We start from the raw sequence: 56,083 nt of genomic DNA on the forward strand, positions 1-56,083 counted from the left end.
CACCAGAACGAATGGGCGATCGAGGTCAAAGACCGGGTCCCGTGGTTCATCCCACCCCCATACATCGACCCGGCCCGAAAACCCCGCCAAAACCACTACCACCGCGACCACCACCATTCCCAAGATCAAACCCCAATGCGCTGACGCCCGACATTTCTTGAGCTCACTTCGCCGGTGTCGAACTGGGTATCTGTTGATCGTTCGCCGTAATCCGGGTCGCCACCAGCCGTTTCAAAATCACCACAGGCGAATCATGACGGAACGACCGCTCAAAGGGGAATCTGCTGCCGCCAATGGCTGCCTCGAACTCCCACCGCGGCGTAGAATCCCGACATGGACATCATCTTGGTTCCCGGATTCTGGCTGGACGCGTCGTCATGGGATCAGGTGACTCCCCGACTCATCGCAGCTGGACACCACGTCCACCCGCTCACTCTCCCGGGTCTGGAGGCGAAGGATGCGCCACGATCCGGAATTGAGCTGCGGCAACACATTGACGCGGTGGTGACAGCAATCGACTCCGTCGGCGGACCGGTGATCCTGGTGGGACACTCAGCTGGCGGGGCGATCATTTACGGCGCTATCGACCAACGACCCGACGTCGTGCTCCGCGGTGTCTACGTGGACAGCGGCCCGCTCGGCGAGGGAGGCGTGATCAACGACCAGTTGCCCTCCGCCGGCGATGAGATACCGCTCCCCCACTGGGATCTCTTCGAGGACGAGGACCTCGTCGATCTCACCCCCAACTTGAAGGACGCATTTATCCGGCGTGCCATCCCGCAGCCCAAAGGGGTGGCGACCGACCAGCAACGGCTTCACGATGAACGCCGCTTCGAGGTGCCCACGACAGTGATCTGCTGCGAATTCAGCTCCAAGCAGCTCAAGCACTGGATCGCGACCGGGGACCCCAACGTCGCTGAACTCTCCCACATCACCGATGTCGAGTACGTCGATCTGCCCACGGGACATTGGCCACAGTTCACCCGTCCTGCCGATCTGGGCGCAGCGATCTTAGCGGCCGTCGCCCGCCAGCAGTAGCGGCGTCGACCGGGTCGGGTCAGGAGCCGCTGATATTGACCAGCCAGCCGACTCCATACTGGTCGGTGCACATGCCGAAGCTATCACCCCACGGCGCCCGCTCCATCGGAACCGTAACAGAGCCGCTACCCGAAAGTTTGTCCCAGTAACCGCGGAGCTCCTCCTCGTTTTCACCGCTCAACGACACCGAAAAGTTACTACCCTCCGTGTACGTCATGCCGCTTGGGACGTCGGCGCCCATCAGCACCAGACCGGCCCCAGTCTCGAGTTGCCCGTGCATAATCTTTTCCGCATCTGACGGGTCCTGGGCAGCCTGGTAGTCGTCGAAGGTACTCATGGTCAGTTCACCGGCGAAGACCGACTGATAGAAAGTCATTGCCTCCCGTGCATTGCCTTTGAAATTCAGGTAGGGGTTCAGTCGGGTGGTCATCATAATCTCCTTCGGTCCTGACGGACACTATTGCTGACAGACCCCGAGGGAGCCTGCCAGGCCGGCGAGTCTGACCCGATCCCGGGTCAACCGGTCGTGGCGAACCGCTTGGCTGAGCGTGCCTTGAGTTTCTCGGCTTCAACCTCGCGATCCTTCGGGGGCGCCGCGGTGACCAGGTCCTCAAGGAGGTGCGCTGTCACGTGGGCGATGCGTTCAACAGCCGCGTCGAACACCTCCTGGTTCACCTTCGACGGACGAGTCGAGCCGCTGACCTTGCGCACAAACTGCAGGGCCGCTGCGTGGATTTCGTCGTCCGATGCGGACGGTTCAAAATTGGACAGAGTACGGATGTTTCTGCACATGTTCCATAGCGTAGGCCTAGTTCATCGTCGGGGGAATAGCCACCTTGGTTCAGCTCTACGGTCATTCCATGTTTAGAGTTGAAGCATTCCCGAGCAAAGGATCATGATGCATTTCGAACGACACGGCAGCGGCAAACCCCTCCTCCTGGTGCACGGCCTCGGATCGAGCCTTCGCACCTGGGACCCGATCATGCCGTCGCTGACCGCCGAGCGTGACGTGATCGCCGTCGACCTCCCCGGTTTCGGTAAGACCCGTCCCCTGATCGGGACGGTGACGGTGGGAACCCTGACCGACGCCGTCGAGCGCTTCATCCTCACCGAGGGGCTAAACGGGATAGATCTAGTGGGGAGTTCGATGGGCGCGCGAATAGTCCTCGAACTGGCGCGGCGCGGTCACACCGGCGCCACTGTCGCACTGGATCCGGGCGGGTTCTGGAACGGCGGCCAGCGACGGGTCTTCGGCGCCAGCATCACCGCTTCCATCGCTCTGGTTCGTGCGATCCGCCCGGCGCTCCCCCTCCTGACCCGCTCAGCCGCTGGCCGCACCGCACTGCTCGCCCAGTTCTCCGCGAAACCCTGGCAGCTAGATCCGAGCCTGGTCCTGACCGAACTGGAGGGTTTCTCGAACTCCCCCAGCCTTGACGAGGCCCGCCGCGCGTTGATCGAGGGTCCGGTCCAGCAGGGTGTACCGGCGGGGGGCCTCGCTGGCACCGTGGTGATCGGATGGGGTCGACAGGACCGGGTCACCCTCCCCAGCCAGGCGGCCACCGCACAGAAGCGTTTCCCGGACGCGAAACTACACTGGTTCGACGAGTGCGGCCACTTCCCGCACTGGGACCAGCCCGGGCAGACCGCACGCCTGATCGTGGAGAGCACGTCCTGAACCGCCAACCGGTTGCCGCCTGGCTGGCGATCGATCTGGCGCTGATCATCGTTTTTGCTGCGACCGGACGGTCCACCCACGAGTCAGGTCTGGCAATCTTCGGCATCCTCAGCACCGCCGGCCCGTTCCTTGCTGCCTGTTTGCTCACGTGGGGCATGACCAGGGCGTGGCGGTCGCCCGCTGCACTGTGGCCCACCGGCGTGCTGATCTGGCTCGGCACTGCCCTCGGCGGTCTTGGCCTGCGCGCTCTCCTCGGTGGAGGAATGGCGATCAGCTTCCAGCTCGTCGCAGTCGTTGTGCTGGGTGTCCTGCTGCTCCTACCCCGTGCCGTCACGGCGCTGATCATGCGACGCCGCACCACTTCGGGATAGGTTGGCAGGTGAGCATACCGACCAGCCAGTACCGCCACCGTTACCAGGGAGATACGCCATGATTACCGCCTTTGTTCTGATCCAGACCGATGCCTCACGGATTCCGGAGTGCGCCCAGGAGATTTCTGACATTGAGGGCATCAGCGAGGTGTACTCGGTGACCGGGGAATGGGACCTTATCGCCATTGCCAGGGTCGGCCGCCATGAGGATCTCGCCGACGTGATTGCCGATCGGCTCTCCAAGATCGATGGTGTGGAGTCCACCACCACCCAGATCGCGTTCCGCTCGTATTCAAAACATGATCTGGATACCGCCTTCTCGCTGGGCTTCGAAGGCTAGGATGCGGGTCGAAGTTGCCGTTCAGGACGCCGTCGGTGCCGCGATCGCCCACGACGCCGGTGCGGTGCGCGTTGAGCTGTGCGTTGGTCTTCCGCTGGGCGGGCTGACTCCCTCGATCGGTCTGATCCGACAGGTCCGGTCAACGGTTCCGGCACTGCCCCTCCAAGTGCTGATCCGTCCCCGGCCCGGCGGATTCAGGTATTCCCCCTGGGAGCTTGACCTGATGGCCGAAGACATATCGGCTGCCGCTGCTGAAGGCGCGACGGGCGTCGTTGTCGGGGTTCTGACCGGGGCTAGCGGGGTCGACACCAGTGCCCTTCGCGCCCTACGCCAGGTGGCGCCGGAGCTTGATTACACTTTTCACCGGGCAATCGACCACAGTCACTCTGCCCTCGACGCGCTGGATTCCATCGCAGCCGCCGGGTTTACCAGGGTTCTGACCTCGGGTGGCGCGCCCACCGCGGGGCAGGGCATCGCAACACTGCGAGCTATGGCGGCGGCGGGCAGCGGTCTGACCATTCTTGCCGGTGGCGGTGTGATTCCCGACGATCTGCCGCAGCTCGCGGCCGCTGGCATCACCGAGGTCCACCTCTCGGCGAAGGCGACCCACCACCCGCCCGACGCGGGGGTGCCCCTCGGCGCCGCCGATACCGAAGGCACCAGCTACCAGGTGACCGACCCCCTGCTGGTCACGGCAGTGATTCAGCAGGCGAACCAGCTGGGCTAGACCTGGGCTAGACCGGACCGCCAGTCACCTGCACCCACTTCTCCAGCGTCGCCTGGGCTGCTCCGGAGTCAATCGAGTGCTCGGCGCGCAGCATGCCCGCCCGGATCCTGTCGACCAATGGAGCCTCGTGATCGGCGTTGTAGGCCACCAGCCCGGCCGCAGCATTGAGCACGACGGCGTCCCGTACCGCCCCCCTCTTCCCCGCTAACAGAGCGCGCACCACCCGGGCATTGCCTGCTCCGTCAGCCCCGCGCAGTGCGTCGACCGGAGCCACCGGCAAGCCGAAGTCGTCCGGGTGGACTGTCTGCTCGGTGACAGCTCCATCGCGGACCTCCCAGATGGTCGACGAACCGCTGGTGGTGAGCTTGTCGCGCCCGTCGCTGCCACGGAATACCAGCGCGCGGATGCCCCGCGCCGCCAACACTCCTGCCATCAGTGGCGCCATCCGCTTGCTCGCGCACCCCATCGCCTGCGCATCGACCCCCGCCGGGTTGCTCAGTGGTCCCAGGAAGTTGAAGGTAGTGGGAACCCCGAGCTCACGCCGCGGGACCGCCACATGGCGCATGGAGGGGTGAAAGACCTGAGCGAAACAGAACGTGATTCCCGCCTCCTCGGCGGAGCGGGCGACGTCGTCAATCGACAGGTCGAGCCGGACCCCCAGTGCCTCGATCACATCGGCGGCCCCGGCGGAGGATGACGCGCTGCGGTTGCCGTGCTTGACCACCTTCGCCCCGGCGCCCACCGCCACGAGCGACGACATGGTGGATATGTTCAGCGTATTCAGCCCGTCCCCGCCCGTGCCCACGATGTCCAGGGTGGGCCCGGTGACCGTGATGCGGTGCGCCCGGGCCAGCATCGCGTCGACCAGGCCGACCAGTTCACCGACCGTCTCCCCCTTGCTCCGCAAGCCGATCAGAAACCCGGCAATCTGGGCGTGGGAGGCTTCGCCCTCCATGATCTGGTCCATCGCCCAATGGGTCTGACCGGAGGACAGATCGTCCCCCTGGATCAGGGCGGAAATCAGTGCGGGCCAGGTCGGTGATCCGCTGGCGGGGCTGGAAATCGTCGTCACACCTCAAGGTTATCTACGAATTGTAGAAAGTCATCTGTTGGCATCTTCCGCGCCGTTACTGGGCTGGTGCGCCCCACACGCCGACGAGGACGCGCCGGAGCATCCTCAGCATTGGTGAACTGGTCCTTTTTAGAGACATAATGGCTCTGTGACATCTGCGACCCAAGCCCCCAGTACCACGGCGCATCCCACGCTGAACCGCCCCAACATGGTCTCCGTAGGAACCGTTGTCTGGCTTTCCAGTGAACTGATGTTTTTCGCCGGACTATTCGCCATGTACTTCACCCTGCGCTCCACCTCGAGTGAGATGTGGGCCCTGGAGACGGAAAAGCTGAACGTGCCGTTCGCCCTGATCAACACGATCATCCTCGTGTTGAGCTCGGTGACGTGCCAATTCGGTGTCTTCGCCGCCGAGCGGTTACAGCCACGTCGTAACGGCAGCGTCTTCTCCCCCCTTAAGTGGGGCATGATCGAGTGGTTCCTGCTGACCTTCCTGATGGGCTCCATCTTCGTGGCGGTGCAGGGCTACGAGTACGCGGTGCTGGTCTCCGAGGGCGTGTCGCTTTCCTCCAACGCCTATGGATCCTCGTTCTACATCACGACTGGCTTCCACGGGCTCCACGTACTCGGCGGGCTCATCGCCTTCCTGTTCATCATCGGACGCGGTTTCGCAGCCAAACGATTCGGCCACTTCGAGGCAACTTCGGCGATCGTCGTGTCGTACTACTGGCACTTCGTTGACGTCGTCTGGATCGCCTTGTTCATCATCATCTACTTCCTGAAGTAACCCTTAGTTGAAGCTTCTTCTACTAGGTGTAGAATTCCATCAAGTGGTACTGGCAGTGATTGCACGACAGAAGGCAGGAACCAGCAAGTGAAGGCACTTTCGCAAAGGCGACGTCATCCTCTGGCAGCACTAGCATTGCTGCTCATCGGATTACTCTTCACGGGCGGCGTCTATGCCCTGGCGAGCAGCACCAACGAAGCCAAGGCTCAGAACTTCTCCGCCGACGAGGTGGCCGAGGGCGAGAAGTTATTCGTCGCCAACTGCGCCACCTGTCACGGAGTGGGCGCCGTAGGCTCCGACAATGGCCCGTCGCTGGTTGGGGTGGGCGCGGCGTCCGTCGACTTCCAGGTCGGCACCGGCCGCATGCCAATGCAGATGCAGGGTCCGCAGGCTCAGGTGAAGCCGCCTCAGTTCAACGACGAGCAAACCATGCAGATGGCCGCCTACGTAGCGTCGCTTGGCGCGGGTCCTGCGATTCCCGGCGAAGAAGCCCTGGATACGAGCGAAGCGGATCCCGCCAACGGTGGCGTGGTCTTCCGAGTGAACTGCGCCATGTGCCACAACGCTGCCGCCGCTGGCGGTGCCCTCACCCGCGGCAAGTTCGCCCCAGCCCTTTCAGGCTCGACGGCGAAGCACACCTACGAGGCGATGGTCACCGGTCCGCAAAACATGCCGGTCTTCAACGATGCGAACATCACCCCTGAGGACAAACGTGACGTTATCGCGTTCCTTGAGACCATCGACGAGCAGGGTTCGCCAGGCGGTGCCGACCTGGGTGCACTTGGCCCGGTCTCCGAAGGCCTCTTCATCTGGGTAGCCGGTCTTGGCGTTATCATCGCCTTCACTGTCTGGCTCACGGCCCGATCGTCCTAGCACACCATGACGCGCCGCACGCTGCCGCACGGTAGCGACACCACACCGATCAACAGACCACAAGTAGATTGTCATCAGAAGGATGCGAGGGATCATGGCCGATCATAGTCACGGCAGTCCAGCGAGTACTGGCGTCGTAGCTAGGCCCGGTCAGGGCGATGTGCAGAAATTCCAGAACCCTGGGCTGCCGCCGCACCGTCCCCGCCTCGCTGACAGGGATCCGCGCGCCGAGAAGCGCGCCGAACGGCAGGTTGCAATTCTCTTCCTGGTGTCGATCATCGGCACCGTGCTGTTCTTCGTCGGCTACTTCTTCATCCCTCTCGACGAAACGATTGCGACGCTTCGCCTGCAGAACCTCACTCTTGGTCTTGGTACGGCGTTTGCCATGCTGGGAATCGGCGTGGGCATTGTGCACTGGGCGAAGACCTTGATGCCCGATCACGAAGTGTCGGAGGATCGCCATGAGATCCGCACCGAAGCGGACAGGGCCGACGCCGAGAAGATCATCAACGACATCGTTGAGGAAACCGGCATCAAGCGCCGTCCCCTGATTCGCAACACCCTGCTGGGAGCGATGATTCTGGCGCCTCTCCCGGCAGTCTTTATCTTCCGCGACCTCGGTCCACTGCCCGGAGATTCGTTGCGCCACACGTTCTGGGAATCGGGGATGCGGCTTGCACGGGACCCAAGCGGTACCCCGATTAAGGCTTCGGACGTGACCGTCGGGTCCGCGTTCCATGTCATCCCCGAGGGACTCTCGGACTCCGAGCACTACCTGGAGGAGAAGGCCAAGGCAGTTGTTCTGCTGATGCGCCTGAACCCTGAGTCCCTTAATCCTTCCCCGGAACGCGAAGATTGGGGTTATGAGGGTATCGTTGCCTACTCCAAAATTTGCACGCATGTGGGTTGCCCTGTTGCTCTTTACGAACAGCAGACCCACCACCTGCTGTGCCCGTGCCACCAGTCGACGTTCGACCTGACGCAGGAATGCAAGGTCATCTTCGGTCCTGCCGCACGACCGCTACCGCAGTTGCCCATCGCCGTTGATGACGAGGGCTACCTCATCGCTACCAGCGATTTTCAAGAGCCTGTAGGACCGAGTTTCTGGGAGCGTGGCTGACATGAGCAGCACGACAACGCAAAGCACCTATCAACCGAAAACCAGCGTCGGGAAAATTACCGACTACGTCGACTCCAGGGTCGGCGGCTCGGGTATCGTCAAGGAATTTGGCCGGAAGATCTTCCCGGATCACTGGACCTTCATGTTCGGGGAGGTGGCGCTCTACTCATTCGTCATCCTGCTCCTTTCCGGGACCTTCCTGACCTTTTTCTTCGATCCATCGATGGCGGAGACCCACTACGAGGGCAGCTACATCCCGCTGCGCGGAGTGGAAATGTCCGAAGCATATGCCACCTCGCTGAATATCTCGTTCGATATCCGTGGCGGGCTTTTCATGCGCCAGGTCCACCACTGGTCGGCATTGCTCTTCGTAGCAGCCGTCTCAGTCCACATGCTCCGCGTCTTCTTCACCGGCGCGTTCCGCCGACCACGTGAGCTCAACTGGGTGGTGGGTTGCGTCCTGCTGATTCTGGCGATGGCCGCTGGCTTCACCGGATACTCCCTCCCCGATGATCTGCTCTCCGGTAACGGTCTGCGCATCATTGATGGCGTGATCAAGTCCGTCCCAGTAGTCGGCACCTACATCAGCTTCTTCCTGTTCGGCGGCGAGTTCCCGGGGACGGTGATCATCCCGAGGCTGTATGTGCTGCACATCCTCCTGATCCCCGCCATTATCCTGTTGCTGATTGCCATCCACCTCTTCATGGTGGTGACCCACAAGCACACCCAGTTCCCCGGCCCAGGCCGCACCAACGATAATGTGGTCGGTTTCCCTGTCGGACCGGTCTACGCTGCGAAGGCCGGCGGGTTCTTCTTCATCGTGTTCGGCATCGTGGCCGCGATCGCTGCCGCCTTCACGATCAACCCGATCTGGAACTACGGACCGTACGATCCTTCCCCCGTGTCGGCCGGTACCCAACCCGACTGGTACATCGGTTGGGTCGATGGCGCGCTGCGCCTGATGCCAGGCGTCGTTGGCGGCTTCCCGCTCGAATGGGAACTCGCAATGCCTTGGGGCGTGAACACGCTCTCACTGAACGTGCTCATTCCAGCTCTGGTTCCCGCCGGGATCGTCTTCACCCTGATGTTCGCGTGGCCGTGGATAGAATCCTGGCTGACGAAGGACAAGCGCGAACACCACTTGCTTGATCGTCCACGCAACGCACCGTTCCGCACCGCAGTCGGTGTCGCCGGTGTTGCGTTCTACTGCATCATGTGGGCAGCAGCCAGCTCGGACCTCATTGCCACCCACTTCTTCGTCTCGCTGAACGACGTAACCTACTGGTTGCGGGTGTTGTTCTTCGTAGGACCTGTGATCGGTTTCATGGTGGCGCAGCGCATCGCTCTGGCGCTGCAGCGCAAGGACCGGGAAATCGCCTTGCACGGTCGCGAGACCGGCCGGATTGTGCGCCTCCCCCACGGGGAGTTCATCGAGGTGCACGAACCACTCGATGAGTACAAGCGCTACAACCTGGTCAACTTCGAGTCCCATGGAGTCCTGCCCGCCGAGGCCGACGTCAACGGACACGTCACCAGGACGGAGAAGGCGCGTGGCCGGTTGTCACGCTTCTTCTTCGAGGACAGGGTCGCTCCGGTGACCCCAGCCGAGTTGGAAGCAGCTCACTCGCATGGACACCACGAAGCGATCGCCGAACAGCATGACCAGGCGGCGGTTTCGCGGTAAGTCTTCGATGGAAAGGACCCGGCCCAGCTGAGAGCTCGGCCGGGTCCTTTCGTTTAGACGAAGCTTCCGCTGGGCGTGTCCCAGGGCTGCTCAACCCGGTAAACGGCTGTTGAGCCGCTTGGCGGAGTAGGCCCGCGGAGAGCGCACCCCTGGACGCTGGAGCGGGACCCAGAGCTTGTACCGGTCCGCCCGGTAATAGGACACCGAATAGTCAACCATCGACCGAGCCACGTAGGCGTGCCGCTGGATCTTCAGCAGCGGCGCACCCAGGTCAACGTTGAGGAGACGTGCAATCGACGCGGATGCCGCTGTCGCCTCAATCGTGTCCTCGCCCCACTCCATCAGCAGCCCAAAACGTTCGCTCAGGACGTTGTATAGCGACGTCGGTGCGGGTTCGTCGAGGATCCCCGGCACGCGGTGGGCCGGGATGAAGTTTTCGTCGACGCTCATGGGTTCGCCGTCGGCCAGCAGCTGTCGCCTGAACCGCACCACCGGCTGACCCTGCTCGAGCTGCAGCTCCCTCGCAATCAGCGGCGTGGCCCCGATCTGCTCGAAACTGAGCACACGAGCGTCGGGAACCATACCCCGGCGATGCATTTCCTCGCTGTAGGAGGTGAGCTTCATCTGCAGGTCGAGTTTGGTGTGTGCTACGAAGGTGCCCAGCCCCACGATCCGTTCAAGAATCTCCTCAGCGACCAGGGCGTCAATTGCGTGCCGCACGGTCATCCTGGCAACCCCGAAGTGTCGCGTGAGTTCCCGCTCGGACGGGATGGCAGTGCCTGGCTCCGCGTGCTCGGCGATCAGGTCGCGAAGGATCTCCCGTAGCTGCACATGCTTCGGCGTTGACGATTCGGGGGTCAGCTGGCGTTCCAACGAGCGCAACAAGGTACTTGACACCGGCAGGTCCCTCCTCGGACTCCAGACAACATGGGGTGACCCCATTCTAGGGTGCCCTGATTCAAGGGTCCTGATCAGAGGGCACCGATTTTGGGGCACCGACTCGAGCCTCTGATTCAAGGGCTCAGGTTCGGGGTTTGGCTCGAACTCGGGGGTATGTAAAAGGTGGATTTGTCCGGGCAGCGGGAGGTATCGTTGACTATCGTTATATATCGTTGAAAATGACTGAGGAGAGCACCATGCGTACTTCATACCCGGCCGGCGGCTTCGGCGGCAACAACATTGATGGCATGTGGCAGGCAGTCGAGGAGCTGCGGTCACGGTTCGAAAAGCGGGCAGGCACCCGGGCAGGCCGGGGCGAGGTGCGGTCGGCTGTCCTCGCTCTCCTCGCCGAGCGACCGATGCATGGCTACCAGATCATCCACGAAATCGAGGAACGCACCGGTGGCGGCTGGAAGCCAAGCGCCGGTTCCGTCTACCCCACCCTGCAGCTCCTGGCCGACGAGGGATTCATCAGCGCCGAGGAGTCTAACGGACGAAAGATCTATTCGCTCACCGAGGCAGGCCATGAGGAAGTAGCGGGCGTGGGCGCAGCGACACCGTGGGCAGCACCCGGCCAGGAGACCCCTACCGGTTTCGCAGCATTACCCAAGGCGGGCGTCGAGCTGGCACAGGCCGCCACCCAGGTCGGCCGCACCGGCTCCCCGGAACAGGTTCGGGAGGCTGTCAAGGTCCTCAATGATGCCCGTCGTCGGCTGTACTCAATCCTCGCCCAGGACTGACGCGCGTGATGTGGGGTCGCCGGGACCGGTCTGCCCCGGTGCCTGGCATCGGGAACCCCCGGGCCCGTTACCGCCGAATCCTCCGCTTTGCCGCGTGGCATCTTGCGGTGACCTGGTGGTTTGAGCTGTTCCTCCCCCGCATCGGGCTGGGCAGAATAGCCGAACGCACCAGGACGCGGCGGATGTTGCGCTTCGCTCAGCGCTTCCGCGTCCTGGCGGTGGACCTCGGCGGCCTGATGATCAAGGTAGGACAGTTCCTTTCATCGCGGCTGGATGTGCTGCCGCCGGAAATCACTGCCGAGCTGGAGGGGCTCCAGGACGAGGTTCCCCCGGTCCCGTTTCCTTTCATCCGCACCCTTGCCGAGGCCGAACTGGGCGCGCCGCTCGACCAGGTGTTCGCCTCGGTCGACGAGGTACCCATTGCAGCTGCATCCTTCGGTCAGGCGCACCGGGCACGGCTTCGACACGGCGATTCCGCCGAGACCGGGCTCGACAGCGTGGTGCTCAAGGTCCAACGCCCTGGTATCGATACCATCGTTGACGTCGACCTGGCAGCACTACGCAAAGTGGGAGGTTGGCTCAGCCACGTCCGGCTGGTGTCCTCCCGCGCTGACATGCCGGCGCTGGTCGAGGAATTCGCGCACATCAGCCGGGAAGAGATCGACTACCTGCATGAGGCAGCGAATCTTGAGCGGTTCGCCGCTGATTTTGCCGACGACGATCGGGTCGCGGTCCCCGAGGTCGTTTGGGAACGAACGACCCGCCGTGTCCTCACCCTCCAGGACGTCACGGCGATCAAGATCACCGACACGACGGCGTTGCTGGATGCCGGAATCGATCCGGCGCAGGTTGCGCCGGTGTTCGCCTCGGTCATGTTCGATCAGCTGTTCACCAAAGGCTTCTTCCATGCTGATCCGCACCCCGGCAATATCTTCGTCACTCCGGCTCTCCATTCGGGGCTCGGTTCGGGGCTCGGTCCAAGACAGGGTTCGGCTCTCCATCCTGGGCACGGTCCGGCGACAGCCCTCCCGTGGAAGCTGACCTTCATCGACTTCGGCATGATGGGCGAGGTTCCGCCGAGCACCCGCAACGGCCTGCGGAAACTACTCATCGCTGCCGCGTCGCGTGACGGTAAGGGATTGGTGGCGGCGATCAGTGAGGTGGGTGTTCTGGTCCCCTCAGCCGATACCACCGAGCTTGAGCGGGCGATGACTCAACTCTTCGCACGCTTCGGTGGGATGGGCTTCGCCGAACTCCGCGAGGTCGATCCCCGGGAGTTCATCGATTTTGCCGTCGAGTTCGGGGACCTGGTTCGCTCATTGCCGTTCCAGTTGCCGGAAAACTTTCTTCTCATCATCCGAGCGATGTCCCTGACCTCGGGGGTGGCCAGCTCGTTGGACGCCCAATTCAACCTATGGGACTCAGTCGAACCCTATGCCGCCCAACTCATCCGGGACGAACGCGGCAACATTGTGCAGGATGTTGCTGCGCAGGCGCTTGAGGCCGCCGGAGTGGCGCTGCGCCTGCCGCAACGTCTCGATGGCCTGGTCACCCGGATCGAGGACGGTTCGGTGTCGGTGGCCACTCCGCGCCTTGAACAACGGCTGGCCCGGCTCGATCGCACAACGCAACGGGCGTCGTCGGCGCTGATCTTTGGCGCGCTGCTGATTGCCGGAGCCCTCCTCCGCGCCGACGATACGGTGCTGGGGAACGTGCTGATGATCGTTTCGGTGGTCCCCCTGCTGCAGGGACTCTGGGCGGGTCGACGCGGGCTCTGACCGGGAACGCGGGAACACGCTACCAAAGGAGAAGGGGCCCCCACCACATGGTGGGGGCCCCTCGCCGTCAAAGCCCGATCCAGTCGGACCGATTAGTGGGCGTGGTCTCCGCGACTGTACTCGAAGACCCAGCCAATCAGGGCGATGACGACCATGCCAAGGCTGATGTAAAGGATCCAGAAGCCTGCCGCCAGACCAAGGAAGCCGGTGGCGGCCGACATCCCGAGGGCCAGTGGCCACCAGCTCCAGGGGCTGAAGTGGCCTTGCTCGCCTGACCCTTCGTGGATTTCTGCGTCGAGCCGATCTTCAGGGCGCATTCCAACTCTGCGACCGGTGAATCCCAGGTAGAACGCGATCATCGCTGCCAGACCACCGACGAGGAGTATGCCCAGGAAGCCGACATATTCGGTCCACCCGGTCAGATAGCCATAGACCACACCCACGAGGATGAAGAAGGGTACTCCCCACATGAAAAGTCCGGTTTCTACCTTCACGTCTTAGGCGTCCTTCCGGTCGGCCGCACCGAGGGCCTGGCCGATGGCCGAGCTCGGTGTGTGCTGCTGTTGCAGTTCGGGGTGGTGGAGATCCAGGGCGGGACGCTCTGAACGGATCCTGGGCAGTGAGGTGAAGTTGTGGCGCGGTGGTGGGCACGACGTCGCCCACTCAAGTGACGCCCCGAAGCCCCATGGATCGTCGACCTCGACCTTCTTGCCGCTGCGCCAGGTGATGTACACGTTCCAGAAGAACGGGATCAGCGATGCGCCGAGGATGAAGGATGCGATTGTTGAGAACTGGTTCATCGCCGTAAACCCGTCCTCGGGCAGGTAGTCGGCGTAGCGGCGGGGCATGCCGATGACGCCGAGCCAGTGTTGGATCAGGAACGTTCCGTGGAAGCCGACAAAGAGCATCCAGAAGTGGATCTTCCCCAACCGTTCGTTGAGCATCTTGCCCGTGAACTTCGGCCACCAGAAGTAGAACCCGGCGAACATCGCGAAGACAACGGTGCCGAAGACGACGTAGTGGAAGTGCGCGACCACGAAGTAGGTGTCGGACACCTGGAAGTCGAGGGGTGGCGACGCGAGGATGATGCCGGTGAGTCCGCCGAAGAGGAAGGTGACGAGGAAGCCGAGGCTCCACAGCATGGGTGTCTCAAAGGTGATCGAGCCCCGCCACATGGTGCCTATCCAGTTGAAGAACTTGACGCCCGTCGGCACCGCAATCAGCATCGTCATGAACGCGAAGAACGGCAGCAGAACCGCACCAGTAACGTACATGTGGTGCGCCCAGACTGTCACGGACAGTGCGGCAATGGCGATGGTCGCGTAGACCAGACCTTTGTAGCCGAAGATGGGTTTGCGGCTGAAGACCGGGAAAATCTCGGAGACAATGCCGAAGAAGGGCAACGCGATGATGTAGACCTCCGGGTGACCGAAGAACCAGAACAGGTGCTGCCAGAGGATCGCTCCCCCGTTCTCCGGGTCGAAGATATGGGCCCCAAACCGTCTGTCCGCGCCTAGAGCGAAGAGCGCTGCGGCCAGCGGCGGAAAGGCCATCAGGACGAGGATCGCCGTCACCAGGGTGTTCCAGGTGAAGATCGGCATCCGCCACATCGTCATGCCCGGGGCGCGCATGCAGATGATCGTGGTGATGAAGTTGACTGCACCCAGAATCGTTCCGAAACCGGACAGCGCCAGCCCAAACACCCACAGGTCGCCACCGAGCCCCGGAGAGAAGGTGGTGTTGGATAGCGGGGCGTAGGCGAACCAGCCGAAGGACGCCGCACCCTGGGGCGTGATGAACCCTGACACAGCGATGGTGCTGCCGAAGAGGAAGAACCAGAAGGCCAGGGCGTTAAGCCGAGGGAAGGCGACGTCGGGTGCGCCGATCTGGAGGGGCATAATGACGTTGGCGAAACCTGCGAAGAGCGGCGTCGCGAACATCAGCAGCATCACCGTACCGTGCATGGTGAAGAGCTGGTTGTACTGTTCCTTGGTCTGCAGGATCTGCATGCCGGGTTCGAACAGTTCCGCACGAATCACCAAGGCCATGACGCCTGCGAAGCAGAAGAAGACGAAAGAGGCAATCAGGTACATGTACCCGATGGTCTTGTGGTCGGTGGAGGTGATCCAGCTGACCACCACACGGCCCTTCGACCGGGGTACTACCCGAGGGGCGACAATGGTGCCGGAATCCTCGGCCGTATATTCGTAAGTGGACATCAGCCGTTACTCCCCGCTGGTTCTAGTTCGTCGTCCGGGGCCGGATTGCGATCGTATTCTTCCCCGAGCTGGCCGTCTTCAAGGGTGGCCATGTGAGCATCAAACTCCTCCTGCGAAACGACAGCAACGTTGAACAGCATCTCCGAGTGAAACTCGCCGCACAGTTCAGCACATTTACCGTCGAAGGTGCCTTCACGTGTGGGAGTGAGCGTGATGAAGTTGGTGCGGCCGGGAATCATGTCCCGTTTCTGCAAGAACGCCGGCACCCAGAAGGAGTGGATGACGTCGCGGGCGTTGAGCTGGAGTTCGACCGTCTGGTTGACCGGCAGGTAGAGCGTCGGAAGCGTCTCTGGAACGCCTTCCTCGCCGGTGAGATTGGCCTGGACGCCGCTAAAGTATTTGTCTTCGTTCACATAGTTGAAGTCCCACGACCACTGCTTTCCTCGAACGTCGACCACGACGTCCGGGTCGTCGACGCGGGCGTCAATGGCCTGCTGGTCCCGGTCGGTGAAGTAGAAGAACACCAGCACCATGAACAGTGGGATGGTCAGATAGAACACCTCCAGTGGAAGGTTGTAGCTGACCTGTCGGGGAAATCCTGTCTCATTCCGGCGACGGCGATAGGCAACGATGCACCAGATGATGAGACCCCAGGTAATGACGCCCACGATCAGCGCGGCGATCCAGGAATTCACCCACAGATCGATGATCCGGCCAGTGTTGCTGGTGTTGTCCCGCTCAGCGGGCAACCAACCCTTTTGGACTTCAGATGAACAGCCCGACAAAAACAGCGCGCCTACCAGCGTGAGGCTGGAGATCTTGGCGATCCGTACGCGCCCGGTGCCGGTTCGGTCCTGCGAACTCACAGACGGCCCTTCCTATTCTTACGTGTCTGCCACCGCTGGCGGCATTACCCCGTGTGCGCAGAAAGCACACATTTAGTTTTACTACTTACTGTAGAGCTTACCTGTAAGAGCCGCCATTGGATGACGCGGCGGCAGCCCGCCGCCGAACTTTTCGCGGGTCGTTTCCGGTGGTTGGTTGGGCAGAACACCCCTGTTAGTGGAACGAGTCGCCACACGCGCAGGAGCCGCCAGCATTGGGGTTGTCGATGGTGAACCCTTGCTTCGAAATGGTGTCTTCGAAGTCGATGGAGGCACCCGCAAGGTACGGGACGCTCATGCGGTCCACGATGACCTCGACGCCGTCGAAGTTCCGGACGGCATCGCCGTCGAGAGTCCGCTCATCGAAATACAGTTGGTAGATCAGACCGGAACAGCCGCCGGGCTGCACGGCGACGCGGAGCCGCAGGTCGGTTCGGCCTTCCTGTTCCAGGAGGCTACGCACCTTGTCGGCTGCAACGTCGGAGAGCTGCACCTCGTGCGCGGCCAATACGGCCGCAGTGGTTTCGTTGGTGGTTTCGCTGGTGGAAGTACTCATGATTGGTTTCTCCTCGCTGTGGACACGTGTCGCGGATTTGCGTCCTGCTCAATGGTACGTCGGTAGTCCCGGTCGGAACCAACCCGGCGGATTCTGCCCGTCCTGGGCCCCAGGTTCCGCCATTCGGTGGTGGGACGTCAGAGGCCCTCGGCGTTGATCCGGGAGAGGATCAAGGCCTCGGCGAGGACAGCCTTCTGGAATTCGGCGAGGTGCAGCGATTCGTTGGCGCTGTGCGCGCGGGAATCCGGGTCCTCAACACCGGTAATCAGGATCTGCGCAGCCGGATACACCTCGGTGAGGTCCGCGATGAACGGGATTGAACCGCCCATGCCTGCTTCCACCGCCGGGACGCCCCAGGCTTCCTCGAGTGCCCACAGCGCTGTCTTCGCTGCTGGCGCCGCGGTGTCGGCAGCGAAGGCGTTGCCAGTCTCACCGGCGGTGAACGTCACCGTGGCACCGAAGGGTGCGTTCAGTTGGACGTGGTCTCTTACCGCAGCCATGGCCGACGCCGGATCCTGGCCCGGCGCAAGGCGCAGGCTGAACTTGGCGCGCGCCCGCGGCAGCAGGGTGTTTGATGCCAGCGCGACGGTCGGCGCGTCCAGTCCGATGATGGACAAGGCCGGTTTGGTCCAGAGCCGTGACGCGATGGACCCGGTGCCCGCGAGCCGCACGCCGCCGAGCACTGAGGCGTCGGCACGGTAGTCGGCTTCCGGATAGTCGACTGTTGCGTCGTCGCCGCCGGCCAGTCCGGCAATGGCGACGTCGCCGGCGTCGTCATGGAAGGTGGCGATCAGCCGGGACAGCAGGGTTGGCGCGTCGAGAACCGGCCCCCCGAACATCCCCGAGTGCACCGCGTGCTCAAGGACCTGTACTTCTACGGTTCCATCGACCAGCCCGCGGAGACTGGTGGTAAGGGCCGGAACGCCGACCTTCCAGTTGCTGGAATCGGCCACCACAATGACGTCCGCCTGCAGCAACTCCCGGTGGGTGTCGAGGAAGGTCCTGAACGTTGGTGAGCCTGCCTCTTCCTCCCCCTCAATGAACAGGGTGACGCCGACGCCGAAGTCCTCCCCCAACACCTGGTCCAACGCCCGGAGCGCACCGAGGTGCGCCATGATCCCGGCCTTATCATCGGCCGCTCCCCTGCCATACAACCGGCCATCGCGTTCGACGGCGGTGAACGGCTCGCTTTCCCACAGGGCAGGGTCCCCCGGCGGCTGGACGTCGTGGTGGGCATAGAGCAGGACTGTCGGCTTGCCGGGCGCGGCGGGACGGCGCGCAACGACGGCGGGACCACCCGGTACACCGTCCGTGCTGACCCGCAGCACCTGGACGTCGTTGATGCCCGCGGCCCGGATCAGCTCCGCGACAGCGGCGGCGCTGCGATCCAGCTCGGCCGGGTCGAAGGCCGCCCAGGCGATCCCGGGAATGGCCACCAGGTCGACAAGCTGACTGACTGTCCCATCGAAGCCCGCCGCGACAGCGGCGCGGAGATCCTGGGTTGAGAAGTCTGTGCTGGACGGAAGTCGTTGCTGAGTCATGAAGACGACCTTACACAGTAGCGCTGGACAGGGACGCTACACATCCCACTGACGCAAGTCCGGGCGAACGGGCCCGACGCGGCGGGTATCCTTGAAGGGTGTTTGGACGTAGAAAAGAGGGCCCTGAGGCCCCGGTAGACCAGTTACCCGTAGAGCGCTCAGTTGGTAAGGGGGTGCCGACGCCGCGCCGTAGCTCGCAGGTGGCTGCCAGGAAGCGCCCGCTGGTCCCCGATGACCGGAAGGCAGCCAAGGCGGCAGGCCGCGACGCGCAGCGGGCAGAGCGGCTCAAGACACGGCAGGCCCTCGACACCGGTGACGAACGGTACCTACCGCTGCGCGACAAGGGCCCGAACCGTCGCTACGTCAGGGACTTTGTTGACGCCCGCTGGAACCTCGGCGAGTTCCTGATGGTCGCGGCGTTGGTTTTTGTGTTGCTCAGCTTCGTGCCCAGCATGCAGGTGCAGGCCATCGCGTTGAACGCTTTTTGGATCGGCATCATCGCCGTCGTCGTCGACTGCTTCCTGCTCCGAAGAAGCCTGAAGAAGCGGTTGACCGCCAAGTTCGGCGAACCAGGCCGCGGCGATCTTTGGTACGGAGTCACCCGTGCATTGCAGCTTCGCCGGTTGCGGCTACCCAAGGCACTTGTGAAGCGCGGCCAATACCCCGCCTAGAAATACTTCGAAAACGCCCCGGCTTCGACAGCCAGGGGCGTTTTCGTTTGTTTCCCGGGATGTTGCCGTTCAGGGTTTCTGCCGTTCAGGGTTATTGCCGGGCGGCGAGCAGTGCCTCAAGGCGGCGGTTGATCTTGCGGGCCCAGAACGGTCCTTCATAGAGGAACGCCGTGTACCCCTGGACCAGGGTGGCGCCGGCATCAAGGCGTTCGAGTACGTCCTCGGCGGTTTCGACGCCACCAACCGACACGATGGCCAGCTGGTCCCCGGCGGTCGCCCGCAGGCGTCGGAGCACTTCGAGCGAACGCTGCTTCAGGGGGGCTCCACTGAGACCGCCGACGCCGCACTTCATCACCGTTGCGTTGTCGGTGACCAGACCGGACCGGGTGATTGTGGTATTCGTGGCGATCACCCCGTCCAGCCGGAGGTCGACAGCGAGGGCAGCGACGTCGTCAATGTCCTGGTCCTCAAGGTCGGGCGCAATTTTGACCAGCAGCGGCACCGGCCGGCCGGCGCATTCGTCAGCGGTCCGGCGGACTGCGGTGAGCAGCGGCCGCAGCGATTCGACGTCCTGGAGGAGCCGAAGACCTGGTGTGTTGGGCGAGCTGACATTGACCACCAGGTAATCGGCGGCGGGGGCGAGCTCGCGGGTGCTGACCAGATAGTCCTCGACCGCGTCCCGCAGGTTGACTGACTTTGTCTTGCCGATATTGACGCCGATGATGGGCCGGTTGGCAACGTACCGCCGTTCCAGCGTGGTACGGGCCGCCCGGAGGCGCGGCGCGACCGCAGCGGCCCCGTCGTTGTTGAAGCCCATCCGGTTGATCACCGCACGATCCGCGATGAGCCGGAACAGGCGGGGCGTCGGGTTGCCGGGCTGCGCCTGACCGGTGATGGTGCCTACCTCAACGTGGCCGAACCCCAGGCTGGTCAGGGCGGCAATCCCGTGCCCTTCCTTATCAAAACCGGCGGCGAGACCAAACGGCGATGGAAACGTCATCCCCAGGGCGCTGGTCTGCAACCCCGGATGCGGTTTGGTGAGCTGGCGCAGAACCAGTCCTGCCGGCGTGCGCCCGGCTACCCGAATCAGGCGAAACCCGATCCGATGAGCCCTTTCGGCATCCATGCGGGCAAAAAGCAGTCGGAAAATCGCCGGGTAGATTCGCATGGTCTAAAACTCCCATGCGGGGCCAGTCAACAACAACTCGTTGTCGAAGGGGCAAGCCGTGGTGCGGGCCCGTCAACCGCAATTGCGGTTACAGTTTTCGGATGGGGTTGATCTGGAAACCGGACTATCTCGGCGACGGGTTCACGTGCGCCGAACTGAACCTCGGGTCCGACGATGAGGGCCCGTGCGTCGCCACCCTGGTGTCCTACGCCCGTCCAGTCGTCCCGGCGCCGGCCAGTCCCCCGCCCACCGCAACGAACTTCACCCTGCGCCGCAGCATTACCGCCAACCTGAGCGCCTGGTGGTCGGCGCTCCGGAACCACCCGGCGCCAGTCCCCGCCGAATCTGACGGTGAGGCCGGATCTGTGCCCGACGCGGACTCCCGGACCGTCGCCGCCGTCCTGTATCTGCATGGCTGGAGCGACTATTTCATGCACCGTGGGCTGGCCGAGTTCTACGCCGAGCGCGGCGTCGCGTTCTACGCGCTGGACTTGAAAAAATACGGGCGGAGCCTCCGCACCTGGCAGACCCCCGGGTATGTCACGAACCTCACCGAGTACGACGACGACATTGACCACGCGTTGACGGCAATCTCCGCTCACTTGGCCGAGCAGCGGGGAACCCCCGTCCGGGCGGACATCCATCTGATGGCGCACTCCACGGGTGCGCTGGTCGCTTCCCTCTGGGCGAACCGGAATCCTGGCCGGATCGCCAGCCTGATCCTGAACAGTCCGTGGCTGGATGTGCAGGGTAGCGCCATCCTGCGCGGCGCCACCCAGGGTTTGCTGGACCCCATCATCCGCTTCAGGCCGAAGGCTCGGCTGAAGTTGCCCGAATTCGGTTTCTACTGGCGGAGCATCAGCAACGCCGCCGACGGGGAATGGGAACTCCACCCGCAATGGCGCCCCGAGTTCGGGTTCCCGATCAGGGCCGGGTGGGTTGCGGCGGTCCTGGCCGGGCACGCGCAGGTGCGCAGAGGGCTGACCATTGATGTACCCGTGTTGGTCCTGGCTTCCGCCCGATCGTCGGTCAGCCCTGTCTGGAATGACGCGATGCTCACCACGGACAGCGTCCTCGATGTCACCCTGATGACCCAACGGGCTCTGCAACTCGGGTCAACAGTTACCGTCTGCCGGTTCGAGGACGCCCTGCATGACGTCCTGCTGTCCCGGGAGCCGGTGCGTCGCAGGGTGTACCAGTCGCTCGATGCCTGGCTGCGCTGTCAGGAAACAACCCGGCTGGGGCGGCAGGCCTGGGCACCGCCTGTAAACCAACGGGCCTGAACACCGCTGGCTGGACTCGCCCAGTTTGAACCAGCCCAGCTGGACCAGCCCAGTTTGAACCAGCCCAGTTTGAACCAGCCCAGTTTGACCAGCCCAGACTGCACTAGCGACTGAGCTAGCCCGGTGCCGACGCCGAGTGGTCGACCGCTCCGCCGTATCTGCGATCCCGCGCGGCGTATTCCCCGATGGCCCGCCACAGCACCCGCCGGTCGACGTCGGGCCAGAGGACATCCATGAACACCATTTCGGCGTAAGCGGACTGCCACAACATAAAGTTGGACAGACGCTGCTCACCCGACGTCCTGAGGAACAGGTCAACGTCGGGTAGATCGGGCTCATCGAGATACTTCTGCACTGTTTTCTCGGACACCGCCGAGGCCCGCAGATTCCCCGCCTCCACCTGCTCGGCGATGGCTCGCGCGGCGTCGGCAATCTCGGCCCGGCCCCCGTAGTTGACGCACATGGTGAGGGTGCACGTCCTGTTGCCCAGGGTCTGCCGCTCGGCGACCTCAAGTTCCTTGATCACCGATCCCCACAATCGTGGCCGCCGCCCCGACCAGCGGATCCTGACCCCCCAGGCGTCGAGCTGATCCCGTTGCCGGCGCAGGACGTCCCTGCTGAAACCCATCAGGAAACGCACCTCGTCGGGGGACCGTTTCCAGTTTTCGGTGGAGAAGGCGTAAACGGAGACGTGGGTGACCCCGATCTCGATGGCACCGGCCATCACATCCAGCAGCGCTGCTTCGCCGGCCCGGTGACCCTCGGTCCGGGGCAGGCCGCGCTGGTTGGCCCACCGGCCGTTACCGTCCATTACGATCGCCACATGCTTGGGCACGAACTGCGCGGGAATGGTGGGCGCCGTCTCACCGCTGGGGTGCGGCCACGGCTCCGAAGGGGTACCCGGTCGGTTCTGGATCACTGACGCTCCACTAGTTTGAGGGACTTGACGACACGTTCAAGATGCCACTGCAGGTAACTTGCCACCAGTCCTGCCGCTTCCCGGCGGGACTGCGGACCTGAAGCATCAGCCGTTTCCCAGTCCCCCGACAGCAGGGCGGCCAGCAGCGCCATGGACTCGGCCGACGGCGACGCCGCACCGGGGGGCCGGCAATCCGAGCAGACGCCCCCGCCCAGTGGTGCCGAAAACGCGGTGTGCGGTCCGGGGGTGCCGCAGCGGGCGCAGTCGGTGAAGCTCGGCGCCCACCCGGCGGTGGCCAGGGCCCGCAGCAGGTAGGAGTCGAGGATCAGCTCCGGGGCGTGCAGCCCCCTACTGAGGGCTGAGAGCGCACCAACGATCAGGTTGTACTGTGCGGTGGAGGACTCGCCGTCGGCGTCTGTCAGCCGTTCGGCGGTTTCGGCGATCGCCGCGGCGGCCGTGTAGCGGCCGTAGTCGGCGGCAATCCCGTGACCGTACGCGCCCTTCGTCTGGGCCTGGGTAACCACGTCGAGGCTCCGACCGGCGACCAACTGCAGGTCGACGGTCATGTACGGTTCCAGTCGCGAACCAAACTTGCTGCTGGTGCGCCGCACCCCCTTGGCAACGGCTCTCACCTGCCCGTGGTCCCGGGTCAGGAAAACGATGATCCGGTCGGCTTCGCCCAGCTTGTGGGTGCGCAGCACCACGCCTTCAGCGCGGTAGGTGCGGGAAGCGAAAGACGAAGACACTCCCCTATTTTCGCACCCCTTACCCTTTGCCGATGCATCCGGCGGTGGCGCGCCGCCCCGCCGCCGGACGCACCGGCGCCGCATGAACCAGTGCGGCATGAACCAGTGCCGGGGGCGTCCCGGTTGCTAGCTGGACTGCTGCTGGTCCCTGATGGCCCGGTTCACTGCTGAGATGACCGCTTTCAACGCGGCCATCGTGGTGTTTGAATCGATACCTACCCCCCACAGGACGCGCTCGCCGATGGTGCATTCGACGTAGGCTGCCGCCCGGGCGTTACCGCCGGCTGACAGGGCGTGCTCGGTGTAGTCGAGCACCCTGACGTCGACGCCGTCTTCGCCCAGAATGCCCAGGAGGGCCGCGATGGGGCCATTGGCCTGGGAGGAGCGGCGCTGCTGGACCCCGTCGACCAGCAAAGAGGCTGTCAGTTTGAAGGAATCATCTTCGGCTGTCGCGGTGTTGACGCTCATCAGCGCGTAATGACCCCAGGTGCCCGCGCCTCCGGACCGGCTGGGCAGGTATTCGTCCTGGAACACCTTCCACAGTTCGGCACCGCTGATCTCTCCGCCGACGGTGTCCGTCCGCCGCTGGATGACCCCCGAAAATTCGATCTGCGCCCGCCGGGGCAGGTCAAGGCTGTGCTCGTTCTTGAGCAGGTATGCCACCCCGCCCTTACCGGACTGCGAGTTCACCCGGATCACTGCCTCATAGCTGCGCCCAATATCCTTCGGATCGATCGGCAGGTACGGGACAGCCCACGGGATGTCCTCGACCGTCTTGCCCGCTTCGGCGGCGTCGCTCTCCATCCGCTCGAAGCCCTTTTTGATGGCGTCCTGGTGAGAGCCGGAGAATGCGGTGAACACAAGGTCCCCGCCGTAGGGCGAGCGTTCCGGGACGGGCAGCTGGTTGCAGTACTCAGCGGTCCGTCGGATGTGGTCTATGTCGGAGAAGTCGATCTGCGGGTCGATGCCCTGCCCGTAGAGGTTCATACCCAGGGTGACCAGGTCAACGTTGCCGGTGCGCTCACCGTTGCCGAAGAGGCACCCTTCGATCCGATCGGCGCCGGCCAGGTACCCAAGCTCCGCCGCCGCCACTCCCGTACCGCGGTCGTTGTGAGGGTGGAGCGACAAGATGATGTTGTCCCGGTTCTCCAGGTTGCGGCACATCCATTCGATGGAGTCGGCGTAGACGTTGGGGGTGGCCATCTCGACTGTTGCCGGCAGGTTCAGGATCATCTGGCGGTCGGGACCGGCCTCGAGCACGGCGGCAACGTCGTTGCTGATCCGGGCAGCGAACTCCAACTCTGTGCCGGTGAACGACTCCGGTGAGTACTCGTAGGTGATGTGGGTGTTTCGAAGGGTCTCCTCGAACTTGCGGCAGAGCCGCGCGCCGGTCAGCGCAATGTCGACGATGCCGTCCATGTCCTGGTTGAAGACCACCCGTCGTTGCAGCACGGACGTCGAGTTGTAGAGGTGAACGATGGCCCGGTCAGCGCCGTCAATGGACTGGTAGGTACGCTCGATCAGGTGTTCCCTGGCCTGGGTGAGGACCTGGATCGTGACGTCGTCGGGAATCCGGTCCGTCTCGATCAGTTGGCGGACAAAGTCAAAGTCGGTCTGCGACGCGGACGGGAACCCCACCTCGATTTCCTTGTAGCCCATCTGTACCAGCAGATCGAACATTTTGTGCTTACGTTCAGGGCTCATGGGGTCGATCAGCGCCTGGTTGCCGTCCCGCAGGTCGACGGCGCACCAGCGCGGCGCCTTGGTGATGACCTTGTCCGGCCAGGTCCGGTCCGGCAGGTGGACGGTGATCTGGTCCTGGAACGGGGTGTACTTGTGAAACGGCATTCCGGAGGGTTTTTGTGCGTTGCGCATGGGGGGTTGGCCTGTTCTGTGGAAGTTCTTGGGGCAGATGCTTCACGACTGGGCCGGGGCGTTACTGACTCCGCAGCGGGGGGTCGGCCTTGACTAGGAAGTCGTTCTGGCCCCGCCACGGCAGCTAAGTAGAAGCAGTTCTGCGCGCACAAGCCAACCCTAGCACGGAGCATAGGATGGGCTTCGGAACGATTTCACTCTCAGCGGTTAGGACCACCCATGGCATCGGCAGCCACGACCAGCGCGACCACGACTACCGCGCCCCGCGTGCAGGACGACCTGTTCCGCCACATCAACGGCAACTGGCTTGACGCCACCGACATCCCGTCGGATCGGCCGCTCGAGGGCGCGTTCACCCAGTTGCGTGACGCAGCCGAACTGGCCGTCCGCGAGATCATCGAGGACGCCGCCGCCACGCCGGACGCCGCCGGAGACACCTTCAGGATCAAGGCGCTGTTCAGTTCGTTCATGGATGAGGAACGGATCGAGCGGCTGGTCGCCGACCCGGTGGTACCGATCCTCCGCCGGATCGCCGCTGTGGGGTCGCCTGCCGAGCTGGTCGCGTTGGACGCCGACCTGTCCCGCACTGGAAGTGCCGGCCTGGCGTTGCCCTATGTCAGCAACGACGCAGGCAATCCGGAGCGTTACGTGGTGCACCTTTACCAGTCGGGGCTGGGCATGCCCGATGAGTCGTATTACCGTGAGGACAAGTTCAGCCAGACCCGGGACGAGTACCGGCAGCTCCTCGCAGCCTTGCTGACGGCGGCGGGAGAGCCCGACGCCGAGCAACGGGCACAGGCAGTCGTTGGCCTTGAGACACAGCTTGCCGCCTCCCACATGGATACGGTGACCCGGCGGGACCCGCAGGCCACCTACAATCTGCTGACCCTTGATGCGCTGACCGAGCTCGCGCCGTTCAGCCGGGCCTGGCTGGACCGGCTGACCGGAAACAACACCGGAATGGGGGAGCTGGTGGTCAGCCAGCCGGAGTATCTGGCAGCCGTGGACCGCCTGCTGGTCACCGAAGACCTGAGCGTGTGGAAGAGCTGGCTGGCCACCCGGGTGCTGCTGCACGCCGCGGGCTATCTCAGCAAGCCGTTCGTCGACGCGGCCTTTAAGTTTTACGGCACCCAGCTGAGCGGGACGCCCAGGATCAAGGACCGCTGGAAGCGGTCGGTGGCGCTGGTGGAAGGGGCAGTCGGCGAAGCCGTTGGGCGCGAATACGTGGCCCGGCATTTCCCGCCCACCCACAAGGCGGTCATGCTCGGCCTCGTCGAGAATCTCCTGGCCGCCTACCGGAGCAGCATCAGCTCCCTCGACTGGATGACCGACGAAACCAAATCGCGGGCCCTCACGAAACTGGACCAGTTCCACACCAAAATCGGGTTTCCCGATTCGTGGATTGACTATTCGGCACTGGACATTGTCGACGGCGACACCTACGGGAATGTGCAGCGGGCCACCGCGTTTGAACTCGATCGTCAGCTCGCGAAACTCGGTGGACCGGTTGACCGAGGGAACTGGTTGATGACCCCGCAGACGGTCAATGCGTATTACCTGCCCACCATGAACGAGATTGCTTTCCCCGCCGCCATCCTGCAGCCACCGTTCTTCGACGTTGACGCTGATCCGGCCGTGAACTATGGGGCGATCGGTGCGGTGATCGGCCATGAAATCGGTCATGGTTTCGATGACCAGGGCTCCCAGTTTGATGGCAGCGGCCGGCTCGCCAACTGGTGGACCGACGAGGACCGTGCCGCGTTCGATGCGCTGACCCAACAGTTGGTGGACCAGTACGACCACCTGTCCCCTGCAGAAGCGCGGGAACATTCAGTGAACGGCCGGCTGACCCTGGGAGAGAACATCGGGGACCTGGGCGGTCTGACGATCAGTTACCGGGCCTATCTCCTCAGCCTCGACGGCCACGAGCCACCGGAGGTTGATGGCCTGACTGGCGCACAACGCTTCTTCTTTTCCTGGGCGCGATGCTGGCGGCAGAAAATCCGCGGTGAGGAGGCTCTCCGCCGCCTCACCGTCGACCCGCACTCCCCCAACGAGTTCCGCTGCAACCAGGTGGTGCGGAACCTCGACCAGTTCCACAATGCGTTCTCCGTCACCGACAGCGACGACCTGTGGTTGGACCCCGCCCTGCGGGTCAGGATCTGGTAGCCGCTAAGACCCGAAGGATGCCTGGCAGGTCACCTGATCTGCTGTCTGGCCGGACAGCTCCGGGGGCAACCCCTCTGTCGAGACGGTGTCGCCCGAGGTGAAATCCTCACCGACGCTCAACGCCAGGCCCACGGTGGCCGGGCTGGAGAGCACCTGTACCTCGGCCAGGCCGAACAGCTCGGCTACTGCTGCGCCGATCGCCTCATAGCCCGGGCCCACGAACAGCTGCGTCGCCGGGGTGGCCACATCCTCGGTGACGACCGCCTGCGTGTACCCCTCGCCCAGGAGGAGATCCAGGATCTCCTCCCCGCGATCCGGTTCCCCCGACGAATCGATGATGGTGAACGGGACGCCCGCCGGATCGAAGTCCAGAGCGGCGTCGGACGGTTCCATGCCTGGACTCTCCGCCGCATCTGTCGAGCCGGGCGAACTACTGGATCCGGAAGGCTCGGGGGTCGGTTCGGCGACGATACTGCGGTCCTCGACGAGGGTTGCGAAGAGCTCTTCTGCGCGTTCCTCGTCCGGGATCAGCCGGTTGAGGTCGGGTTCATACGGCAGCACGGGCACTGTCACGAAAGCAACCTTGGCGAGGTCGACGTCCTTGAGTCGATCTGCCAGACGAAGCAGGTCGGGGATCTGGCTCAGACCGTCGTCGACAGTAAGGTTCTTGGTGACTGTCTCAGCGATGGCGTACATGCGGGGAAGGTTGGTGAGCGTGCCCTCCACCTGGATCTTGCGGGCCAGCGACGCCATGAAGGACTGTTGGGCACGGATCCTGCCTTCGTCCCCGCCGTCGCCGAACGCATGTCGGGTCCTGAGGAAGGCCAAGGCCTGTTCGCCTTCCACCTCTGAGGTTCCGGCGGGGAGGCTGAGACCCGAGTAGGTGTCCTCGATTGCCTCATTGACGCAGACGTCAACGCCGCCGAGCGTTGACGAGAGTTCCTTGACCGCGTTGAAGTCAGCCATCATGAAGTGGTCAATCTTCAGCCCGGTCAGTTCGTTGATCGCGGCGACCGTACAACCCGGCCCGCCGTTGCCCAGCGCGCCGTTGAGCATGGCGAGGTCCTGTGATGGGCTGAGCGTTCCAGTCTCCGGATCGAGGCATGCCGGTAAGGGCACCAGAAGGTCGCGGGGGAAACTGACCATTGTCACGTCCTCGCGGTCAGCGGACAGGTGCATGAGCATCATCACGTCGGAGTTGCCGGTCTCGGTGGTGAACTCAGCGCCGCCATACGCCGCGTTGTCTGCGCCGGTCCGGGTATCGGTACCGAGGATGAGCACCTGGACGGGGTCACTGTCAATGTTGGCTGCGGCGTCGTCGCCCTGATCGGTTGAGAGGTTCAGTGGCTGTGTTGCGACGTTGCCCTGGAGCCGGAGCAGCTGCACTGACGCGAATCCGACGCCCGCCACCAGGACGGCGGCCAGGGCAACAGCAATGATCTTCAGTATCCGCTGCGGCGCCTGACGGCCCAGATGCCTTCCGCCCGGAGACACCATTGAACCTTCGGCGTTGTGGCTGGCATCGGCGCGTCGACTACTCATGCGTTGCAGCCCTTTCGAAGGATTCGTCGGTGGTAGCTGGCCTGAGTTCCAGCGGAGCGGACTGACCCCAGCCACTAGAGACAACGTCTGCTGCGACCGGGTAGTGCCCGATTAGAACCCGAGGCGCACCAGCTGCTTCGGATCCCGCTGCCAGTCCTTGGCAATTTTCACGTGCAGGTCGAGGTAGATCCGGGTGCCCAGCAGGGCTTCGATGCTCTTGCGGGCGTTAGTGCCAACCTCCCGGAGCCGGGACCCACCCTTGCCGATGATGATGGCCTTCTGGGAGGAGCGCTCGACGAACAGGTTGACCCTGACGTCGAGAAGCTGGTTGTCAGCGCTCCGGCCCTCGCGGGGGACGATTTCGTCGACCACCACCGCGAGGGAATGCGGCATCTCGTCGCGCACCCCCTCAAGGGCCGCCTCCCGCACCAGTTCCGCCACCATTACGGCTTCGGGTTCGTCGGTGAGAGCCCCACCCGGGTACAGGGGCGGGGATTCGGGCATGTGGGAGACGAAAACGTCGCCGACCGTTTCCACCTGGAAACCGTCAGCAGCCGAAACGGGGACGACGTCGGCCCACCCGTCAGCGCCCAGCACTTCCTCGCCGAGGGCAACGACTGCCATCAGCTGGCGGGTCAAGGCGGCGCGGTCGACGAGGTCGGTTTTGGTCACGACAGCGATCAGGGGTTTCCGCTGCAACCTGGAGAGCTGCTGCGAAATGAACTTGTCGCCCGGGCCGATCGGCTCGTTGGCGGGAATGCAGAAGCCGATGGCGTCGACCTCGGCGAGGGTGTCGGCGACCAGGTCGTTGAGGCGCTGGCCCAGGAGGGTACGCGGCCGGTGCAACCCCGGCGTGTCAACGAGGATCAGCTGGGCGTCCTCCCGGTGCACAATGCCACGAATGGTATGGCGGGTGGTCTGGGGTTTGGAGGAGGTGATAGCCACCTTCTGCCCCACCAACGCGTTGGTGAGCGTCGACTTCCCGGCATTGGGACGTCCGACCAGGGAAACAAAGCCAGCCCGGTGATGGTGTTCGCTCATGATGTTCCGCCGTGTCCTTGAAGTTGTGCGGGATTCCGGTCCCGGCCGTCGTCGTCGAACGCTCGTTCCCGTTTCCACACAATAAGGTGCGAAACCCGGTTGCGGCGACCCTCGACACGTTCGGCACGCAGGCCGATACTGCCGACTGTTACCTCACTGCCCACGATGGGTACCCGACCCAGGGTCTTGGCGAGCAGCCCACCGACCGTGTCCACCTCGTCGTCCTCCAGGTCGACGTGGAACACTTCGCCTAGGTCGTCGATGCCCATTCTCGAACTGATCCGGTATTCGCCGTTGGCCAGCTGTTCCAGTTCGGGTACCTCAGAATCGTATTCGTCGACGATCTCGCCAACAATCTCCTCGATCAAGTCTTCCAAGGTAACGAGCCCGGCTGTTCCACCGTATTCGTCGATGACGATCGCCACATGGGTCGATTCCCGCTGCAGCTCCTGCAGGAAATCGCTAACTGGTTTCGATTCGGGGACATAACGCACGGCCCGGCAGACGCCGTCGACCAGGTCCTCGTCATGACCGTCGGGGCCGTGCAGTTGAGCCACCACATCCTTGAGGTAGAGGATGCCGACAATTTCGTCGGCGCTCTCGCCAATCACCGGAATTCGTGAGTATCCCGAACGGAGGAACAAAGACATCGCCTGTTTCAGGGTGCAACCCGAGTCGATGCAGACCATGTCGGTGCGCGGCACCATCACCGCGCGGACCTTGGTGTCGCCGAGTTCGAAGACCGAGTGGATCAGTTCGGCTTCGCTGTCCTCGATCATTTCGGCGTCGTTGGCGCGGGAGAGTAGTTCGCGAAACTCTTCCTCGGTGAAGAAGGCAGCCTCGGCGCGGGCTGCACCCGGTGTGATAGCGCTTCCCAGGGAGACCAGCCAGCGCGGGACCGGCCCGAGGATCCTGCAGAGGAACCTCACCAGTCCGGCAGTCGCAGGAACCACCCTGCTCGCGTGGGTCCGACCGAGCTGGCGGGGTGATACGCCCACCAGCACGAACCCGACGGCGGCCATGGTGGCGGTTGCCAGCAGTCCAGCAATCCAGACGTTGTCCAGGACATCGTGGAACAGGATCGCCACCGCCACGGCGGCTGCCATCTCAAACCAGACGCGCCAGAACCGGAGCGCGTGCATGTGGGAAATCGGAGACGCAAGGATTCCCTCCAGAGCCTTGCCCGATGAGCCCTGAACCAGCTCTTCGCCCTCCTGGCGGGGCAGGTAGCTGAAGGCGGCCTCGGCCGCAGTCACCAGGGCAGCTACCAGAACAAACACCAACGCCATGATGGCGAGAACCCAAATGATCAACTGACAGTCTCCTCGGGCGCTTTTCCGCCCAGGAACTCGGCCAGCAGGCGGCGCTGCAGTGCGAACATCACCGCTTCATCGTCCGGCTCGGCGTGGTCATATCCGAGAAGATGCAGGACACCGTGCGTTGTTAGGAGTAACAGTTCCTCCTGGGTCGAATGCCCGGCCTTCACGGCCTGAGCCTGCGCCACTTCGGGACACAGCACAACGTCGCCCAGCACCCCAGCGGGGGTGAGCCGGCCCGCAGTCCCCGGTCGGAGCTCATCCATCGGGAAGGATAGGACATCGGTCGGCCCCGGTTCGTCCATCCACTCAAGGTGGAGCTTCTCCATCGTGGTGGTGTCTACCAAAATGATGGCAAGCTCGGCCTCGGGGTGCACAAACAGCCCATCAAGGAGGAAGCGGCCAAGCCGGATCAGATTCTCTTCATCGGCCGGGATCCCCGACTCGTTGTTGACTTCGATGCTCATGCTTTGACCCCGGCCGGTTTGACCCCGGCGTGCCCGCGTGGGCCGCGGTGATCCCGGGCGGACGAAGCCCGCTGGTTTTCGTCCCAGACGCTGTAGGCGGTCACGATGTCGCCAACCAACCGGTGCCTGACGACGTCGGACGCGTCGAGGGTGCGGAAACTGACGTCCGGTACCCCACCGAGAATTTCGCTGACAACCCGCAGGCCCGAGTTGGTCCCCCCGGGCAGGTCAACCTGGGTCACATCGCCGGTAACCACCATCTTGGAGCCGAAGCCCAGCCGGGTCAGGAACATCTTCATCTGCTCCGGGGTGGTGTTCTGCGCTTCGTCGAGGATGATGAAGGCGTCGTTAAGGGTGCGGCCACGCATGTAGGCCAGGGGCGCCACCTCGATGGTGCCGGCGGCCATCAGCCGGGGGATGGTGTCGGGGTCCATCATGTCGTGCAGCGCGTCGTAGAGGGGCCGTAAATACGGGTCGATCTTGTCGCTGAGGGTGCCGGGCAGGAAACCGAGCCGCTCCCCCGCTTCGACCGCAGGACGGGTGAGGATGATCCGGTTGACTTCCTTGTGCTGCAGCGCCTGGACGGCCTTGGCCATTGCCAGGTAGGTCTTTCCGGTTCCGGCCGGGCCGATGCCGAACACGATGGTGTGCCGGTCGATCGCCTCAACGTAGTCACGCTGGTTCAGCGTCTTCGGCCTGATCGTCCGGCCGCGTGAGGAGAGGATGTTCATGGTCAGTACATCGGAGGGACTGCTGATCGACTGGTCCTTCAGCATCGCGACCAGCTGCTTGAGCACCTGGGGGTTGACGGTGGTGTTGTTGGCGGCAAGGGTGCGGATCTCGGAGATCAGACGTTCGGTCCGTGAAACGTCGACGGCGGGGCCAGTGATGGACAACTCGTTGCCGCGGACGTGGAGATTTACCCCGACGAAGGTGCTCTCGATCAGCCTCAGCGCTTCATCGTTGGTTCCCAGCGCTTGAACCATCTGTTCGGTCGAATCGAAGTGGACTACCTTCGTGTCCATGCCCACTGCGCTAATGCCAACTGAAGAATCGGTCATATAATCGGCCCTCGCGGCCTTCCATCTCTCCTTGAATCGGTTGGTGACGGCATACCGCCCCGCGGTCAATCTTACGTTATGCGCTCCCCTACCCGGGCGTTTCCACCCACGGCGAATCCGTAGGACCGGCACCGCGTCAGTGCCACTAGGAAGCAGTTGATCTCTTCCCTGCAACGGCTCGGTTCCAATACTGTCTCAGTCCGGCGACGAGTTGGCTTAACCCCCTTTTGGTCGGGGTGCCGTATGTCAAGCTTGAAGACGTTGCGTGGATGCACCACTCTGCGACGAACAATGACCTGCGGACCGGCGAAAGGACAGGACACCGATGGACTGGACCTTTCAACGCGGAGTGGTGCGGCGCCGTCGGGGCCGCGTTCTCGCTACGGTCGTGCTGATCTCGCTGATTACTGCGGGAGTGGGAGGTTGCGCGTCAATCGACAGTGACGATGCCACCACATCCCTCCCACAGCAGGCAAGTACTCTGACCGATCCCTCGTCGGTGGCCAATTCGGTTATCCCCCCCGCCACGGCCACTAGCGGCAATCTGCTCCCCGTTTATTGGTTGGGCGACAACGAAGGCGACCTCCTGTTGTACCGGGAGTTCATCGAGGGTGATCAGGGTGGCGACCCGATCGCTGCCGCGATCCAGGCGATGACCGCCAGCAGCCCCCTGGACCCGGACTACTTCGGGTCGTGGTCGCCGGCCAGCACGGTAAGTGCGTCGATCTCCCCCGACAACATCATCACCGTCGACATCTCGTCGGATGCCTTCGGTGCCGGGATTGATGAGGGCTCGGCCTATCAGGCCATCCAGCAACTCGTGTATACGGCAACTGCCGCAGCCGCCAACGCGGGGCTGGTGTCCGACGGCGACCCGGGCAGCGTCGTCGTCCTGGTCGATGGAGTGGCCGGCTTCAACGCCTTCGGGCAGATCGAACTTGGTGGGCGGATGCAGCGCGATGCCGCGTTGATAGCCCCGATCTGGATTATTGAGCCGCAGCATGGTGAGGTCCGCGACCAGTCGACGATCACCGTGGCTGGCAGTGCGGTTTCCGAGGTCGGTGTACTGCACTGGCGTATTTCCGCGGTGGACGGCGCCGTGCTGGAGCCCTACCGCAGCGGCACGGTCCGCCTGGACGATGGTCCCGGCTCTCCTGGGCCGTTCGAGTTCACCATCGCCCTGTTGCCCGGGGAGTACGAGATCAGCGTCTTCGATCGCCCGTCGGATGACCCGTCCGGGCCGGAACTCAACACCGACACCAAACGCATCACCGTACAATAGCGCCAGCTGTTATTGAACACAGGCCTCTCGGTTGCTGGTGGCGTGCCCGCTACCAGCGGCCGATCAGTTGGCTCAGTACAGCGAGGGCCGCCGGGCCCGCGGTGGACGAGCGGAGTACCTGGTTGCCCAGTCTGGCTGGGTGCGCACCCTGGGCCGTGAAGAGGTCCAGTTCCCGCGCACTGATGCCACCCTCGGGGCCCACCACCACGGCGATGGCGCTGGGGTGGCCCTCCGACTGTGGTGGCAGGAGCGAGCCGACCCCCAATGCTGCGTCCTCGTGGAGAATCAGGGCCAAGTCCACCCCCGCCAACCAGTGGGCAAGCGATCCGCTGTCGAGCAGCGGATGGACGTCGGGCAGCCACGCCCGCCGGGACTGCTTGGCAGCGCCCCACACGGTGGTTTCCCATTTCCGCTGCCCCTTGAGCGCCTTTTCTGCCCGCCACCGCACAATGCTGCGGTCTGCCTGCCACGGGACAACCGCGTCGACACCCAATTCGGTGGCTGCCTCCACCGCCAGTTCATCGCGGTCTCCCTTGGCCAGGGCCTGAATGAGGATCAGGCGGCAGGCGGGGGCCGGTTCGTCGGTCACCGCCCCGACGTCGAGGACAACGTCCTGCCCGGTGCTTTTCACTGTCCCGACGACCCTCCGCCCCCGGCCGTCGGCGACATCGATCGTCTCGCCGACCGCTACCCGCTTGACGGTGGCGGCGTGCCGCGCCTCGGCGCCGGTCAGGACGAAGTCCGATCCGGCGCGCGCAGCGGCGACAGCGGCGGGGTCACCGAAGTAGAGTGCGTTACTCACGCCTAGAGATTACCCAGCCGCTCCCGCAGCTTCGCGAAAACTCCGGAACCGTTGCTGGCCAGCTGGCCGTCAACGAATTCTTCCCCACGAAGTTCGGCGAGGCGGCGCAGCAGTTCCTCCTGCGCCTGGTCAATGTTCCGCGGCGTTTCAACGTTGAGGTGGACCTTGAGGTCGCCCCGACCGTAGCCACGCAAGTGGGTGACGCCGAGGCCGCGAAGGGTGACGATCTCACCCGACTGGGTGCCGGATTTGATCCCGAGTTCCTGGTCGCCGTCGAATGAGGCAAGGTTCAGGGTGGTCCCGAGGGCGGCGGCGGTCATCGGCACGCTAAGGGTGACATGAAGGTCGTCACCTTCGCGCAGGAAGGTGGGGTCCGGGTTGACCCGGATCTCCACGTACAGGTCGCCCTGGGGCCCGCCGGCGAGACCGGCTTCACCCTGGCCGCCGAGCTGGATCCGAGTGCCGGTGGAGACTCCCGCCGGCACCTTGATGGTGAGACTGCGGCGGCTGCGGACGCGGCCGTCGCCGTTGCATTCGTTGCAGGGGTTGGGGATGACAGTGCCGAAGCCCTGGCAGGTGCCGCAGGTGGCACTGGTCATGACCTGACCGAGAATTGACCGGACAGCCCGCTGCACCTGGCCTGAGCCACCACAAATGTCGCAGGTCCTGGGCGAGGTGCCCGCCTGGCAGCAGGACCCGTCGCAGGTAGGACAGACGGCTGCTGTGTCGACGTCGATCTTTTTGTTGATCCCGAAGACGGCGTCCACCAGGTCGATCCGGACGGCGATGAGCGCGTCCTGGCCGCGGCGTGTGCGCGACGGCGGGCCGCTTGGACCACCCCCACCGAAGAAGGTTTCGAAGATGTCCTGAAAAGCAAAGCCCGGGCCGGCGTGTCCGCCGCCGAAACCGTTGTCAGTCCCGTTCTCGTTGCCGGTCGTGTCATACACGCGGCGTTTCTGGGGGTCCGACAGCACCTCGTACGCACGGGTGACCAGCTTGAACTCTTCGGACGCGTCCGGGCCCGAGTTGACGTCCGGGTGCAGCTTACGCGCGAGTTTGCGGTACGCCTTCTTGATCTCCTCGCCGCTGGCATCGCGGTTCACACCGAGGACTTCATAGTGATTACTCACTCCTGCACTTCACTTCCTACGTTACTGACCAGATGGGGGCTTCGTGCCCCACCTGGTATGGCTTGGCTGTTGCTGGAACACATTCATCGCTGCCGTGGCTGCGGCTCAGTCGGTCAGAATTCTCGAAAGGTAGCGGGCCACTGCACGTACTGCCGCCATCGATGTGGGGTAGTCCATTCGGGTCGGTCCCAGGACTCCCACCTTGGCCAACGAATCGCGGCCGTATCCGGTGGCAATCACCGAGGCTTCGGCAAGCCCGCCGTGCGGGTTCTCCCGCCCGATCCGCACCGAGACCCCAAACGCGTCGTGCTTCATCTCGGACAGTAGGCGTAGCATGACCACCTGCTCCTCAAGGGCTTCCAGCACTGGCCCAATACTCAACGGAAAGTCTACTGTGGATCGGGCCAGGTTGGCTGTGCCAGCCATCACAATCCGGTCGTCGCGGTTAATGCCGGCGAGTTGTTCAAGCGTTCGCGCGAGCACGGTTCCCGCCCGGCGTTGCTGAAACGGCAACGCAGCGACGGCGAGTGCGAGTTCCTGCGGCAGGGATGTCAGTCTGGTGCCGGCCAGCGAGCCGAGGAAATGCTGCCGGAGTTCGGCGAGGCTGGTCTCTGGCAGCGCTTCGGGGAGGGGTACCACCCGCTGCTGGACCGTTCCGTTGGTGGCGATCAGCACCACCAACACCTGGTTCGGAGCCAGCAACACAAACTCAAGGTGGCGAACCGCCGCGCTCCCCAGGTGGGGGTACTGCACAACCGCCACCTGATTGGTCAGGTGCGAGAGGAGCCGGACGGTCCGGTCCATGACGTCGTCGAGGTCCTCAGCGCCCTCCAACAGAGCCTGGATGGCGCGCTTCTCGGGCGCCGACAGGGGCTTGACCTCGGAAATCTGGTCGACGAACAGCCGGTAACCCTTATCGGTGGGAATGCGCCCCGAACTGGTGTGCGGTGCGGTAATGAGACCTTCCTCTTCGAGGACCGCCATATCGTTGCGGATGGTGGCCGATGATACGCCCAACTGGTGCCGCTCCACCAGGGCCTTCGACCCCACCGGCTCCCGGGAATGCACATAGTCCTCGACGATGGCACGCAACACCTCAAGGCGGCGTGGTTCGCTCACATTTCACCTCCGCACACGGTTCCTGACACTTCCGGCAAATCTGGCACTCGACACGCCCAAGTGCCAAGTCTAGTACGTTCCATTGGATTGTTAGCATTGAAATCCCTGGCCGGACCGTCCAGCGGCGAGCCTGGAAGCGAGCGAAAATTTTGTCACCACACGAATGGGGCGCCCAGGATATCTCCGCCCCGCGGCGGGTTTCCCTCCCGAAGGTTCCAGCCAGCACGGGATTGGTACTCGAGGATGTACAGAGCGGCTACGTGGGCGCTGTTGTCCGGGTCGAGAAGTCCGGAGGCATGCGGGTGATGGTACTGGAGGACCGGCGCGGCAAACTCAAGACCTTCCCATTGGGATTCGGTTTCCACGTCGATGGTGGCCCTGTCGAAGTGGTGGCACCCATCGGCCCGCCGGCGACACCAGCGCGCCGGCTGACGCCGTCGGGCTCGCTGAGGGTCGACGGCGCGCGGGCGCGGACCGCCCGGGCCAGCCGGATCTGGGTGGAGGGCCAGCACGACGCCGAACTGGTCGAGAAGGTGTGGGGTGACGATCTACGACTCGAGGGGATCGTCGTCGAACCGCTCCACGGCGTCGACGACCTGGCCGGAATGATCCGTTCCTTCGGCCCGGGACCGAACCGACGGCTTGGTATTTTGGTCGACCACCTGGTGACCGGGTCGAAAGAGCAGCGCATCGCGCAGGAGGCGATGAAGGTTCCGGGTGCGGCGTCCAACGTTCTCGTCGTCGGGCACCCTTACGTTGACGTGTGGCAAGCAATCAAACCGGCCGCAGTCGGACTCACCGCGTGGCCTGTGGTCCCGCGCGGCCAGGATTGGAAGACCGGAATCCTCGCCGGTCTTGGCTGGCCATACGGGGACAAGGCTGCTGTGGCGCATGGCTGGAAACGTCTGCTAGGTTGCGTCACCAGTTACGCGGACCTCGAACCATCGCTCCTGGGCAGGGTTGAAGAGGTCATTGACTTCCTCACAATTCCCGGGAATCCCGGCTTGAGCCCCTGATCCGCGCTACGCGTTTTCCGGGCAAAGACGTATTCTAGAGGGGAAAGGTACCTGCCCAGGCGCCCCCATGCAATAGAGGATGTCTAGTTGTCGAACCCCGCTGACCAGCACAAACAGCACGGATCCGAGGGCGGCGAGGCCCAGCCCCCTTCCGCTTTTGAGGGTGTGCCGGCGAATGCCCTGCCATTGACCGCGTCCGAGGACCGGCAGTGGGCTACACTGTCCCATTTCGGCGGGATTCTGGGGTTCATTCCTTCACTAGTCATCCTGCTGATCTTCAGGAACCGCGGCCCCTTTACCGCCCAGGAATCGAGGGAAGCCTTCAATTTCACTTTCCCGCCCACGCTGGTGGCGTTTCTTGCGTGGCTGCTGTCACTGCTGCCGACGGTCGGTGGGCTGTTCGCCGTCGTCAATGCGCTGATCTGGGTGGCCATCGCCGTTTCTTCAGTGATTGCCGGGATCGAGGTCAACCGAGGCCGCCCGTACCGGTATGCCTTCAACCTGCACCTGTTCAGGTAGACGTTTCCCAAGGTCTCCGGGCACTCGGGCGACCTAGTCGGGTAGCAGCCTGCGGACAACCGCATCGGCCAGCAATCTGCCGCTGCTGGTCAGCGTGATGACGCCAGCGAAGGCGTCAGCCGGAACAATGAGTTCGTCGGCTATCAGGCCCGCCACAGCGAGTCGTCCCGCGGGACGAAGCCTATGGGTTGGAAGACCCTCGCTGAGCCTGGCGCGGAGCATGACCTCCTCTACATAGCGGGTGTCGTCGTCGAGGACTTCCCGGCCCGCGGCCGGCGAGACGCCCGAGGCGAGGCGCTGGGCGTAAGCCGTCGGGTGTTTCACGTTCCACCACCGCACACCCCCCAGGTGGGAGTGGGCGCCCGGTCCGGCACCCCACCAGTCGTCGCCGCGCCAATAGGCCAGGTTGTGCTGGCAGGCGTCGTCTGGTGTGCGGGCCCAGTTGCTGACCTCGTACCACCCCAGGCCGGCGGCCTCCATCGACCGTTCCGCCAGCGCGTACTTTTCGGCGTGATCGTCGTCGTCGATGTCGGGCATCTCACCGCGCCGGATCCGCGCCGCCAGCTTGGTCCCGTCCTCAACAATCAGCGCGTAGGCGGACACGTGGTCCGGCCCGTAGGACAGGGCCGCGTCAAGCGACTGCTGCCAATCGGTTGCGGTCTCCCCCGGGGTGCCGTAGATCAGGTCGAGGCTGACGCGCAGGCCAGCATCGCGTGCCCACTGCACCGCCAGCGGAACCCGTTCCGGCGCGTGGGTGCGGTCCAGGACCCGCAGCACGTGAGGCACCGCCGACTGCATGCCGAAGGAGACCCTGGTGAACCCAGCCCTGGCCAGCATCTTGAGGGACTCGGGCGTCACCGAGTCCGGGTTGGCTTCGGTGGTGACCTCAGCGCCGGGGACGAGCCCCCAGTGCCCGACGGCGGAGCGCAGCACAGCCGCGAGGTCCTCGGCTGGTAGGAGCGTGGGAGTTCCGCCGCCGAAGAACACCGTCGACAGCGGGCGCGGTGCTGCCCCCGCTGCGGTCAGGACTCCCGCGGCGAAGTCCAGTTCGGCACTGACGGTTGCGGCGTACCGGTCCTGGGACGCCCCGCCGCCGAGCTCGGTGGCCGTGTAGGTGTTGAAGTCGCAGTAGCCGCAACGCACTGCGCAGAAGGGGATATGGACGTAAAGCCCCAGTTTGCGGTGGGCGCTGCCAATCGCTGACTGCTCCGGGAGCAGGCCGTTCTCCGGCGCTGGCAGGCCGAGAGGCAGGGCACTCGGCATTGCTACTTTTTGACCTTGTCCTTGGATTCGTCGGTGGTCAGGGCGGCGATGAAGGCTTCCTGGGGGACCTCGACGCGTCCCACCATCTTCATCCGCTTCTTGCCTTCCTTCTGCTTCTCCAGCAACTTGCGCTTGCGGGTGATATCGCCGCCATAGCATTTGGCGAGAACGTCCTTACGGATGGCCCTGATGCTTTCCCGGGCGATGATCCGTGAACCGATGGCCGCCTGGATGGGCACCTCGAATTGCTGGCGCGGGATGAGCTCGCGCAGTTTACCGGTCATCATCACGCCGTAGGCGTATGCCTTATCGCGGTGGGTGATGGCGGAGAACGCGTCGACCTGCTCGCCCTGCAGCATGATGTCGACCTTCACCAGGTCGGCGACCTGATCGCCGTCGGCCTTCCAATCCAGTGAACCGTAGCCCCTGGTCCTGGACTTGAGGATGTCAAAGAAGTCGAACACGATCTCAGCCAGTGGCAGGCGGTAACGGATTTCCACCCGATCCTCCGAAAGATAATCCATTCCGCCCATGACGCCGCGCCGGCTCTGGCACAGCTCCATAATGGACCCGACAAACTCGGTGGGGGCGAGGATCGTTGCCGCGACCATCGGCTCGCGGACCTCGGCGATCTTGCCCGTGGGATATTCGCTGGGGTTGGTCACGTGGATGAGCTTCTTGTCCTCAAGCGTCACCTGGTACTCGACGTTGGGGGCGGTGGAGATCAGGTTCAGGTTGTGCTCCCGCTCAAGCCGCTCACGGGTAATTTCCAGATGCAGGAGTCCGAGGAACCCGACCCGGAAACCGAAGCCGAGGGCCGCGGAGGTCTCCGGCTCGTACACGAGGGCCGCATCGTTGAGCATCAGTTTTTCCAGCGCATCGCGGAGCACCGGGTAATCGGTGCCGTCCAGCGGGTACAGGCCGGAGAAGACCATCGGTTTGGCATCAGCGTAACCGGGGAGGGACGCCTGTGCCGGCTTGGCCAGGTTGGTGACCGTGTCGCCCACCTTGGAAAGCCTGACATCTTTCACCCCGGTGATGAGGTAGCCCACTTCGCCGACGCCGAGTCCCCTGGACGGCGTGGGCTCCGGGGAGCTGACTCCAATCTCCAGGAGTTCGTGGCTGGCACGGGTGGACATCATCTGGATCCGCTCGCGGGGGTGCAGCATGCCGTCGACCACACGAACGTAGGTCACGACGCCGCGGTAGGTGTCGTAGACCGAGTCAAAGATCATGGCCCGGGCGGGTGCGTTGGGGTTGCCGACGGGAGGGGGAAGATCCCTGACAATCTTGTCAAGGAGTGCCTCGACTCCCATGCCGGTCTTCCCGGAGACCCGGAGGACGTCGTCGGGGTCACCGCCGATCAGGTTGGCCAGCTCAGCGGCGTACTTTTCGGGCTGGGCTGCGGGGAGGTCAATCTTGTTCAGGACCGGAATGATCGTCAGGTTGTTTTCCATCGCCAGGTAAAGGTTGGCCAGGGTCTGGGCCTCGATCCCCTGGGCGGCGTCGACCAGCAGGATCGCCCCTTCGCAGGCCGCGAGCGACCGTGACACCTCGTAGGTGAAGTCAACGTGACCGGGGGTGTCGATCATGTTCAGTGCGTGACTCACGCCATCGAGCTCCCACGGCAGCCTGACGGCCTGGGATTTGATGGTGATGCCCCGTTCGCGCTCAATGTCCATCCGGTCCAGGTACTGGGCCTTCATGTCCCGCTGCTCGACGACGCCGGTGAGCTGCAGCATCCGGTCCGCCAGGGTGGACTTCCCGTGATCAATATGGGCAATGATGCAAAAGTTTCTGATGATCGCCGGATCAGTGGCGGCGGGCACCGGTGAGGTGCGGGCCTTCGGTGACACAGGACATTCCTTACTGTTGCGGAAGGGCTGTTGCGAAAGGGCTGCTGCGTAGCGGCCGTCTCAGCAGCAACTGGTTTCAGCAACAACTGCCGGGTTCGGAGCGAGGTGAACTTACCTCTTCAGCCGGTCACGTAAAACCAGCTCGGTTAACAGTCTCCCACGAGCTGGCGACTGATCTTGAATTGCTTAGGAACCCGAACTGTATCCTTGACCGCATGCCATTCGATGCCCGTTCCCTACTGCGACTAGCCCGTTCTGCCATCCGGCTGTTGCAACCCCCGACGCGGCCGTCGGGGGTTGCCCGCAAGCCGACCGCCTATCCCGGTGATTTCACCGGGACCCCTCGCGTGAGTTACGCCCCCCGGGCCGACAATGTCCCGGATGCCGGCGAGATCGTCTGGGCCTGGGTGCCCTACGAAGAGGATCACCGACAGGGCAAGGACCGTCCCGTCCTGCTGATCGGGGAAAACCGCGGCAGGTTGCTGGGCCTGATGTTGACCAGTCGCAATCGGAACGATTCGGCGAGGTCGGATCCAGCCTACGTCGACATCGGGTCCGGCTCCTGGGATGTGCAGAGACGACCCAGCGAGGTCAGGACCGATCGGATCATCCAACTGGCCCCTGGCGATGTCCGCCGAATCGGCGCGGTGCTCCCGCGGGCGCAATTTGATCGTGTTGCGGCGCGGCTGGGCTGATCGTTCGACGGTGCCTCCATCTTTCTTTGGTGCCGCCACCCCTTGACGTTGCCGTATCTTTCGACGGTGCCGCCGCGCTCGGACAGACTCGCCGCCGGGACTAATCCCGGCATCTCTGGTAATCTAGACAGCTGTGTGTCCGCGCAGGTCGACGGGCACTTTAGTCCAATCGCCTACGGTATCCCCACGCCGCTCAGTCATTGGTTGAACTGAATTACCCTCACGACCAGTCCGCAATACAAAGAGAGTTCTAAATACGTGGCAAATATCAAGTCCCAGAAAAAGCGCATTCTCACCAACGAGAAGGCACGTCAGCGCAACAACTCGGTGAAGTCCGAGTTGAAGACGGCTATCCGCGCCGTCAACACTGCGATCGGCTCGGCCGATAAGGAAGCCGCTACCAGCGCCCTCCAGTCGGCAAGCCGCAAGCTGGACAAGGCTGTCAGCAAGGGTGTCGTGCACAAGAACAACGCGGCGAACCACAAGTCCGCGATCTCGAAGAAGGTCAACGCTCTCTAACCAGAGATCGACTGTTCGACGTTTTCCAGATGGCTGGCCTTCGGGTCGGCCATCTGTCGTTTAACGGGCGGGCCCTCAACCTCACCCTCCGTTCACCTACCGCCCTGCGCCGAACGCCGTGCGCCGAGCGGTTACGTCTGGCGACCCGCCAGACCGCACGGTTCGGCGGAGGGGTGGGGTGCCGGGGTGTTGGGCCGGGGTGTTGGGCCGGGGTGGGGTCGGGATGGAAACTAGCCGCGGCCAGCGAGGGCAATCATGGTGACGGCCTGCTCGACGGCGTACACCGGATCCCGTGACGCGCCTTTCACCTGGGCGTCGGCCTCTGCAAGGACCTGGATGCACAGCACCAGCGCCTCGGGGCTCCACCGCTGGGCGTCGCGTCGGGCCTGATCTACCTGCCAGGGTGCCATCCCCAGTTCTTTGGCCAAGTGGGCTGAGCTCCCCCGCACCTGATGGACCTTCGCCACGGCCCTGACCTTCATCGCCAGCGCCGCGGTCAGCAGTACCGGATCGGCACCAGTGGCCAAAGCATGCCGAAGCATTGAGAGGGCCTGACCTCCCCTGCCAGCCAAAGCCGCGTCGGCCACCTTGAACCCGGTCACCTCGACCCGGCCGCCATAGTATTTTTCGACCGTCTCCTCGGTAATTTCTCCTGCCGTATCGGAGATCAGTTGCTGACAGGCTGCTGCTAACTCGGCGAGCTGGGAGCCGACGGCCGCCACCAGGGCTCGCAGTGCCCCACCGCCGATCCGCCGCCCAGCGGCCCGGAATTCCTCGACCACGAAATCGGTTTTGTCCGAGTCCTTCTTCAGCGGCTGGCAGTCAACGACAGGTGCCCCCGACGCTTTGACGGCGTCCAGGAGTTTCTTGCCGCGGTTTCCGCCGCTGTGGTGCATCACCAGGACGACGTCGGGCGCTGGATCCGAGAGGTAGCCGAGTGCGTCCTGCAGGAAGTCGTCGTTCATTTGAGCGAGGCCACTCACCTCGATCAATTTAGCTTCGCCAAAAAGGGAAGGACTGCCGTGGATCGTCAAATCACCGGCCTCATACTTACCGGCGTCCAGCTTCACGTCCTCAAGATCGGGACGGGCATCGCGCAGGCTGCGGCGGATGCGTTCGACAGCCTGACCCGCTGCGTACTCCTCCGGGCCGCTGAGCAGGACTACCGACGCAGGCACAACTGTCCGCCACTGGATTCCCGAGCTGCCAACTGGTTCCCGACGGGATGCGGCTTGCCTCGACGTCACGCGGTTGCTCCTGCTGAGTGGTGGGCGGATCGATGGTCTACGTGTCAACTGTGCCACGGGCCGGACCTACGGCAAAGCGGATCCGGTGGTCACCGCCGGATCCGCAACAAGTTGTCCTGCACCGAGACGAGAAACGTCCCGAGCTCGTCGGTTCTTGCCACAGTAATCCCCGCCGCTGACAGTCCAGAGACGATCGACGGATGAGGGTGTCCGTAGTCGTTGTCCTGGCCAGCTGATATCAGGGCGAGTTGGGGGCGAACGGCGTGGACAAGTTCCAGCCCGCCATTAAGTGCACCGTGGTGAGCGACTTTGAGGATGTCAACTCCTCGTTCCACGAGACCCGGGTTGGCGCGCAGCAACGATTGGGCAGCGTCCTCCTCCAGATCACCCGTCATCAGGATCGCGACGTCGGCGCCGTCTGGAGAATCGATGATGACTTCCAACACCGCACTTGAATTATTTTCCGATTCGAGCTGCGCACCAGCACTTGGCCACAGCGCCGTCCAGCTGACACGGCCATAGGAGCCACCGTCGCCGTGTTCTCCGTGCATGCCCTCCACCAGCCGCTCCGGCAAAGGGCGCTGAGAGGAGGCCGCCGTGACCGCTGTGGGGAGAGCCGGCTCGGAGGACGAGTAGAGGATCCGCTCCACCGACCTGTCCCTGAAAACTCCTTCAATTCCTGCGTAATGGTCGGCGTGCAGGTGGGTCAGGACCAGGAGCTCCACAGTGGTGACAGCGAGGCGATCAAGGCAGGCGTCGACGTCGTCGGGTTCCGGACCGGTGTCGACCAGAATCACCTTCCGCTCACCGGTGCGCAGCACAAACGCGTCGCCCTGGCCAACATCGCAGGCGGCGACTTGCCAGGCGCCCTCCGTGCCGCGACCTGACGACCACACCATCACTGCGCCAAGGCCCAGCGCGCAGCCAGCCGCCAGCCACAGCACAGCGAAGGCCCTGCCTCGACCGGCACCCGGTCGGTGCCCGCCCCGTCGACCTGATTGGTGCGGTTTCCGGAAAGCCGCGCGCAGCCGTGGGCTGAATGCGACAGCCAGAACTATCGCCAACGACAGGGCGCCGGTGAGCACCGCACCCAACGGACCGCCCATCCACGGCAGGGCCGCCGCCGGTGCGGAGCTGAAGAATGTCGCTACCGTTTCCACCCAGCCGGCTCCCCATCCGGCCACCAGGACCAACGGCACGGCAAGGGGCTCAGCTACGACAAGCAACACCACGGCTGCCATTCCAAGGATCGTGACCACCGGCACTACCGGGCTGGCAGCCAAGTTCGCGGGAACCGAGTAGAGCGGTAGCGCGGGCTGCAGGAGGATCACGATAGGAGTACAGAACAGCTGAGCCGCAATCGGAACGGCGAGGAGCCGGGCGGCAAGCGCCGGCATGAATCGGGCCAGCCTGGTCGCCAGTATCGGACCAAACAGGATCAGACCGGAGGCCGCGGTCACCGACAGCATGAATGCGTAGGAGGCGGTCAGCCATGGATCGGCCGTGAGCAATACGACGACGGTCAGCAGCAGGAGAGCAAGCGGCACCCTGCCACGACCGGTTAGCACCGCTGCCACGCCGAGCCCTCCCATCACGGCAGCGCGGAGCACGCTTGGTTCGGGCTTGACCAGGATCACGAAGCCGATCAGGGCAAGGACTCCCAACACAGCCGCGGGCAGGCGGGGCAAGGCCACGGCGCGGGCACCGAGGAAAACGAACGCGAGCACATAGGTGCAGTTGGCGCCGCTCACCGCGGTGAGGTGGGTCAGGCCGGTGATCTGCATATCCTGTTCAATTAGCTCGTCAAGGGTGCTACGGTCGCCGATGACCATCCCCGGCAAGAGGCCACCCTCCCCCGCCAGCCGCGACGCCAGCTCCACGAAATCCTTTCGCACCTGTGCCGGGTAGGTGGTCCAATCTGCTGACGTCTGCACCAGGGGGCTCGTCTCAGCCATGAGTAAGGCGACTGCCCGGTCTCCTGGTTCCGTTGGCAGGAGACGCCCCGCGGTTTTAATCGAGTCTGAGGAGGTGACCCGGTGCCAGGATGCCGGCCCGATTACCACCACCGGGGTGTGTGCAGCGAATTGGGTCCCGTTGACCGTGCCGGCTATCAGCGCCGCCTCAACAAGGAACCGGTCCGCCCCCGTGAACCGGTCGGGGCTGATCAGGACGGCATCCGAGGTTGCCTCGAGGACCGCGGTGATGGACGCCCGCTCGTGCACGGCTGAGAGCACCGGCCCCATGGTGCGGGCCTCAACTGCGGCGGCGGCCGACACGGCGACCACCGCTGCAGTAGCCAAAGGCACCACACACCAGAGGACTACTAGCCTGATCCGCCTCATTCCGACGGGAACGAAACAGCCAATCCCGGAACACGCGGCCAACACCGCCAAGACTCCAGCACAGAGGAAGGCTGCAGCGGCGTCGAGCTGTGTCACCCCCGCTGCGGTAGCCCAGGCCACTGCAGTAGCTGGCAGAAGGCGAAAATCCCCGGTCCCTGGTTCGGTGCGAGGTGTCGGGGAGTCCGGTGCCAGACGCTCCTTCCACTTCGTCAACCGTCCAGGTATCGCGGCCCGGCCGGACAGCGAGACCCAGCCGGGTAGGGCTAACCAGCCGGAGCGGCGCTCAGGAATCTGATCCACCGAGTCGCGCCGTGATTGGGGCGGCTCGGTGGCCGCCTGAAGATACCTTGTCCAGGCCCTGCGGGTTCTCATCTCGTACCCCGTCGACGCGGGCCCGTCACACTGTCACCACGGGGAGCAGGGCCGCGAGCATCGCTTCGCCGATACCTGGGACGGCGTCGAGGTCTTCGGGCCTGGTAAACCCCCCGTGGTCGGTCCGCCATTGGAGGATGCGCTCTGCGAGGACGGGGCCAATCCGCGGAAGTGTTTCGAGCTCATCAAGATCGGCCGTGTTGATGTTCACCATCCCCGGTGAACCCATCGGGCCGACAGGAGGCGGGGCTTCAGGGCCGCCCGCCGCAGGGCCGCCACCAGCGCCACCGGAGTCGCCGGAACCTAGAGGTGGCAGCCCATTGGGCGGGACCTCACCGTGCAGCGGAACCCTGATCTGTTGGCCGTCCTGCACGGGCGCGGCCAGGTTAATCGCGGCGAGATCGGCCTCGGGCAACGCTCCGCCTGCCAAATCCAGCGCTTCAAATGCTCGAGAACCCGATGCCAGCTCCACCACACCCGGGCGAGCTACGGCCCCGGCAACGTGAACTAGGAGAACCTGCTGGACTGCGTCTTCGGCCGTATCGGCGGTTCCCTGGGACGGCGCAGGCGGCGACAATCCACCAGTTGATCCGCTTCCCACCCGCTCCCCCTGCGGAGGTACACCAGACGAGGGCGCTCCAGACGAGGGCGCTCCAGACGAACCTGAGGCGCCGCCCGTTCCGGGTTGGCTACTGGCTGGCGCGTCGAACGCCACCGAGGTCACCTCCGGCGATGGGGCACCGCGCAGAACAAAGAGACCGAAGGCGATGGAGAGCGTCAGACCAAGCACCACCAGCGACGCGCCACGTCCAACCGCCCACCGGCGGCCTCCCCGAGGTGGCGGCCGCGGACCGTCCAGGGTCTCAACATTGTCCAAGGTCACAACATTTTCCGGCGTCTCAAGATCTTCTGGACCGTCAACGTCCTGTACGGGATCTGGCGGATTCTGCCATGCGCTGATCCTGCCGCGGGACGGAGGGCTGGTCGCCCAGCGGTGTTGTGCCATGCTGCTGAGCCTAGGATTCCCCGACGAATTACGGGGGTGCGGCGTCAGGTTATGTGGGTAATCCCAGTGGAACTCAGGGGGCTGTGGAGGGCCGGTCGGCGTCGCCAATCCGTCCGGCTACGGCGATCGCGATGACGCCCAGACCGGTGTGGGCCGCAAGCACAGCTGGCAACTGGGCCAGGACTGTGCGCACCTCGGGGTGGCGGTGCTGCAGCGTCGTCGCGAGCTCCGCCACCTGCGTGTGATTGCCGAAGTAATGGAACGCCACCACCGCTTCGGACCGTCCAGCAATGTCTGCCTCCACCAAATCGATGAGGCGTGCCGTTGCCTTGGCAGTGGACCTCACCTTTTCGAGCGGAAGGACCTTGCCCTCCTGAACACTGAGGATGGGTTTTACCGCCAAGAGGGTGCCAAGCACGCTGGCTGCCGCGCCGATCCGGCCGCCCTTGCGCAGTTGTTCAAGGCTCGGCACCAGGAACCGCAGGGTCGACGAATCGCAGACGGCCTTCGTCACCGCCGCTGCGCTGGCCAGGTCAAGACCGTCGCGCCCACCGGCTTGCGCGGCGGCTACACCGAACCCCATCGCCATACCGACCGTCCGGCAGTCGACAACCTCGACCGGAATCGACACCGCGGCGGCCGCGAACCGTGCTGCGTCGGTGGTACCCGACAGGTCAGCCGAAAGGTGCACGGAGAGAATGCCCGTTGCGCCCTCGGCTTCCAACCTTCGGTACACGCCTTCGAACTGTCCGGGCGATGGCCGTGAGGTGCGCACCTCGGCCCCTTCGGCTAACGCGACGGAGAGCGGTCCGGTGAGATCGTCGGTCCCCTCACCGAAGATCCGGCCGGCAATCATCACCGGCATCGGCACCACGACGACGCCGTGCGCCGCCCCGCCCTCGGCCAGCCAGCCGGGCGGTAGCGCCGCGGCCGAATCGGTCACCACGGCAATCCGGGGCTTCACGGCGGTCTGGGGCGTGGCCCGTGCACCCGACGGCCGGACCCACAGCCGCTCAAGCCACCTCATCGGATACCAACCGGGAGGGCCGGATTTCGGCGGCGCCGACGGTTCACGCTGGACCGCTACGGCGTGAACCGGGTGAGGCTGCACTGCTTGAACGGGAGGCATGGGTCACTCCGGAACGATATTGACCAGCTTCGGAGCCCGCACAATGATGGTCCGAATTCCCCTACCGTCAAGGGTCTTCTGGATGGGAGCACTGGCCAGCGCCAGTTCCCGCAGCGCTTCCTCGGTAATGTCCGGTGAAACCTCGAGGCGATCCCGGACCTTGCCCTGCACTTGCACGACGGCGACCACCGTGTCCTGTACCAGTAGTGTCTCGTCGACGGCGGGCCAGCCCGCTGTCGCCACCGACGCCGGGTGTCCCAGCCGGTTCCACAGATCCTCGGCCGTGTAGGGGGCGAACAGGCTCAGGATCACTGCAACGGCCTCGGTGGCTTCACGAACGGCCGGGTCGGCACCACCGACGCCCGAGTCGATGGCCTTGCGGGTTGCGTTGACCAGTTCCATCACACGGGCAATGACCACGTTGAACTTGTTGCTCCGCAGCAATGCCGCGCTGTCGGCCACGGTCCGGTGGGTGATCGACCGCAGCGCACGGTCACCAGCCGAGACGTCGACGCCGGGCGCGCTCGTGACGTCCGGGCCGAGGCGCCAGGCGCGGGCGAGGAACTTCGAGGAGCCCGACGGCGAGACGTCCGCCCAGTCGACGTCGTCCTCGGGCGGGGAAGCGAAGACCATGGTCAGCCGGATCGCGTCGACACCAAACTTGTCCAGCTGCTGGCTCAGGTCAACACCATTGCCCAGCGACTTGCTCATGGCTTTGCCGCCGTTAAGTACCTGCCCCTGATTCAACAGTGCGGCGAACGGTTCGATGAACCCGATGAGTCCCAGATCGAACAGCACCTTGGTGAAGAACCTGCTGTACAGCAGGTGTAGGATGGCGTGCTCGACGCCGCCCACGTACTGACCCACGGGCAGCCAGCGGTTGACCGCATCCGTGTCGAATGGTGCATCGGTGGTCTCCGGTGAGGCGAACCTCAGAAAATACCAGGACGAATCGACGAATGTGTCCATCGTGTCGGTGTCCCGTTTGGCGGGCCCCGCGCAATGGGGGCAGGACACGTTCACCCATTCCTCGACCGCGGCCAGCGGTGAGGTGCCCTTCGGGGAGAGATCCCCGCCGCGCAGGTCCTCGGGCAGGGTGACAGGCAGCTGGTCGTCGGGGACCGGCACTTCGCCGCACGTTGAGCAGTGAATGATGGGGATCGGGGTGCCCCAGAACCGCTGCCGGGACAGCAGCCAGTCGCGCAGCCGGTAGTTGACCGTCTGTTCGCCGGTGCCCTGTTCGGTCACCAGTTCAATGGCGCGGGCGATCGCTTCGTCTTTGCCCAGCCCGTCCAGTTCGCCGGAGTTCACCAGCGTGCCGGGGCCAGTAGTCGCGACTCCCGATGCGGCAGGGTTATCAGCACCCGTGTCGACGACCATCCTCACCGGCAGGTTGAACGCCTTCGCGAAATCGAGGTCACGCTGGTCGTGGGCGGGGACGGCCATGATGGCTCCGGTCCCGTAGTCGGCCAACACATAGTCGGCGGCCCAGACCGGCAGCTTCTCACCGTTCAGGGGGTTGATGGCCCAGCGCCCGATAAACACGCCGGTTTTTTCCCGCTCAATGGACTGGCGCTCGATCTCCGACAGGGATTTAATCCCCTCCCGGTACTCTTCCAGCTCAGCCCGGTGGGCCTCGGTGACCAGATCCAGGGCCAGCGGCGCATCAGCTGCCACCACAAAGAACGTGGCACCGTGCAGCGTGTCGGGACGGGTGGTGAACACGGGGACGCTCTGCGCCGGCGCTCCTTCAGCTGCCTCGACGACAAAGTCAACACGGGCACCCTCGGAGCGGCCGATCCAGTTGCGCTGCATGGCCAACACCCGTTCGGGCCAGTGACCCTGCAGCTGGTCCATGTCATCGAGCAGGCGGTCCGCGTAGTCGGTGATCTTGAAGTACCACTGGTTCAGGCTTTTCTTGGTGACGGGGGTGCCACAGCGCTCGCAGGCGCCGTTGACTACCTGCTCGTTGGCCAGCACTGTCTGGTCTTTGGGGCACCAGTTGACCGGTGAGTCCTTGCGGTAGGCGAGGCCCTTTTCGAAGAAACGCACGAACAGCCACTGCGTCCACTGGTAGTACCCCGGGTCGGACGTGTGCAGCCGCCGCGACCAGTCGACACTAATCGCGTAACGCCGGAACGAGTTGGCCTGCGTCTCGATGTTCGTATAGGTCCACTCGGACGGGTGGGCGTTGCGCTGGATGGCGGCGTTCTCGGCGGGCAGCCCGAACGAGTCCCAGCCAATCGGGTGGAGGACGTCGAAGCCCAGCTGACGGTAGTAGCGGGCGACGACGTCGCCCATCGCGAACGCTTCGGCGTGACCCATGTGCAGGTCGCCGGAGGGGTACGGGAACATGTCAAGGACGTAGCGTCGTTCCCGGGATCCGTCGTCGGCAGGCTTGAACGGCTGTAGCCGGTCCCACTCCGCGGGCCACCGGGCTTCGATGTCGGCGAAGTTATAGGTGTTCTCGTCCGGTTGCCCGGCGTCGGCTTGCGTGCTCACTGTCGTTTGCCCTGTCCTCTTGATCAATTGCCCCTAGACACACAAAAGCCCCTCGTCCAGGGAGGGGCATGCCGCACGGTCGACCGTACGGCTAGCTAAGGAGTTGTACTACAGACATGCGACCACTCTAGCGCAGATTGGCACCCGCGACCCGCGACGCGGGTTACGATGTTTCTGGTACCCGCGCCCGCATCGCGCGGCCTACCATGCCGAGGCGGAATGCGCCCCCGGCTGATCGGCCACCGGCCCCGCAAGGGGAATACCACCTGACTCAGGATCCGATTGCAGTGGCCCGTCGCATTGTGAGGCACGATCGCATGACACAACGCTTTCCCACCGCTGATCCCGCTCCCGCAGCCGTGGGTGACGACGCCGTCGCCCTGGTACGCCGCTGGCTGCACCTGGACGACGCCCGCCGCCCCGAGCCCACCGTCACCCGCGGGTCACGATCGGCGCAGCTCCTCGCCGAGGTCCTGAAGGACGACGCCGGACTGCAGTTCACGCTCGGCTTCGTCGACAGGGTCATCCGGCCCGAAGACAACGCAGTCGCTGCACGGAACCTGTCGAAACTGGCCCGGCAGACGCCGTCGTTCCTCCCCTGGTACATGCGCGGCGCCGTCAAACTCGGCGGAGCACTTGCTCCGGCCCTGCCCGGCATCGTGGTGCCCGTGGCGCAGCGGGTGCTGCGCGAAATGGTGGGACACCTCATCGTCGACGCCCGGCCCCACAAACTGGGCAAGGCGATTGCCGGGCTCAGGGGCGAATCGGTCCGGCTCAACATCAATTTGCTCGGTGAAGCGGTGCTCGGCAACGAGGAAGCCGACGCCCGCCTCGCAGGGACCAGGAAACTGCTGGCCCGCGACGATGTCGACTACGTCTCGATCAAGGTGTCGTCCGTGGTGAGCACCATGAACCTGTGGGACTTCCACGAGACGGTGGAGCGGGTCGCCGAGCGGCTCCTTCCCCTGTACCGGCTGGCTGCGTCGTCGCCGGCGCCGAAGTTCATCAACCTCGACATGGAGGAATACCACGACCTCGATCTGACCGTCGCGGTGTTCAAACGCATCCTCGGCACTGCGGACCTCACGCACCTCGAGGCCGGAATCGTGCTGCAGGCCTACCTGCCCGATGCGCTCGGGGCGCTGCAGGACCTCACTGAGTGGGCCACCGCGCGCCGGGCAGACGGCGGCTCGGCCGTCAAGGTCAGGCTCGTCAAGGGAGCCAACCTGGCCATGGAACTGGTTGATGCGACGGTCCACGGGTGGGCGGCCGCCACCCTGCCATCGAAGGAAGCGACCGACACCAACTACAAGCGGTGCCTTGACTGGGCGTTGCGCCCCGAGAACGCTGAGGCGGTCAGGATCGGTGTGGCCGGCCACAACCTGTTCGACATCGCTTTCGCGCGCCTGCTGTCGCTCGCCCGCGGGGTGGAGGACCGGATCGAGTTCGAAATGCTGCTTGGGATGGCGGAGGAGCAGGCCGAAGAGATCAAGAAGGATGTTGGCTCTCTCCTGCTGTACACGCCGGTGGTGCACCCGGCCCAGTTCGACGTCGCCATCAGCTACCTGATCCGTCGGCTCGAGGAGAATGCCAGCCAGGAAAACTTCATGTCGGCTGTTTTCGAGTTGAACAAGAATCCCCAGCTGTTCGAACGGGAGAAGCAGCGCTTCCTCGATTCGCTGGCCGCTGTGGACACCGCTGTGCCAGGACCGAACCGCGCGCAGACTGTCGACCGGTTCGTGGAGTCGGTCCCCGGTGAGTTTGCCAACCAGGCCGACTCCGACCCGTCTCTCCCGGTGATCAGGGACTGGGCGACAGCAATCCTTGAGCGGGTTCCGGGGTCATTCCTCGGGGTTGAGCTAGTGGAGGCGTCTTGGCTGGACACGAACGACGACGTCGACCGTACCATCGTGGCGGCGCTCGCGGGCCAGGTCGGCTGGGCGTCCCGGACCGGAGCCGAACGGGCAGTGGTGCTGCGGAACGCGGCGGCGCGGCTCGCGGCGATCCGCGGGGACCTGGTGGAGGTTGCGGCCAGCGAGACCGGCAAGACAGTCGCCGAGTCCGACCCGGAGATTTCCGAGGCAATCGACTTCGCCAACTATTACGCGCTCCTCGCCGAGGAGTTGGACCAGGTCGAGGGTGCCGAGTTTGTTCCGGCCGGTCTGACCGTGGTGACTCCGCCGTGGAACTTCCCGGTGGCCATCGCGGCCGGGTCTGCCCTTGCCCCGTTGGCGGCGGGCAGCGCCGTCGTCGTCAAGCCTGCACCGCAGGCGAAGCGCTGTGCTGCGGTTCTCGTGCAGGCGCTGTGGGACGCAGGAGTCCCCCGCGAGGTGTTGCACTTCGCTGACGTCGAGGAGGGCCCTGTGGGCCAGCACCTCATCTCCCATCCGTCGGTGGACCGGGTGATCCTCACCGGGGCGCACGACACCGCGAAGCTGTTCCGCAGCTGGCGGCATGACCTGCCCCTGCTCGCTGAAACCAGCGGCAAGAACGCGTTGATTGTGACGCCCAGCTCGGACCTCGATCTGGCGGCCGCCGACGTCGTCAAGTCGGCGTTCGGTCATGCCGGGCAGAAGTGTTCTGCGGCATCCTTGGTGATTCTGGTGGGGTCGGCTGGGCGATCGGCGCGGTTCCGCAACCAGCTGGTCGACGCCGTGGCATCCCTGAAGGTGGGGTACCCCCACGACGCGGCCACCGAAATGGGCCCGGTCATCGAGCCAGCCGAAGGAAAGCTTCGTGATGCGCTGACCACGCTCGGCGACGGCGAGACCTGGCTGGTCAAACCGCAGCAGCTCGACGACACCGGACGGCTCTGGAGCCCGGGCGTCCGGGCGGGGGTGAAACCCGGCAGCTACTTTCATCTCACCGAGTTTTTCGGTCCGGTGCTGGGCGTGATGCACGCCGATTCGCTGGAACAGGCGATTGAATGGCAGAACGCCAGTGCCTACGGTCTGACGGCGGGCATCCACACCATGGATAGCGATGAGTTGGCCCTGTGGCTGGACGCAGTGCAGGCCGGAAACCTTTACGTCAACCGCGGCATCACCGGCGCCATCGTGCAGCGTCAGCCCTTTGGCGGCTGGAAGCGGTCGGCAGTTGGACCCGGCGCGAAGGCCGGCGGCCCCAATTACCTGATGCACCTCGGCAGCTGGAAGCCCGTCGAGCTGCACCCGGGAAATGTCCATGCGCCGCTGAGCGCACCGGTCCGGGACCTGTTGCACGCTGCCGACATTCCCGCCGTCGATCAGGGCTTCCTGGCCCGTGCGACGGCCGACGATCAGCGCCACTGGGTGAAGTCCTTCGGCGCCAACCGTGATGTGTCGGGGCTCGGGGTGGAACGCAATGAGTTCCGGTACGTTCCTGGTGCGGTGACGGTCCGTCTCAACGAGCAGGGAACCCTGGCGTCGTTGGTTCGGGTGCTTGCCGCCGGGCTGCGTACAGGAGCGACGCTGCGGGTGTCGTCTGCCCATTCCCTGCCGCCTGCGCTGACTGCTGTGTTGTCGGCGCACGCCGTGGATCATGGTGTTGAGGACGACGCCGCCTGGCTGGCGCACGCGCCGGCAGCTGGTCTCGGCCGGGTGCGGCTGGTGGGCGGCGGCTATTCGGACCTGTGTGCTGCGACGTTGGGTAATCCGGACGTGGCCATCTATGCAGGACCGGTTACCGAATCGGGGCGCCTTGAGATGCTGCCGTTCCTGCACGAGCAGGCGGTGAGCATCACTGCTCACCGGTTCGGCAACCCGGACAACGTGTCGCACACTGTGCTCGCCTAGCGGATTTGGGGTTAGCCTCTGTTGGTGGACACCTGAAGTAGCGGGATCCTTGGATTCTGCGGGAAGGTGTTCTTGTGAGCACAACACGACGTAAATTTACCCCGGAGTATCGGCGGGAGGCGGCTCGCTTGGTGATCGATACCGGGCGGCCGGTCGCGCCGGTGGCTCGGGAGTTGGGGCTCGGTGAGCAACTTTTGGCCCGGTGGGTGGCCCAGGAGCGAGCCCGTATGGAGGCCCCGGAGAAGTCGGCGGCGATGGAGGTAGAGGCATCGGAGCTGGAGCGTTTACGACGGGAGAACGCGCAGCTGCGAATGGACAATGAGTTCTTGGGAAAAGCCGCAGCCTTCTTCGCTTCCAAGCAACAGAGTCGGAATGCTTCGAACTGATGCAGGCGCAGAAGGCCAACTATCCGGTTGCACGAATGGCCCGGCTTTTACGCGTGTCTCGATCCGGTTTCTACGCTTGGCGGCGCCGGATCCTCGATGGTGGCTCCACCCGAAGATCAGATCAAACCAACCTTGATGAGTTGGTTCGGCAGGTCCACCTCGACTCGAACGGGACGTATGGGGCTCCGCGGATTCGGGCGGTGCTGGCTAGGAACGGGACCGGTGTTGATCGGAAAACTGTTGCCGCATCGATGCGGCGCCAGGGTTTGGAGGGGATTTCCCCGCGTCGTTTCCGTCCCGTGGCCCCGATTGGGGAAGCGCGGGTGCATTCGATTCCGGACCTTGTGACAAGGAAATGGGATACCGGAACTTTGGACGCGGTCTGGATTTCGGACATCACGTACCTGCGCACCGCTTGAATTCTAGGCATCGTCGCAACACCCTGAAATTTAGGGAGCATGTTGTGGTCGGTCGACCTCGTGGAAAGCAGAACCTGCAATATATGGCGAAGGAGCGGGAGGAG

General features: G+C 64.2%; 48 protein-coding genes and 1 pseudogene. 21 read left to right on the forward strand and 28 right to left on the reverse strand.

The features are described 5' to 3' along the window. Positions 1-333: 333 nt before the first annotated feature. Complete coding sequence (locus tag ACX80O_RS13860) at positions 334-1,038, forward strand: alpha/beta fold hydrolase (RefSeq protein WP_459333786.1); 705 nt, start codon at positions 334-336, stop codon at positions 1,036-1,038. A 19-nt stretch (positions 1,039-1,057) separates the two neighbouring features. On the opposite strand, the gene ACX80O_RS13865 is transcribed toward ACX80O_RS13860, so the two are convergent. Both ACX80O_RS13865 and ACX80O_RS13870 read right to left on the reverse strand, forming a co-directional pair. After that, a complete protein-coding gene (locus ACX80O_RS13865) occupies positions 1,058-1,468 on the reverse strand; it encodes a VOC family protein (RefSeq protein ID WP_459309030.1) in 411 nt (136 codons plus the stop codon). Between the two features lie 86 nt (positions 1,469-1,554). Next, on the reverse strand, positions 1,555-1,830 hold the full coding sequence (locus ACX80O_RS13870; protein ID WP_459333787.1) for a DUF2277 domain-containing protein: 276 nt from the start codon (positions 1,828-1,830) through the stop codon (positions 1,555-1,557). A 103-nt stretch (positions 1,831-1,933) separates the two neighbouring features. Between ACX80O_RS13870 and ACX80O_RS13875 the strand changes: the two genes are divergently transcribed. Genes ACX80O_RS13875 through ACX80O_RS13890 form a run of 4 tightly spaced genes read left to right on the forward strand, consistent with a single transcriptional unit; the run spans position 1,934 to position 4,151 of the window. Beyond that, positions 1,934-2,713: an alpha/beta fold hydrolase gene (locus ACX80O_RS13875; RefSeq protein WP_459333788.1), complete on the forward strand. Its 780-nt coding sequence runs from the start codon at positions 1,934-1,936 to the stop codon at positions 2,711-2,713. Beyond that, positions 2,644-3,084, forward strand: coding sequence for a DUF3054 domain-containing protein (locus tag ACX80O_RS13880; RefSeq protein ID WP_459333789.1), 441 nt, complete (start codon positions 2,644-2,646; stop codon positions 3,082-3,084). Before ACX80O_RS13875 ends, ACX80O_RS13880 begins: the two co-directional genes overlap by 70 nt. Positions 3,085-3,142: 58 nt before the next feature. Then, positions 3,143-3,424, forward strand: coding sequence for an Lrp/AsnC family transcriptional regulator (locus ACX80O_RS13885; protein WP_459308962.1), 282 nt, complete (start codon positions 3,143-3,145; stop codon positions 3,422-3,424). A 1-nt stretch (position 3,425) separates the two neighbouring features. Beyond that, positions 3,426-4,151, forward strand: a complete 726-nt coding sequence (locus ACX80O_RS13890; RefSeq protein ID WP_459333790.1) for a copper homeostasis protein CutC — start codon at positions 3,426-3,428, stop codon at positions 4,149-4,151. 7 nt (positions 4,152-4,158) lie between these two features. Here the strand turns inward: ACX80O_RS13890 and trpD are convergent, their stop codons facing one another. Further along, positions 4,159-5,223 (reverse strand): anthranilate phosphoribosyltransferase, encoded by a 1,065-nt coding sequence (gene trpD / locus ACX80O_RS13895; RefSeq protein ID WP_459333791.1) that lies wholly within the window; start codon positions 5,221-5,223, stop codon positions 4,159-4,161. Positions 5,224-5,371: 148 nt separating this feature from the next. Between trpD and ctaE the strand changes: the two genes are divergently transcribed. The 4 genes from ctaE to qcrB all read left to right on the forward strand — a co-directional run bounded on the left by ctaE (position 5,372) and on the right by qcrB (position 9,687). Further along, entirely contained in the window at positions 5,372-6,010 is a 639-nt protein-coding gene (ctaE, locus tag ACX80O_RS13900) for an aa3-type cytochrome oxidase subunit III (protein WP_459308966.1), read from the forward strand. Positions 6,011-6,097: 87 nt separating this feature from the next. Further along, entirely contained in the window at positions 6,098-6,883 is a 786-nt protein-coding gene (gene qcrC, locus ACX80O_RS13905; RefSeq protein ID WP_459308967.1) for a cytochrome bc1 complex diheme cytochrome c subunit, read from the forward strand. Positions 6,884-6,977: 94 nt separating this feature from the next. Further along, a complete protein-coding gene (gene qcrA / locus ACX80O_RS13910) occupies positions 6,978-8,003 on the forward strand; it encodes a cytochrome bc1 complex Rieske iron-sulfur subunit (protein ID WP_459308969.1) in 1,026 nt (341 codons plus the stop codon). Position 8,004: 1 nt separating this feature from the next. Then, complete coding sequence (gene qcrB, locus ACX80O_RS13915) at positions 8,005-9,687, forward strand: cytochrome bc1 complex cytochrome b subunit (RefSeq protein WP_459308970.1); 1,683 nt, start codon at positions 8,005-8,007, stop codon at positions 9,685-9,687. 90 nt (positions 9,688-9,777) lie between these two features. On the opposite strand, the gene ACX80O_RS13920 is transcribed toward qcrB, so the two are convergent. Then, on the reverse strand, positions 9,778-10,572 hold the full coding sequence (locus ACX80O_RS13920; protein WP_459309032.1) for a GntR family transcriptional regulator: 795 nt from the start codon (positions 10,570-10,572) through the stop codon (positions 9,778-9,780). Positions 10,573-10,823: 251 nt separating this feature from the next. On the opposite strand from ACX80O_RS13920, the gene ACX80O_RS13925 reads away from it, so the two are divergent. Both ACX80O_RS13925 and ACX80O_RS13930 read left to right on the forward strand, forming a co-directional pair. Next, the gene (locus ACX80O_RS13925; protein WP_459308971.1) at positions 10,824-11,366 is read left to right on the forward strand and encodes a PadR family transcriptional regulator; all 543 of its coding nucleotides are present in this window, start codon (positions 10,824-10,826) and stop codon (positions 11,364-11,366) included. Between the two features lie 8 nt (positions 11,367-11,374). After that, positions 11,375-13,144 (forward strand): ABC1 kinase family protein, encoded by a 1,770-nt coding sequence (locus ACX80O_RS13930; RefSeq protein WP_459333812.1) that lies wholly within the window; start codon positions 11,375-11,377, stop codon positions 13,142-13,144. Positions 13,145-13,236: 92 nt separating this feature from the next. On the opposite strand, the gene ctaF is transcribed toward ACX80O_RS13930, so the two are convergent. The 5 genes from ctaF to ACX80O_RS13955 all read right to left on the reverse strand — a co-directional run bounded on the left by ctaF (position 13,237) and on the right by ACX80O_RS13955 (position 18,344). Then, positions 13,237-13,638 carry a cytochrome c oxidase subunit 4 gene (gene ctaF, locus ACX80O_RS13935; RefSeq protein ID WP_459308973.1) on the reverse strand — a complete coding sequence of 134 codons (402 nt, stop codon included), beginning with the start codon at positions 13,636-13,638 and terminating at the stop codon, positions 13,237-13,239. Between the two features lie 3 nt (positions 13,639-13,641). Further along, entirely contained in the window at positions 13,642-15,363 is a 1,722-nt protein-coding gene (gene ctaD / locus ACX80O_RS13940) for an aa3-type cytochrome oxidase subunit I (RefSeq protein ID WP_459308974.1), read from the reverse strand. Then, on the reverse strand, positions 15,363-16,229 hold the full coding sequence (gene ctaC / locus ACX80O_RS13945) for an aa3-type cytochrome oxidase subunit II (protein ID WP_459308975.1): 867 nt from the start codon (positions 16,227-16,229) through the stop codon (positions 15,363-15,365). The genes ctaD and ctaC overlap by 1 nt, the downstream gene beginning before the upstream one ends. A gap of 193 nt (positions 16,230-16,422) precedes the next feature. Continuing rightward, positions 16,423-16,803, reverse strand: a complete 381-nt coding sequence (locus ACX80O_RS13950; RefSeq protein WP_459308976.1) for a HesB/IscA family protein — start codon at positions 16,801-16,803, stop codon at positions 16,423-16,425. A 137-nt stretch (positions 16,804-16,940) separates the two neighbouring features. Next, on the reverse strand, positions 16,941-18,344 hold the full coding sequence (locus tag ACX80O_RS13955) for a dipeptidase (RefSeq protein ID WP_459333792.1): 1,404 nt from the start codon (positions 18,342-18,344) through the stop codon (positions 16,941-16,943). Positions 18,345-18,442: 98 nt separating this feature from the next. Between ACX80O_RS13955 and ACX80O_RS13960 the strand changes: the two genes are divergently transcribed. Then, positions 18,443-19,015 (forward strand): DUF3043 domain-containing protein, encoded by a 573-nt coding sequence (locus ACX80O_RS13960; protein ID WP_459333793.1) that lies wholly within the window; start codon positions 18,443-18,445, stop codon positions 19,013-19,015. Positions 19,016-19,106: 91 nt separating this feature from the next. Here the strand turns inward: ACX80O_RS13960 and ACX80O_RS13965 are convergent, their stop codons facing one another. Then, positions 19,107-20,183 (reverse strand): quinone-dependent dihydroorotate dehydrogenase, encoded by a 1,077-nt coding sequence (locus tag ACX80O_RS13965; RefSeq protein ID WP_459308982.1) that lies wholly within the window; start codon positions 20,181-20,183, stop codon positions 19,107-19,109. A 101-nt stretch (positions 20,184-20,284) separates the two neighbouring features. On the opposite strand from ACX80O_RS13965, the gene ACX80O_RS13970 reads away from it, so the two are divergent. Beyond that, positions 20,285-21,466 carry an alpha/beta hydrolase gene (locus ACX80O_RS13970; RefSeq protein ID WP_459333794.1) on the forward strand — a complete coding sequence of 394 codons (1,182 nt, stop codon included), beginning with the start codon at positions 20,285-20,287 and terminating at the stop codon, positions 21,464-21,466. 115 nt (positions 21,467-21,581) lie between these two features. Here ACX80O_RS13970 and ACX80O_RS13975 read toward each other — a convergent pair whose 3' ends face one another. The 3 genes from ACX80O_RS13975 to leuA form a co-directional block, all read right to left on the reverse strand. Beyond that, positions 21,582-22,385, reverse strand: a complete 804-nt coding sequence (locus ACX80O_RS13975) for an isoprenyl transferase (RefSeq protein ID WP_459333795.1) — start codon at positions 22,383-22,385, stop codon at positions 21,582-21,584. After that, positions 22,382-23,131: a DNA repair protein RecO gene (gene recO, locus ACX80O_RS13980; protein WP_459308988.1), complete on the reverse strand. Its 750-nt coding sequence runs from the start codon at positions 23,129-23,131 to the stop codon at positions 22,382-22,384. Before recO ends, ACX80O_RS13975 begins: the two co-directional genes overlap by 4 nt. A gap of 126 nt (positions 23,132-23,257) precedes the next feature. Beyond that, the gene (gene leuA / locus ACX80O_RS13985; protein ID WP_459308990.1) at positions 23,258-25,006 is read right to left on the reverse strand and encodes a 2-isopropylmalate synthase; all 1,749 of its coding nucleotides are present in this window, start codon (positions 25,004-25,006) and stop codon (positions 23,258-23,260) included. A gap of 219 nt (positions 25,007-25,225) precedes the next feature. On the opposite strand from leuA, the gene ACX80O_RS13990 reads away from it, so the two are divergent. Continuing rightward, complete coding sequence (locus tag ACX80O_RS13990; RefSeq protein WP_459333796.1) at positions 25,226-27,175, forward strand: M13 family metallopeptidase; 1,950 nt, start codon at positions 25,226-25,228, stop codon at positions 27,173-27,175. 3 nt (positions 27,176-27,178) lie between these two features. Here ACX80O_RS13990 and ACX80O_RS13995 read toward each other — a convergent pair whose 3' ends face one another. From ACX80O_RS13995 to ACX80O_RS14015, 5 genes are all read right to left on the reverse strand, one after another. Continuing rightward, positions 27,179-28,717, reverse strand: coding sequence for an LCP family protein (locus ACX80O_RS13995; protein WP_459333797.1), 1,539 nt, complete (start codon positions 28,715-28,717; stop codon positions 27,179-27,181). A 111-nt stretch (positions 28,718-28,828) separates the two neighbouring features. After that, complete coding sequence (era, locus tag ACX80O_RS14000; protein ID WP_459333798.1) at positions 28,829-29,758, reverse strand: GTPase Era; 930 nt, start codon at positions 29,756-29,758, stop codon at positions 28,829-28,831. After that, positions 29,755-31,047, reverse strand: a complete 1,293-nt coding sequence (locus tag ACX80O_RS14005) for a hemolysin family protein (RefSeq protein ID WP_459309035.1) — start codon at positions 31,045-31,047, stop codon at positions 29,755-29,757. Before ACX80O_RS14005 ends, era begins: the two co-directional genes overlap by 4 nt. A 20-nt stretch (positions 31,048-31,067) precedes the next feature. Continuing rightward, a complete protein-coding gene (gene ybeY, locus ACX80O_RS14010; RefSeq protein WP_459333799.1) occupies positions 31,068-31,541 on the reverse strand; it encodes an rRNA maturation RNase YbeY in 474 nt (157 codons plus the stop codon). Beyond that, the gene (locus tag ACX80O_RS14015; protein WP_459309000.1) at positions 31,538-32,602 is read right to left on the reverse strand and encodes a PhoH family protein; all 1,065 of its coding nucleotides are present in this window, start codon (positions 32,600-32,602) and stop codon (positions 31,538-31,540) included. The genes ybeY and ACX80O_RS14015 overlap by 4 nt, the downstream gene beginning before the upstream one ends. Before the next feature lie 325 nt (positions 32,603-32,927). On the opposite strand from ACX80O_RS14015, the gene ACX80O_RS14020 reads away from it, so the two are divergent. After that, on the forward strand, positions 32,928-33,884 hold the full coding sequence (locus ACX80O_RS14020; protein WP_459333800.1) for a GerMN domain-containing protein: 957 nt from the start codon (positions 32,928-32,930) through the stop codon (positions 33,882-33,884). Positions 33,885-33,933: 49 nt separating this feature from the next. Here the strand turns inward: ACX80O_RS14020 and ACX80O_RS14025 are convergent, their stop codons facing one another. From ACX80O_RS14025 to hrcA, 3 genes are all read right to left on the reverse strand, one after another. Continuing rightward, positions 33,934-34,686 carry a 16S rRNA (uracil(1498)-N(3))-methyltransferase gene (locus ACX80O_RS14025; RefSeq protein WP_459309004.1) on the reverse strand — a complete coding sequence of 251 codons (753 nt, stop codon included), beginning with the start codon at positions 34,684-34,686 and terminating at the stop codon, positions 33,934-33,936. A gap of 2 nt (positions 34,687-34,688) precedes the next feature. Then, complete coding sequence (dnaJ, locus tag ACX80O_RS14030; RefSeq protein ID WP_459309006.1) at positions 34,689-35,816, reverse strand: molecular chaperone DnaJ; 1,128 nt, start codon at positions 35,814-35,816, stop codon at positions 34,689-34,691. Positions 35,817-35,921: 105 nt separating this feature from the next. After that, positions 35,922-36,935 carry a heat-inducible transcriptional repressor HrcA gene (hrcA, locus tag ACX80O_RS14035; protein ID WP_459333801.1) on the reverse strand — a complete coding sequence of 338 codons (1,014 nt, stop codon included), beginning with the start codon at positions 36,933-36,935 and terminating at the stop codon, positions 35,922-35,924. 149 nt (positions 36,936-37,084) lie between these two features. Between hrcA and ACX80O_RS14040 the strand changes: the two genes are divergently transcribed. Further along, positions 37,085-37,951 carry a DUF3097 family protein gene (locus ACX80O_RS14040; protein ID WP_459309010.1) on the forward strand — a complete coding sequence of 289 codons (867 nt, stop codon included), beginning with the start codon at positions 37,085-37,087 and terminating at the stop codon, positions 37,949-37,951. Between the two features lie 87 nt (positions 37,952-38,038). Continuing rightward, on the forward strand, positions 38,039-38,470 hold the full coding sequence (locus tag ACX80O_RS14045; RefSeq protein WP_459333802.1) for a DUF4870 domain-containing protein: 432 nt from the start codon (positions 38,039-38,041) through the stop codon (positions 38,468-38,470). 33 nt (positions 38,471-38,503) lie between these two features. Here ACX80O_RS14045 and hemW read toward each other — a convergent pair whose 3' ends face one another. Next, positions 38,504-39,733 (reverse strand): radical SAM family heme chaperone HemW, encoded by a 1,230-nt coding sequence (gene hemW, locus ACX80O_RS14050; RefSeq protein WP_459333803.1) that lies wholly within the window; start codon positions 39,731-39,733, stop codon positions 38,504-38,506. Between the two features lie 2 nt (positions 39,734-39,735). Beyond that, positions 39,736-41,589 (reverse strand): translation elongation factor 4, encoded by a 1,854-nt coding sequence (gene lepA / locus ACX80O_RS14055; RefSeq protein ID WP_459333804.1) that lies wholly within the window; start codon positions 41,587-41,589, stop codon positions 39,736-39,738. A gap of 347 nt (positions 41,590-41,936) precedes the next feature. Here lepA and ACX80O_RS14060 point away from each other — a divergent pair, with 347 nt between their 5' ends. Then, on the forward strand, positions 41,937-42,284 hold the full coding sequence (locus ACX80O_RS14060; RefSeq protein WP_459333805.1) for a type II toxin-antitoxin system PemK/MazF family toxin: 348 nt from the start codon (positions 41,937-41,939) through the stop codon (positions 42,282-42,284). Positions 42,285-42,542: 258 nt separating this feature from the next. Beyond that, positions 42,543-42,803 carry a 30S ribosomal protein S20 gene (gene rpsT / locus ACX80O_RS14065; RefSeq protein ID WP_459260271.1) on the forward strand — a complete coding sequence of 87 codons (261 nt, stop codon included), beginning with the start codon at positions 42,543-42,545 and terminating at the stop codon, positions 42,801-42,803. 230 nt (positions 42,804-43,033) lie between these two features. Here the strand turns inward: rpsT and holA are convergent, their stop codons facing one another. The 5 genes from holA to leuS all read right to left on the reverse strand — a co-directional run bounded on the left by holA (position 43,034) and on the right by leuS (position 51,428). After that, a complete protein-coding gene (holA, locus tag ACX80O_RS14070; protein WP_459333806.1) occupies positions 43,034-44,050 on the reverse strand; it encodes a DNA polymerase III subunit delta in 1,017 nt (338 codons plus the stop codon). A gap of 89 nt (positions 44,051-44,139) precedes the next feature. Beyond that, positions 44,140-46,512: a ComEC/Rec2 family competence protein gene (locus ACX80O_RS14075; RefSeq protein ID WP_459333807.1), complete on the reverse strand. Its 2,373-nt coding sequence runs from the start codon at positions 46,510-46,512 to the stop codon at positions 44,140-44,142. Positions 46,513-46,789: 277 nt separating this feature from the next. Further along, positions 46,790-47,770, reverse strand: a complete 981-nt coding sequence (locus ACX80O_RS14080) for a ComEA family DNA-binding protein (RefSeq protein ID WP_459333808.1) — start codon at positions 47,768-47,770, stop codon at positions 46,790-46,792. A 73-nt stretch (positions 47,771-47,843) separates the two neighbouring features. After that, positions 47,844-48,881 carry a DegV family protein gene (locus ACX80O_RS14085; RefSeq protein ID WP_459333809.1) on the reverse strand — a complete coding sequence of 346 codons (1,038 nt, stop codon included), beginning with the start codon at positions 48,879-48,881 and terminating at the stop codon, positions 47,844-47,846. Positions 48,882-48,902: 21 nt separating this feature from the next. Beyond that, positions 48,903-51,428 carry a leucine--tRNA ligase gene (gene leuS, locus ACX80O_RS14090; protein WP_459333810.1) on the reverse strand — a complete coding sequence of 842 codons (2,526 nt, stop codon included), beginning with the start codon at positions 51,426-51,428 and terminating at the stop codon, positions 48,903-48,905. A 290-nt stretch (positions 51,429-51,718) separates the two neighbouring features. On the opposite strand from leuS, the gene ACX80O_RS14095 reads away from it, so the two are divergent. Both ACX80O_RS14095 and ACX80O_RS14100 read left to right on the forward strand, forming a co-directional pair. Beyond that, positions 51,719-55,174, forward strand: a complete 3,456-nt coding sequence (locus ACX80O_RS14095; protein WP_459333811.1) for a bifunctional proline dehydrogenase/L-glutamate gamma-semialdehyde dehydrogenase — start codon at positions 51,719-51,721, stop codon at positions 55,172-55,174. Positions 55,175-55,227: 53 nt separating this feature from the next. Beyond that, positions 55,228-55,973: pseudogene (locus ACX80O_RS14100) on the forward strand (IS3 family transposase); the annotation flags it as partial. Positions 55,974-56,083 lie beyond the last annotated feature (110 nt).

It is taken from the genome of Arthrobacter glycogeni, assembly GCF_054511155.1.

Excerpts from the sequence above, each read along its gene's own strand:
- ACX80O_RS13860 (WP_459333786.1), top strand. The coding sequence starts at position 334 with ATGGACATCATCTTGGTTCCCGGATTCTGGCTGGACGCGTCGTCATGG.
- ACX80O_RS13865 (WP_459309030.1), bottom strand. The coding sequence starts at position 1,468 with ATGACCACCCGACTGAACCCCTACCTGAATTTCAAAGGCAATGCACGG.
- ACX80O_RS13870 (WP_459333787.1), bottom strand. The coding sequence starts at position 1,830 with ATGTGCAGAAACATCCGTACTCTGTCCAATTTTGAACCGTCCGCATCG.
- ACX80O_RS13875 (WP_459333788.1), top strand. The coding sequence starts at position 1,934 with ATGATGCATTTCGAACGACACGGCAGCGGCAAACCCCTCCTCCTGGTG.
- ACX80O_RS13885 (WP_459308962.1), top strand. The coding sequence starts at position 3,143 with ATGATTACCGCCTTTGTTCTGATCCAGACCGATGCCTCACGGATTCCG.
- ACX80O_RS13890 (WP_459333790.1), top strand. The coding sequence starts at position 3,426 with ATGCGGGTCGAAGTTGCCGTTCAGGACGCCGTCGGTGCCGCGATCGCC.
- qcrA (WP_459308969.1), top strand. The coding sequence starts at position 6,978 with ATGGCCGATCATAGTCACGGCAGTCCAGCGAGTACTGGCGTCGTAGCT.
- qcrB (WP_459308970.1), top strand. The coding sequence starts at position 8,005 with ATGAGCAGCACGACAACGCAAAGCACCTATCAACCGAAAACCAGCGTC.
- ACX80O_RS13925 (WP_459308971.1), top strand. The coding sequence starts at position 10,824 with ATGCGTACTTCATACCCGGCCGGCGGCTTCGGCGGCAACAACATTGAT.
- ACX80O_RS13930 (WP_459333812.1), top strand. The coding sequence starts at position 11,375 with ATGTGGGGTCGCCGGGACCGGTCTGCCCCGGTGCCTGGCATCGGGAAC.
- ctaD (WP_459308974.1), bottom strand. The coding sequence starts at position 15,363 with ATGTCCACTTACGAATATACGGCCGAGGATTCCGGCACCATTGTCGCC.
- ACX80O_RS13950 (WP_459308976.1), bottom strand. The coding sequence starts at position 16,803 with ATGAGTACTTCCACCAGCGAAACCACCAACGAAACCACTGCGGCCGTA.
- ACX80O_RS13955 (WP_459333792.1), bottom strand. The coding sequence starts at position 18,344 with ATGACTCAGCAACGACTTCCGTCCAGCACAGACTTCTCAACCCAGGAT.
- ACX80O_RS13965 (WP_459308982.1), bottom strand. The coding sequence starts at position 20,183 with ATGCGAATCTACCCGGCGATTTTCCGACTGCTTTTTGCCCGCATGGAT.
- ACX80O_RS13970 (WP_459333794.1), top strand. The coding sequence starts at position 20,285 with ATGGGGTTGATCTGGAAACCGGACTATCTCGGCGACGGGTTCACGTGC.
- leuA (WP_459308990.1), bottom strand. The coding sequence starts at position 25,006 with ATGCGCAACGCACAAAAACCCTCCGGAATGCCGTTTCACAAGTACACC.
- ACX80O_RS13990 (WP_459333796.1), top strand. The coding sequence starts at position 25,226 with ATGGCATCGGCAGCCACGACCAGCGCGACCACGACTACCGCGCCCCGC.
- ACX80O_RS13995 (WP_459333797.1), bottom strand. The coding sequence starts at position 28,717 with ATGAGTAGTCGACGCGCCGATGCCAGCCACAACGCCGAAGGTTCAATG.
- era (WP_459333798.1), bottom strand. The coding sequence starts at position 29,758 with ATGAGCGAACACCATCACCGGGCTGGCTTTGTTTCCCTGGTCGGACGT.
- ACX80O_RS14005 (WP_459309035.1), bottom strand. The coding sequence starts at position 31,047 with ATGGCGTTGGTGTTTGTTCTGGTAGCTGCCCTGGTGACTGCGGCCGAG.
- ybeY (WP_459333799.1), bottom strand. The coding sequence starts at position 31,541 with ATGAGCATCGAAGTCAACAACGAGTCGGGGATCCCGGCCGATGAAGAG.
- ACX80O_RS14015 (WP_459309000.1), bottom strand. The coding sequence starts at position 32,602 with ATGACCGATTCTTCAGTTGGCATTAGCGCAGTGGGCATGGACACGAAG.
- ACX80O_RS14020 (WP_459333800.1), top strand. The coding sequence starts at position 32,928 with ATGGACTGGACCTTTCAACGCGGAGTGGTGCGGCGCCGTCGGGGCCGC.
- hemW (WP_459333803.1), bottom strand. The coding sequence starts at position 39,733 with ATGCCGAGTGCCCTGCCTCTCGGCCTGCCAGCGCCGGAGAACGGCCTG.
- ACX80O_RS14080 (WP_459333808.1), bottom strand. The coding sequence starts at position 47,770 with ATGGCACAACACCGCTGGGCGACCAGCCCTCCGTCCCGCGGCAGGATC.
- ACX80O_RS14095 (WP_459333811.1), top strand. The coding sequence starts at position 51,719 with ATGACACAACGCTTTCCCACCGCTGATCCCGCTCCCGCAGCCGTGGGT.